Source organism: Exiguobacterium sp. KRL4, assembly GCF_001870785.1.
Classification (GTDB): domain Bacteria; phylum Bacillota; class Bacilli; order Exiguobacteriales; family Exiguobacteriaceae; genus Exiguobacterium_A.
The window spans coordinates 57,672-115,342 of sequence record NZ_MOLV01000016.1; the positions used below are offsets into that span (position 1 = coordinate 57,672).

The window sequence follows — 57,671 nt, forward strand, 5'->3', positions numbered from 1 at the left end:
GAGTTCTATCACATTCGCCCCGTCCACGGTTAGTTCTTCTAACGTCCGCGCCCGCGGAAAATCAAACGTCGTCTCGTAAATATCAGGTGTCACTTCTCGTAGTTGCTCAAGCATCGCCTCGCGGTCTTTGTCCCGTAAAATCGAACAGAGGACGATGACGGGTTTTGCCTCTTCTTTCAGCCGTTCGACGAGTGCCGTAACCCCTTCCGGATTATGAGCGCCGTCCAAAATGATCCGCGGCTTGCGGGAGATGATTTCAAACCGCCCCGGATGCGTCGCATTCCGCAGTCCACGCCGAATCGCGGTCTTCGACCAACCGAGTTGTTTGGCAAAGACGACGGCGTTCGCCGCATTATGTACTTGATGCACCCCTTCAAGACCAAGTCGTGTCTCGGGAATCCCTTCGTAGGTTGCCCACGTGCCTGTTGCACTGAGCCGGTAATCGCGAATCACTTCCTGGCTCCACGTTAAGGTCGCTTGTCGATCGCCACAATAGGCCATCAACGGAACCGTTAATTCTTCCTGCAATTTCCCCGCAATGACCGTCGTCTGTTGTTTGATGATGCCAAATTTTTGTAAGGCGATTTCTTGGAGCGTATCTCCGAGAATCGCTTGATGGTCGTGACCAATCGAAGTGATGATGGCTGCGAGCGGGTGTTTCAGTACGTTCGTCGAGTCATACAATCCCCCAAGGCCGACTTCATAGATGATCAAGTCAGGACGAATTTGCTGAAAATGATAGAACGCAAGTGACGTCAATGCTTCGAATTCCGTCACCGTCCCAATCGTCGGCTCTAAGTTCATGATTGCTTCTTGCACGGCGATGGCTGCTTTAACGAGATCCGGTTCGCTGATTGGGACGCCGTTCAACATGATGCGTTCTTCGAATTGAATGATATAGGGTGAAGTAAACGTCCCGACCTGAAGGCCTTCCGCCATTCCCATCTCGCGTAAGAAGGCGACCGTCGATCCTTTCCCGTTTGTGCCCGCGACATGAACTGTCGGAATCGTATCCGGATCAATCTGTAATTCTGTTAACAAGGCTTGCATCCGGCTGAGCCCCGGCTTGATGCCAAATGCCAGTAACGCCGATAACCATTCCAACACATCTTCCCGTGTTCTCACGTTTGATTCACTCCTTTAAAAAAAGTGACTCAAGAAAACTTGAGCCACTGTTAAGATTATTTTGCGAGTTCGCTGATTCGGACTTCGACTGCCGCCCGTTTTTCTTTATAGTCTTGTGCTTTTGCTTGTTCTTCTTCAATGACGTGTGCCGGTGCTTTCCCGACGAATCCCGGGTTATTGAGTTTTTTCTCGACCCGTTCGACTTCTTTTGTATATTTGACGAGTTCTTTGTTCAGACGAGCGATTTCTTCTTCGATGTTGATCAAGTCAGCTAGCGGAATGAACAATTCTGCTCCCGTCACGATCGCACTCATCGCTTTTTCCGGAGCTATCATATTCCGTTCGACGAGTAACTCAGATGCATTCGTGAACTTTTTCAAGTACGACAGATTTGTTTCTAAGTCATGCTGGACTTGATCGTCACTCGTTGCAATCATCAACTGAATTTGTTTCGACATCGGTGCGTTGACCTCCGCCCGGATGTTCCGAACTGAACGGATGACGTTCTGAACGGCTTCAAACGCTGGAACAGCTTTCGGGAAATCCAGTGAATCGTTCCGTGTCGGCCAAGCGGCACGTGTGACGGTTTCGCCTTCATGCGGCAAGTGCTGCCAGATCTCTTCCGTGATGAACGGCATGAACGGATGCATCAGACGCATGATTTGATCGAGCGTATACGCAAGAATCGAACGTGTCGTCAATTTCGCTGCTTCGTCCTCCCCATTTAACGGCAACTTCGCCATCTCGATGTACCAGTTACAGAAATCTTCCCAGATGAAGTGATAGAGGACTCGACCGGCTTCACCGAACTCATATTTATCCGACAGACGCGTGACGTCATCAATCGTCGTGTTCAGACGTGTCAGAATCCATTGATCGGCCAGTGATTTCTCACCTGTCAAATCGATTTGTTCGTACGTCAGTCCGTCCATGTTCATCAAGGCAAAACGGCTCGCGTTCCACAATTTGTTTGAGAAGTTCCATGTCGCTTCGATTTTCTCCCAGTAGAAACGTAAATCATTCCCCGGCGTTGAACCGGTCGTCAAGAACCAACGAAGCGAATCGGCGCCATACTTCTCGATGACATCCATCGGATCAATCCCGTTCCCGAGTGATTTCGACATCTTTCGTCCTTCGGAGTCGCGGATCAAACCGTGGATCAACACATCGTTGAATGGACGTTCGCCCGTGAATTCATACGATTGGAAGATCATCCGTGAGACCCAGAAGGCGATGATGTCGTAACCCGTGACGAGTGTCGACGTCGGGAAGTACTTCTGATAATCAGCAGCCCCTTCGTTCGGCCAACCCATCGTCGAGAATGGCCAAAGCGCAGAAGAGAACCATGTATCGAGGACATCATTATCCTGTTCCCAGTTTTCGATGTCAGATGGTGCTTCCTTGCCGACATACACTTCACCTGTCTCTTTATGGTACCAAGCCGGAATCCGGTGACCCCACCAGAGTTGACGGCTGACACACCAGTCGCGGATGTTTTCCATCCAGCGAACATATGTGTTTTCAAAACGTTGTGGAATGAAGTTGATTTTCTCTTCACCTTGTTGCTCTTGCAGTGCTTTTTCAGCGAGCGGCTCCATTTTGACGAACCATTGGAGCGACAAGTAAGGTTCGACGATGGCATCCGACCGCTCAGAGTGACCGACGGAATGCAGATGCGGTTCGACTTTGATCAGGACACCTGACTCTTTCAGATCTTCGACGATTTGCTTGCGGCATTCGAAACGATCCATGCCTTCGTATTTCCCTGCGTTTTCATTCATCGTTCCGTCTTCGTTCATGACGAGGACACGTGGTAAATCATGACGATTCCCGACTTCAAAGTCATTTGGATCGTGAGCCGGTGTAATTTTAACGACACCTGTCCCAAACTCCATATCAACGTACTCATCGGCAACAATCGGAATTTCGCGTCCGACGATTGGCAACGTGATCGTTTTCCCGACGAGGTGCGCATAGCGCTCATCCTTCGGATTGACGGCAATCGCCGTATCCCCAAGCATCGTTTCCGGACGTGTCGTCGCCAGTTCGACGTGACCTGACCCATCCGTCAACGGATAACTGAAGTGATAAAACGCCCCTTCGATGTCTTTATAGATGACTTCGATGTCCGAGATCGCTGTTTTTGTCGCCGGATCCCAGTTAACAATGTATTCACCACGGTAGATCAAGCCTTTTTCATACAATTTAACGAACACTTCTTGAACCGCTTCCGACAAACCTTCATCGAGTGTAAACCGTTCCCGTGAATAATCGAGTCCGAGTCCGAGTTTCGACCATTGCTCGCGGATTGTTGAAGCATATTCTTCTTTCCATGCCCATGATTGTTCAAGGAACTTCTCACGTCCCATTTCAAGACGTGACTTTCCTTCCGCCCGGAGCTTCTGTTCGACTTTAGCTTGCGTCGCGATTCCGGCGTGGTCCATTCCCGGCAGGTACAAGACGTCGAAACCTTGCATCCGTTTCATCCGCGTCAGCATATCTTGGAGTGTCGTATCCCAGGCGTGACCGAGGTGCAATTTCCCGGTGACGTTTGGTGGGGGGATGACAATCGTGTACGGTGCTTTTTCCGGATCTTGATCGGCTTTGAAATATTCACCTTTCATCCAAAAGTCGTACCATTTCTCTTCTGTCGCTTGCGGATCATATTTCGTTGGCATTGATAATTCCTGCATCTAAATCGCTCCTTTAATCCATAATAAAAACGGCTTCTCTCGTCCTCATCTAAGGACGAAAGAAGCCGTTGCTCTTCCGCGGTACCACCTTAGTTCACTCTAAAAACAGAGTGCCCTCTAGACCGCGTAACGTGCGGCACTCCGGATCTCGCTTGCTTGGCTTTCACTTACGAGACCAGCTCGTGGGGTGACCTTCGTCAGGACGTCCTGTCACATCTCTCAGCCAATGGATGTGTTCTCTCCTACAGTCCGTTGATTGACTACTCTTCCCGTCAACGCTGTTTCCAAATTATTCTTTCCTTATTTTATCCGAGACGTCCGTGACTCGTCAAGAACTGCTTAACGGTTAAATTCAAGCTTCAGTTCCTTGAACGTCATCTCGACTGCTGCGATCGTCTGATCAATGTCTTCATCCGTATGGACTGTCGACAAGAAAAGTCCTTCAAATTGTGACGGTGGCAAGAAGATGCCGCGCGCCGCCATCTTTTGATAATACGAACGGAACATCTCGAGGTTGGATGATTTCGCTTGCTCGAAGTTCGTCACCGGTTGATCCGTGAAGAAAACTCCGAACATCGCACCTGCCCGATTCGTTGTCAACGGAATGTTATACTTCGCCGCCGCCTGCTCATATCCTGCTGCGAGACGCCCTGCTTTCCGGTCAAACTCTGCATAATGTTCTGGTTTGAGTTGTGTCAATGTCGCAAGACCTGCTGTCATCGCGAGTGGGTTACCCGATAACGTACCAGCTTGATAGATTGGTCCTTGCGGCGCAATCTGTTCCATGATGTCACGACGTCCGCCGTAAGCACCGACTGGCATTCCGCCGCCGATGACTTTACCGAGGCACGTGATGTCCGGTGTGACACCAAAGTACCCTTGCGCACAGTTGAATCCAACCCGGAATCCGGTCATGACTTCATCGAAGATCAACAGTGTGCCGTATTGTTCCGTGATGTCTCGCAGTCCTTCGAGGAAACCAGGCTGCGGCGGGACAAAGCCCATGTTGCCCGCTGCCGGTTCGACGATGACTCCAGCGATATCATCACCATGTTTTTCAAATGCAATCCGGACCGCATCCATATCATTGTATGGAACTGTCAACGTCATGCTGGCAATCTGAGCAGGGACACCCGGTGAATCTGGAAGTCCAAGCGTCGCGACGCCTGAGCCTGCCTTAATCAACAATGAATCCCCATGTCCGTGGTAACAGCCTTCGAACTTCAAGATTTTTGTTTTCCCTGTGTAGCCGCGTGCCAGACGAAGTGCGGCCATTGTTGCTTCCGTCCCCGAGTTGACCATCCGGACGACTTCAACCGATGGAACACGGCTGATGACGACTTCTGCCATCGCCGACTCGATTTCCGTCGGTGTCCCGTAACTCCATCCGCGTGTCGCTTGTTCTTGAATCGCTGCCGTCACGATTGGATCGGCATGACCAAGAATCATCGGTCCCCACGACAAAACGTAATCGATGTATTCCTTCCCATCGATATCATATAGTCGCGACCCTTTCGCACGCTCAGCAAAAATCGGTGACATCCCGACTGATTTATAGGCACGTACTGGGCTGTTGACGCCACCTGGCATCAACGGCAGGGCCCGTTCAAAAGCGGCTTTTGATTTTGAGTTTTGATTAATCAAGCTCATGTTGTTCCCTCCAAGTAACGACAGATGTCTTTTGCAAAATACGTAATGATGAGATCAGCACCGGCGCGTTTAAACCCAAGCATCGTCTCCATGACGATTCGTTCTTCATCAATCCAGCCGTTTAACGCAGCGGCTTTGACCATCGCATATTCACCGGAAACGTTATAGGCGACAATCGGTAGCTCAATCCGCTCACGGACATCACGGATGATATCCATGAAGGCCAGTGCCGGTTTGACGATCATGAAGTCTGCACCTTGCTCGACATCGGCTGTCGCTTCGCGGAATGCTTCCCGGCGGTTCGCAGGATCCATTTGATAACCTTTCCGGTCCCCTTCCCCGGGCGCAGAGTTTGCTGCATCGCGGAACGGTCCATAATAAGCAGAAGCATACTTGACGCCGTAACTCATGACTGGGATATGACTGAAGCCATTCTCGTCCAGTCCTTGACGAATCGCCATGACAAATCCGTCCATCATCGACGACGGTGCAATGATATCTGCACCGGCACGTGCTTGTGACACGGCTGTTTGGACATGAAGCGGCAATGACGCATCGTTATCGACTGTACCGTCAGCGACGATGCCGCAGTGTCCTGTTGACGTGTATTCGCATAAACAAGTATCTGCGATGACCGTCAGTTGCGGTGCAACTTTTTTAACGAGTCGCGTTGCTTCTTGAACAATCCCGTGATCATGAAAAGCGCCTGTCCCCTGCTCGTCTTTTAGATGATCGTGCGGAACGCCGAATAAGATGACCGATTCAATGCCAAGTGAAACGATTTCCTTGATTTCTGTTTCCAGGTGGTCGAGTGACAAGTTAAACACACCAGGCATCGAACTGACTTCTCGTTTGATGTTTTCACCTTCAGCGATAAACAGCGGGTAAATCAAATCGGATTTATGCAGATGATTTTCCCGGACAAGTGAGCGCAATGACGCCGTATTGCGTAACCGGCGATGGCGTGCGAATTCTAATGTATTCATAACAGTTCCTCCTCTAAAATACAGTCAATCAGCCCGTCGAGCGTAAACGTCTGCGCGACGAGTCGTGGCGTCAATCCGAATCGGTGAGCAGCTTGCTCCGTGATCGGTCCGATCGTCACATAAGTCGCTTTTGTCTGCTTACGAAGTGGTGCCAGTGCTTCGACAGCTGAAGGACTCTGTAACCCAATATACGTAGCTTGTTGGAGAAGCTCAGGTGACATCGTCCGTAACTTCGTTTCATACGTGACGACCTCCAGCACATCAGCTTCGACTTGTTTTCTTAAGTGTTCGAGCGGCTCTTGGCGTGCCCGATTCCCTCGGGCAAAACAAATTCGTTGTCCCGGTCTGAGGAGTGGACATAACTCTTCCACTAGGACGTCTCCTGTAAAGGCCGACGGGACAAAGTCAGGTGTACGTCCACTCTTCATTAAAGCGGCTGCCGTCTTAGTCCCCACGACCGCGATGTGCGTCTGCTGCAGTTGATCCAGGTGTGACGTGATTTGTTCGACCCCGGTCGGACTTGTCACGATTAACCAATCCAGGTGTGGTGGTAACTGAAAGGCAATCGGAATCGTCTCGATGACCGGATGATGGATGACGTCGATGTTTTCTGCCTGTAATCGATCCACTTGTTCAGCAGTTGGTCCTCGACTTCCTGTCAAGACAAGTTGCTTAGAAGTCATCCGGCAAGGAAGCAAGAATCTCACGACCACCCGCATCAAGCAGACGCGTGGCGACGATTTGACCGAGTTGCATCGGATCAAGTGACGTTTCCCGCTCAAGCAAAATTTGTTGCCCGTCGACTGAACCAAGGAATCCGACAAGAGTCGTCGATAAGTCCTCGTTGATTGTCGCAAATCCACCGACCGGCACGTGACAACTGCCTTCGATCGCAGACAGGAACGAGCGTTCCGCAAATGCTACTTTTTCCGTCATCTGATCATGAATCAGATTCAGTAAATCGCGCACCTCCTGATCCTGCTCCCGACATTCAATTGCGAGAATCCCTTGTCCGACAGCCGGAATCATATCGTCGGTCGAAATGTATTCTGAGACGACATCTTCTGACCAACCCATACGTTGTAGACCAGCCGCTGCCAGTAAAATCCCGTCAAACGGTCCCGTCTTTAGTTTCTCAAGACGCGTATCGATGTTTCCCCGGATCGATTCGATTTTCAAATCCGGACGTAATTTCAATAATTGGGAGCCCCGGCGTAAACTGCTTGTGCCGACGATTGCTCCTTCAGGAAGTGAAGCGAGTCCGCCGCCTGTCGTTGTAATCAACGCATCTCGTGCGTCGACACGTGAAGGTGTTGCGCCGATGATCAAGCCTGCCGGTAACTCCGACGGGAGATCCTTCATGCTGTGGACAGCAAAATCGATTTCTTCGTCGATCATCTGTTGTTCGATTTCTTTAACGAACAATCCTTTACCACCGACTTTAGACAATGTCACGTCAAGGATGCGGTCACCCTTCGTGATGATGTTCTTGATTTCGAATTCGTATGGTGCACCCGCTTGTTTCAGTTGCTCGATGACCCATTTCGTTTGTGTCATCGCGAGTTTCGAACTACGTGAACCTACTATGATTTTTCGCATGCTGAAATCCCCCTGTACAATAATAAAGGGGCGGCACAAGTCCGCCCCATGCTTTTCTATTGTAACACAATTCGCTTTATGTTCACCGGTTCACAGCTTTCCGTTCGACTGGCGTTTCCTCTTGTAAAACGACTTCTTCCGCCGCTCCATCAAATAACTCCTCGTCTAAGGCAAACGTATCCATGAATTGCGCAATCCGTTGTTCGGCATCCGGTTTGGCCGCTGCATCTTTGATGTACGACAACGGTTCCCGAAGCAATTGATTGATGATCGACTTCATGTGTTTTCCGATGACTGTTTTTTCGCGGTTCGTCATGTTTGGCAACTTCCGCTCTAGACTTTGCATCGTTTCTTGTTGGATTTTGAGCGATTGATCGCGTAGTTCCGTGATGATCGGGACGACACCAAGCGTCGTCAGCCAGCCTTCAAACTCCGCGATTGCCGCTTCAATCCGTCGTTCGATTTTTGCGGCTTCTTTCATGCGCTCTGCCATGTTTTGTTGGACGATCGATGTTAAATCATCGACGTCATACAAATGAACACCAGGCAAGTCGCCTGCTGTCGGCTCGATGTCACGGGGTACCGCGATATCAATCAACAAAAATGGACGATCACTCCGGAACAATTGTGCTGCAGCAATGTCTTCACGTTTGATGATTGCCCGCTTCGCTCCGGTTGAAGAAATAACGATGTCAGCCCGAAGCAGACCGCATTGCATTTCATTAATTGAATGTGCCGATCCTTCGAAACGATTCGCCACTTCTTCAGCTTTGGCAAGTGTCCGATTAAAGACTGTGATGTCACGGGCACCCGCTTCATATAAGTTCAATGTCGTCAATTCTCCCGTCTCCCCGGCACCGATGACGACGATCGATTTATCTTCAAGTGAACCAAGTAACTGTTCTGCTAACGTCACGGCAGCTGCACTGACGGAAACGGCATTTTCTCCGATTCCTGTTTCAGCGTGCGCCCGTTTCGCAAGCGTGACTGCTTCTTTAAACAGTTTGTTGAAGACCGTTCCTGTCGTCTCGAGTTTTTGCGCCGTAAAGAAACTTGTTTTTACCTGTCCTAGAATCTGAGTTTCTCCGACGATCATCGAATCCAGACCACTCGTTACTCGGAACAAATGTTTCATGGCGTCGAAACCTTCATGAATGAACAGATACGGTTCCAACTCTTCCATCGTCAACCCAAACCAGTTCGCCAAAAAACGTTTTGTATAATAACGACCTGTATGCGGTTGATCCGTGACGACATATAATTCCGTCCGATTGCACGTCGAGACGATGACGCTTTCGAAAATGCTTTTTTCGTCACGTAGCGCAACGACCGCCCCTTTCATCTCATGTTCCCCAAATGAGACTTGTTCGCGGATTGATACAGGCGCCGTCTTATTATTTAAACCGACAACTACGATATGCATGCGCTCTACCCCTTACGTCCAAAGATTTCATTCTCATCTATCTTTCGTTCTCTACTCTACATTATAACCATTATAAAAAAGATTCCAATCAATTTATAAACTAAAATGAGTCGAAGTTGTGAAAACTTATCTTCTTACCATATCCCTCTCCGTGACAAAGCACAAACCCTCTGCTTTTCGTATCAACAGAGGGCTTCCTTTTTCTATTTTTTCGAATCGATGATGATAGAGGATTCTTCGGTCTGTAAATCAAATTTCTGTTGCCGCAACTGATAAATCCGGGCAATGTTTTGGACAACGACTTTGGTGACGGCATACGTCGGCACGGCTAGAATGACACCGATGATTCCGGCGATTTTTCCGGCAACGAGCAGGACGATGATGATCGTCAACGGATGGACTTTCAAGGTTTTCCCTTGAACGTACGGAGAAATCAGATTCGATTCAATCTGTTGCGCGACGACAATCGTGACGAGCGCATACAGCGCTTTGATCGGATCATCGATGAATCCGACGATGACGGCCGGAACAGCACCAATGTAGGGTCCAAGATACGGAATGATGTTCGTGACGGTACAAAACAGGGCAAGTAACAACGCATACTGTATGTCAGCGATGAAAAATCCGATCAGCGACATCAGCCCGACACATAACGAGACGATGACTTGACCATTAACATAATGTTTGACCGTGATGTGCATATCATGAAGAATTTTCCGTGTTTCGGTCTCATAACTTTTTGGTAATAACTTGACGACAGAATCGGGAAATTTATACCCATCCAGCAACATGTAGACAAGGATGAACGGTACAAGAACGATGATCAGAACGGTTGAGGAGATGACTCCGAAAATCGTTCCGACAGACGTCGAGACCGATTTGAACAATGTTCCGATATACGAAGTGGCTTCATTCGTCCATTTATCAAATAAGTCGGTATTCTCATGGACCCAGTTCGAGATGAAACGATTGTTCATCAATTGATCCCGTAGATTCAATGTCTGATCCCGGAGTTCGACGACCAGATTCGGAATGCTTGTCACAAAATCCGTAACTTGCTCGACAAGAATCGGTCCAAGTGAGGCGACAACAATCGTGATGACGCCAAGAAACCCAAGTAAGACGATCAAAACGGCGAGCCCTCGTTTTTGAACACGTTTTTGAAGCATGTCGACGATACCAAGCGTAAAGTAATAAAAAATTCCGGCGATGATCAACGGCGGGAAAATCAAGGCAAGCATGACTTTAATGGGCTGGAATAAAAATGAGATTTTTGTTCCGACCCAAATCACTAGAAAAATAGTCAGAATCCAAAGTAATGCTTTAAACCATTTGTTACGAAGTAAATCCACGAACAGTCCTCCTACAAATTTCATCTTTTGATGTGTTTCATCCCATTTTTTCGTCTGTTTGTTCTGAGACGACTTCATCCAATCGTTGTCGTTCCATTTTACCCCATTGTCCCCGTCCCGTCATGAACTGAATTAATCCACCAAGTTTAAAGAAGACAAGGATCGGGCGGTACCAAAACGATTCCGTTAAGGACCAGAGATAGAGACGGATCAGTTCTTTGACGTTCTTAAACCGGTGCATCGTCCATTCTTCAAGTAAAACAGCTCCTGCTGATAGCAAGGAACCATATAACAAGGCAACGGATAACAAGACAACCCCAAACTCAAAGTTGAGTGTGCCGACAAGCAGATTGAGCGGGATGATGAAATAACCAATCAGTTCGACGATCGGACCAAGCAGTTCGATCAAAAAGAAGTACAACATCGACACACTACCAACAAATCCATATCGCGGATTGCCAATCATTCGTTTATGCGTCCATAAGGTCTCGGCAAGTCCACGGTGCCAACGTGTTCGTTGAGAACGAAGCACTTCCATCGTGTCCGGTGCCTGCGTCCAACAGACTGGTGACGGGACATATTCAATTCGTTTGTTGATCTCATTTTCTTTCATGTACCGGTGCAGACGGACGACAAGCTCCATGTCTTCTCCGACGAGTCCTTCTTTATACCCACCAGCTTGAACGACAATCGATTTTTGGAATAAACCAAATGCACCGGACACGATCAACAATAGATTGAAGCGACTTAATCCAAGCCGTCCAAACAAAAAGGCCCGGAAATATTCAATCATCTGCATCAAGACGATTCGTTGTTTCGGCGTCCGGATTTCGACGATTTCGCCACCTTCAATCGTACAACCGTTGACGAGAAAAATCGAACCACATGTCGCGATGACGTCTTCATCGGACTCAACGATGGGCTTCATGACTTTCAGTAATGCATCCCGCTCAAGAATCGAGTCGGCATCAAGCGAACAGAAATACGGATAACTCGAATAATCGATTCCGGCATTCAACGCATCTGCCTTTCCTCCATTTTCCTTATCGATGACAATCAGACGGGCATCAATTCGGGAGCGGTAGACGTTTTTGATTGGCTGTGACCCAATCAGGATTCGTGGAAAGCGTAATTCTTTTTCTAATTCATACGTCTTAAACAACTCATCCATCGTCCCGTCACTTGACCCATCGTTGATGACGATGACTTCATGTTCCGGATAATCGAGTGCGAGTAACGCCTGGACACTCGTGACGATCGTGTATTCTTCATTATAGGCCGGAACAAGGACGCTGACAGGCCGTGTATAGAGCGACCGCATTAAGGGCAGGTACGAACTTTCCTTGCGCCGAAACCGCTGTTTGCGAACCATCTGTGCCGAGATGAGATACAGCGACGAATAGAACAGAATGACGAGGATCATATAAAATAGAACGGTCCACGATAACACATCAATGATTTTTTGAATCGTTTCAGATGACAACATGTTGTTTCATCTCCTTTGCTAACCGTTCCGTCGCTTTTTGTTTGGCATACCGATCCGGATGATCTTTTGCAACGAGCGCCAATTGTTCGAGACCACCACACGCAAGCAGTGCGTCAAAGGCAGCGGTTCGTACCCACCAGGAACGACTGCCGACAAACGGTAAGATGTAGATGAGGGCTTCTTTAGGTGCCACGTTTTCTAAAAAACGCAGGGCTAACATCTGTTCCACCCAACTTGTCTCTTCTTCTAAATAAGGGGTATACAGCTGCCAATCTTCTTCAAGTCCGATTCGTGTCAATGCACGGAGTGCCCGCTTGCGAATTTCCGGATTAGCATCTGTCGTTTTTCTCCGCGCCAGCTCGACGTATTGCGTTTCATCACGATCATAAATCAGTTGGAGAATCGCCATCTGAAAAGATTCAGTCAAGCTGTCAAAGTCTTTCACCCACAGCGATAAATCCTTGCTTCTGCCTACTGCCAGGACGGCACCAAAAAAACTGATTTCATTGGTTTGTTTGGCTTCTTCGATTGCCACGTTCGGGGCAATCGAGACTAACGTCCGGACGATGACATCTTTTTCTTCTTTCGCCAATTTTTTGTTTAACTTTTGGTGAAGTTCTTGCGCAACCGGTCTGAGTCGAAATTGTGCAATCGCTTCGTAGGCGTTTAGGCGACGATCAATGCGACGATGCTGAATCTGCTTCTGATAATAAGGTAATAACTTCGCTTCGACATATTGAGACATCCGTTCCTGATGCGAAAGCGTTGCTGTTAAGTTCGTTAAGGCAAATAGCTCTAATTCAACTAAATCTTCATTTCCGGGTAGGATGCGTGGCATCTCCGTTTGTTCGCCGGTCGCAAAATCATAAAGTTGATCTTGAAACTGACGTTGCCACGCCAGACGTGCATCTTCCTCTTTTACTCGTTTTCGTTTTTGAACAACGAGATATACCAACGCTCCGACTTGAAGCGCAATCAGAAGGACGATGAAAAAAATAATCCACCTCATCCGCGTACCCCCTCGAGCTTGTTGACCCAAGCCCGGAACTCCTCGACCTTGAGCGGAAGTGTCATGATACCATCCACCCCACGTTCAATCGCCAGAACATGATCGCGTTCCCGATTGTACATCGAAATCATGATGGCATGGAACGGAACAATACTTTCGGACTTGGCACGTAACAGCAACTCCAGACCGTCGGCACGAGGAAGTGCTGAGGAGAAGACAAGTAAGTACGGACGAGACGCCACGTGCTGTTCAAAAAATGTTTCCGCTCGTTCATAGATGGTAATCGTTTCAAAACGATTTGCTAATTCTCGTTCAAGTAGACGTTTCAGATGGGGATTGTCCGTCACGATTGCCACATCAACGACACGCCGGACCCGTTTATAACGTACAATCCGGTCGAGTAAAATGTCTTTTGTTAAATCTATCGGCACGACTTCCCGTGCATTTTCAAGCAAATAGAAAGAACGGTCCGAGAGGTTCGGATTGAGATAGACAACCGGAATCTTTTCTTCATCAACCGGTTGACTGGCGAGAACGACATCCGCATAGGAAATATCCGTTCTCGTACAGTATCCGCCCTCAATCAGATCATTAACCGTTTCCGGCATCAGTCCGATCGTATGAATAAACACGACACCCGACGTCGACACGTTGACGTCCTCTTCGGACGAGACATGCGTTGAGCTCGTTTCTTTATCCATCGGTTCCATTGACGCATTAATCAGTTTCCACATCTCATCGCGACGCATTTACTTCACTCCCTTTTTGAATGCTTCCTGCATGCTTTGATAAACAGGCTTCAGTTCTTCCCGTTGTTGCGGGTTCGTCCACTCCGACCAGTTATAGAATCCTCGATCAAATTCCGGCAGACGCGTCTTTCCAATCAGACCGGTGACTTCGATTCCTTCCGTCACCATCTTCGCTTCGAGTCCCTCTTTCCAAAAATCGCCGATGATCTCATGTTTGCTTGGATCCCGCATGTTCAGGACCATCCAAGGAATCCGTAATTCGATGCTCGGCTCCTGCACATCAGAGATGTCTGTCAAAATACTGTCCGGTTCACCCTCATTTAAAATACCCGTATCCCATTTGATTGCCGGCTTGATGATTTTTTTCGTGACAGGATCCCGTCTTGCATAGTCGAGCATTTGATAAATCGGATTGAACTTTCCGCTGTTTTGCTCATCGGAAGGTGGTGTCACCATTTCAAATGGTTTCTTCAGCCCGTAATGGTAGCGGAAAATATCGTATCGTTCATCTACATCGATCCGTGCCTGTTCATCAATCGTCAGTCGGTACTCTGCTCCTTCTTCTAGCGTCAAGTTTCCCACGCGTTGATTGCCGTCATTTGGTTTGGTCGACAAGGCAATCGTTGTTGGCTCCACTGTCTTACGATCAATCCGAAGATACAGATAAGCTTCGTCTGACGTCATATAAATCGCTTGTCCGTCATGTTCCGCAACCGGTGCATATCCTTTCCAATCCTCCATTTTTCCATCAATCGTGATATCAGCCCGTAAGAAGCCGAGCATCCCGAAATGTTGTTCACTCGTTTGGACGTTTGACCAACGCGGACGTGTATCCGCATCATCATAATCCATCGTATTCCATGTCCGCTTAAACCATTCGTCCTGCCAAATGAAGACCAGCCCACCCGCCATCTTCGCATCAACGATGTCTTGGTATAATTTCGCGACGAGCTTTCCTTGGTTTTTCTCACTCACGTGCCCTTGGTCAAATCCGTTTGGTCCAAGGTGTGTTTTCCCGCGTGAACTCGGAATTCCGAACTCGGACACGAGGAGCGGCATCTCATGATACTCTTTCATTTCTTGTAAATATCGGCTGTAGGATTCTGATCCCGTATCCCCCTTACGTCCAAATTCTTCCTTGATGAAGGACGGATAGTAGGGATAGATGTGATACGAGGCAAAGACACCGCCCGCAAAGTCTTTTGTCGCTTGGATATGGTTAAAGTCAATCGAAACGAGGTCTTGTTCTTCCTCGACTTCATCCGGGTGGGCAAGGGGATCCGTCGTCGGCCAGTTCGTCGCACCGATCGGTCGTGTCGTTTTGTACGTATCCAGTTCATGTTGTGTCGCGATATCCATTCGCCCCGCTAACCAGGATTCAAAAGGAGACGCTTCTTTTGTCGTCGTCACATACTTGCCTTCATAACGAAGGTCTTTATTTTTTTTATTGGTTCCTATGACGGCGTCTGGCAACCATTCAATTCCAAAGACGAAGGCCGAGACGTATTGCGAGACATCTGATGTATAAGTCCCCGAAGCATGACCGACGACTTCCTTGACGACCGCATTGCCATGAATCACATCCACCATCCGCTTCGCTTCCGTATCCGTCATCTTTAAGAACTTCGGTTCAAAGGCGTTTTTTAATTCCTCAAATGGTTTTTCTTCGACCCACATGCCTTGCATCAGATAAATCGGTGTTTTCGCCGATTCATTATAGGCTTTTAAAGCGTCGTAAAAGGCAGGTGGATGGAGCGTGTAGATACGAATCGTATTGACACCCATGTCCCCCATCTGTTTCAACCACCGGTCATATTCGTTTCGACTGATGGCATGTTCTCCCGGAAAAGCACCCGGACGTCCTAATCCGACATTCACGCCTTTGACGAAATAAGGTTTCCATTCCCCATCCTGATACATTTCGAGCGTATCTTGACCAGACCGTGCCCGTGTCCGAACCGTCTGATCGTTGACGTTCGTTTGTGATAACGGTTTGGTTTGAACCGCTGCCTGCTTAACCGGTTTCGTGTCTTGTAAAATCCGGCTGAGTGTCGGTACATACACTTTCCAGAAGAAGGCCGATTCACTTTCTGCACTGTCCAAGATGAACTGTTTGCGGAACCAATCGAGTCCGGCATAGCGATAATAACGTGGAATGTCCGCTACATCCGTATAGTCTCCTGCAAAGTAATGGCCGCTCCCTTGTTTGACGTAAGCTGGAAATTCAAGCGGCAATTGGTGTTCGCGTAACATCGCTTGTGTTTTTTTCGACGGGTTCCAGGAGAAGTGGGCCTGTTGTTCTCCGCCATCAAGCTCCAGCACTTCAAACCAATAGTTGTAGCGGACTTTATCTTTTGCATCGCCTTGATTTTTATCCCATGTAAAAAGGAGGGGCGTATCGTCATTGACGAAAAAAACGTCTTCCGTTGAATCATTGATGAAGACGTAACCCGGACCCGACAATTTAAATGCTTTGTCCTTTGCCTGAAGTTCCAACTTCTTGATGACCGTCTTATCTAATCCTTGTAACTTCGTCAAATCCGGGAAAAATCGACCGATCCAGCCCGTCCACGCTGTTCCAAACAACTGACGAAACGCATTTGAGCGGTCAGCCGGTGTCGGGCTGGCTGCTGTATTAAATTCGGCAACTACAGTTTTCCCTTTCGAAATCGCATCTGTCGCTACGGCTACGTCTTCCGCTGTCAATCCACCACGGTGTTCTTGTTTCCCGTCAACGGTGTAGGATTTTCCATATGTATCGGTAAACAACAAGACATCTGCTTGTTCTGCTTGCTTCAGCATCGCTTCACCTTGCGTGCCGTCGTACCGGTTGATGTAATCGGTGTACGTATAGTCCGCTTCATTCTCCGAACGGACTTTAAGGTGATTCAACAACCAAGTCGTTCCAGCATGCTCCCGCTCCTGTTTTCCGACTGTATAATCGAATAAAACAATATTTAACGTCCGTTCTTTTTGAAGAAACCACACGACGAATGGTGTCACAATCAGAAGGACAACCAATGCTGCAATCCATTTGTATCGTTTCATTTTTACACAACCCTTCATAAGGCGATTAGTTTTTTCTATTGTAACTTGAATTCAAGCTGTCGCATATAATGGAACCCGTTTTTTCTGAAAGGAATATATTGGATAAAAAAAGAAACCTGCTCCACAAGGAGACAGGCTTCTTTTACGTGCAATCACAAATGACGATAAATCGCTTCCCATGCTGCATCGACACCTTCGCCGGTTTCCGATGAAAAAGGAATGAACGTATCTTGACCATCAAACTGCAACTTGCGTTTAATGGCTGCAATTTGTTTGTCACGTTGACCACGTTTGATTTTGTCGAGTTTCGTCGCCACGACGATGACCGATAAATCATAGTATTTCAAAAAGTCATACATGATGACATCATCCGCCGAAGGTTCATGGCGGATATCAACGAGTAAGACAACACCCTTTAAGATTTCACGAGTCGTGAAATACTTTTCCATCATCTTGCCCCATGCTTCTCGTTCTGTTTTCGAAACTTTCGCGTACCCATAACCCGGTACATCAACAAACATGACTTCATCATTGATGTTAAAGAAATTCAACGTTTGTGTTTTTCCTGGTTTAGATGATGTACGCGCGAGTGCCTTTCGCTGGACGAGCTTGTTGATGAACGACGACTTGCCGACGTTCGATCGTCCTGCGAGTGCTACCTCAGGAAGGAGTGGTTCCGGATAATGCTCCGGATTGACACCACTCGTAATAAAATCTGCTTTATAAATTTTCATGTTACTCTCCTTTTAATGCATGTTCGAGCACTTGGTCCATCGTCGCGACCGGAATGAATCGAATCCCATCCCGGACCGTTTCTGGAATTTCATCAATATCACGTGTATTGTCTTGGGGCATCAAGATCGTTGTCAGACCAGCCCGGTGAGCAGCTAACGACTTCTCTTTTAAACCACCAATCGGCAAGACACGACCCCGTAGCGTAATCTCTCCGGTCATCCCGACGTCTCGCCGTACCGGACGTTTCGTCAACGCAGAAATCAGTGCAGTCGCAATCGTAATGCCCGCCGAAGGACCATCTTTCGGGACGGCGCCTTCCGGAACATGAATATGGATGTCTTGTGTCTCATAGAAATTCGGGTCAATCTTAAACTCTTCTGCATGGGCACGAACAAAACTATATGCCGTCTGTGCCGATTCCTGCATGACGTCCCCTAGTTTACCCGTTAACTGTAATTTCCCTTTACCTGGAGCAAGGCTCACTTCAATCGTCAGCGTGTCGCCCCCAAATGCAGTATACGCTAAACCGGTCACCGCGCCAATCGTATCTTCTAGTTCACTTTGACCGTAACGGTAAATCGGTTTGCCTAAAAAGTCGGATAAATTACGTTTCGTGACAGTGACGCGTTTCTTTTCACCCATTGCGATTTGTTTCGCAGCTTTACGACAGAGGGATCCGATGACACGTTCCAAACTCCGGACACCCGCTTCGCGTGTGTACCGGCGAACGACTTCTTCCAATGCATCCGGCTTGACCGTCAATTGGCTTTTTTTCAATCCATGTTCCTTTAATTGTTTGGACAACAAATGCCGAATCGCAATTTCTGTTTTTTCTTGTTCCGTGTAACCACCGATTTGAATCAGTTCCATTCGGTCAAGCAATGGTCCCGGGATGTTCGAGACATCGTTTGCTGTCGCGATGAACAAGACGTTTGATAAATCAAACGGCTCTTCGATATAGTGGTCGGAAAAACTGTTGTTTTGTTCCGGATCAAGGACTTCAAGCATCGCGGAAGAAGGGTCTCCACGGAAGTCATTGGACATCTTATCAATCTCATCGAGCAGGAACACGGGATTGTTCGTCCCCGCTTGTTTTAGGCCACGAATGATGCGTCCAGGCATCGCTCCGATATACGTCCGCCGATGACCGCGGATTTCCGCTTCATCCCGGACTCCACCAAGTGAAACACGAACGAATTTCCGTTCGAGCGCTGTTGCGATCGAGCGGGCAAGTGACGTTTTACCGACTCCCGGAGGACCTGCCAAACACAAAATCGGTCCGCGTAACGAATCCGTTAACTGTCGTACCGCCAAGTATTCTAAAATCCGCTCTTTGACTTTTTCTAATCCATAATGATCTTCGTCCAGCTGCTCAGATGCCGCCTCGACATTTAAGAAGTCATCGGTTGCTTCATTCCAAGGAAGCGAGAAGAACCATTCGAGATAGTTCCGAATGACGCCATGCTCTGGACTCGTCGCCGGCACGACAGCCAGTCGGTTGATTTCTTTTTCGATGTTGATGACGGCCGTTTCTGACAGTTCAAGCATCGCCAGTTGTTCTTTGTATTTCACAGCATCACTTTCTGCCGAGACTGCTTCTCCACCGAGTTCTTGCTGAATCGTCTTCAGCTGTTCCCGAAGATAATACTCGCGTTGCGACTGTTCAATCGTCTTTTTCGTCCGCTCCCGCATTTCGCGTTCAAGTTCGACGACTTCATATTCATGTTTCATGACGTCGAGCAACATGACCCCACGTTCGACCGGATCATTTTCTTCTAAAAATTCTTGTTTTTTCGCAATATCAATCGGTAATTTAGAGGCAATATAATCCGTCAACGAATCGAGGCGCTCATACGTTTCAAAACGGCGGCGTTCGTCCGTTCCGATACCTTTGATCCGCGACACCAATTGACCAAATTGTTCTTTGATCAGACGAACGAGCGCTTCTTGTTTCGCCCCTTTGATATCCGCTTTTTCAATCGGTTCGATGTTCGCCTGGTACCCTTCATCCGTTTCCGTCACGTGATCAATCCGGACCCGTTCCTTACCAATGACACGGACCCGCACTGTATCATTTCCGAGTTCACTCATTTTTGCAATCTGAACAAGTGTACCAATCGTGTGCAGACCATCCACCGATGGTTCTGCTTCCGGATCCCGCTGCGTAACGACGACCAAATCAATTTCATGTTCTTTCGACGCAAGCAATGCTTTTAGTGAGACAGGACGCCCGACATCAATCGTCAATCCGATTAAGGGGTACGCGACAACGCCACGTAGTGGTAATAATGGATATTGTTTTGTCTTCATCAAAAATCTCCTCCTAAACAAAAAGACTCGGAAAGGCGTACAAGTAGCCTCCGAGCCGATTTGTCACGGTGTTACGCCGTTTCTTTTTCTTTCCCTTGTTCAATTGTACCATCTTTCAGCTCAAGCGTCGGACCGCGCTTTCCAGTCAACGTTTCCGCTGTGATGATGACTTTCGCGATATCTTCACGGGACGGTATTTCGAACATGATTTCGAGCATCGTTTCTTCGATGATTGAACGTAAACCACGTGCACCGGTTTTCCGTTTGATCGCAAGTTTCGCGATTTCAACCAACGCTTCATCTGTGAAGTCGAGTTCGACATCATCCAGTTGAAGCATTTTTTTGTATTGTTTGACGAGTGCATTTTTTGGTTTTGTTAAGATTTGGACGAGTGCATCCTCATCAAGTGGTTCGAGTGTCGCCATGACTGGTAAACGCCCGATAAACTCCGGAATCAATCCGAATTTCTGTAAATCTTCCGGCAAAGCAGCCGCTAAGATTTCTTTTTGTGTTAAGTTACGGTTCTCAGAATCGTTCCCGAATCCGATGACCTTTTTACCTAAACGACGTTTAATCGATTGATCGATTCCATCAAACGCACCACCAACGATGAAAAGAATGTTCGTCGTGTCGATTTGAATAAATTCTTGATGCGGATGTTTACGACCACCTTGAGGCGGCACGCTCGCAACCGTACCTTCTAAGATTTTCAGAAGGGCTTGTTGTACCCCTTCCCCTGACACATCACGGGTGATCGACGGGTTCTCAGATTTACGCGCAATTTTATCGATTTCATCGATGTAGATGATACCTTTTTCTGCTTTTTCAACATCGTAATCCGCAGCTTGGATGAGTTTCAAGAGAATGTTTTCAACATCTTCCCCGACATACCCAGCTTCCGTTAAGCTTGTCGCATCTGCAATGGCAAACGGAACATTCAGAATACGCGCCATCGTTTGTGCAAGAAGTGTTTTACCACTACCAGTCGGTCCGATCATGACGATGTTCGATTTCGATAACTCGACGTCATCCGCACGGCCACCTGCATTGATCCGTTTATAATGATTGTACATCGCAACAGATAACGATTTTTTCGCTTTTTCTTGTCCGATGACATAGTCATTTAAAGTCGCACGGATTTCATGCGGTTTCGGTACGTTTTTTAGTTCGACTTCTTCTTCTGTACCAAGCTCTTCTTCGACGATTTCGTTACAGAGTTCGATACATTCATCGCAAATGTAAACGCCAGGTCCAGCAACAAGTTTGCGCACTTGTTCTTGTGTCTTTCCGCAGAAAGAACATTTTAGCTGACCTTTTTCTTCGTTAAATTTAAACATAAAGGTCCACCCCTTTAACGTGGAAGTTGTATAGATCTGTTTCGCATCTATTCTCACGTTTTACTATTTATGATTGTAGCATGAACAAGGAAACTCTTTCAAATCTTGGAGGAGCGTTTTACAGTTTGATTTGAAATTTAAAATTTTCTTTGTCCTTGTTTGACCTATCGTACAAAAAAATCGACTTCAAGACCAGAAATTGGCTTGAAGTCGATTTGTTCGGTTGGTTTGCTTATTTTGCTTTTGCATTGTCAACGAGAACATCGATTGCTTTACGGAATTGAAGATCACCTTTAAGTGTATCGAGTCCGCCTTGTGGAGCAAGCATCGTTTCAAGTTGATCAGCAGGAATGTTGTAGAGTTCAGACATTGACTGAAGTTCAGCTTGCGCTTCTTCTTCTGTCACTTCAATCTTTTCATCTGCAACGATTTGTTTCAGAACGAGACGTGCTTTGACACGTTCTTCTGCTTGTTCTTTCATTTCAGTACGCATCGCTTCTTCAGTCGTTCCAGTTAACTGGAAGTACATGTTGAGGTCAATACCTTGTGACTGAATGCGTTGTGTGAATTCTTGGACCATACGCTCAACTTCGTTTTCAACCATGACTTCTGGAAGATCAACTGTCGCATTTTTCGTCGCTTCTTCAACCAACTCATCACGCATTGAAGCATCTGCTTCTTGTTTGCGTGTGTTTTCAAGACGTGTACGAATTTTTGTTTTCAACTCATCAAGAGAAGAAACTTCTTCGTCCATTTCTTTAGCGAACTCATCTGTCAATTCAGGAAGTTCCTGAGCTTTGACTTCATGAATCGTTACTTTAAACGTAACTGGTTTTCCAGCGAGTGATGCTTCATGGTACTCTTCTGGGAAGGTTACGTCGATGTCTTTTTGTTCGCCTGTTTTTAGGCCAACCATCTGCTCTTCAAATCCTGGAATGAAGTTTCCAGAACCGATGACGAGTGAGTAGTTTTCTGCAGTACCGCCGTCGAATTGGTTTTCCCCATCGAAACCTGCGAAGTCGAATACGACTGTATCGCCATTTTCGATAGCGCCTTCTTCTTTAACGACGAGCTCTGCGCCACGCTCTTGCATTGTTTTGAGTTCAGCATCGACATCTTCGTCTGTAACGTCTGTTTCGACTGCTGTGTACTCAAGACCTTTGTACTCACCAAGTGTAGCGTCCGGCTCGATCACGAATGTGATTTTGAACTCTACAGGCTTTCCTTTTTCGAGTGTTTCGACGTCGATGTTATCAAGCGCGATTGGCTCGATTCCTGATTCGACGACTGCACCTTCGATTGTGTCTTGATATAAGATATCAAGTGCATCTTGGTAAAGTGCTTCTTCACCGTACATTTTGTTAAACATTGTGCGTGGCATTTTTCCTTTACGGAAACCTGGTGTGTTCAAAGTCTTGACGACTTTTTTGAACGCTTGGTCTACCGCTTTATCAAATGCTTCAGCAGGCGCTTCATACGTGAGAACGCCGAGGCTACCTGATTGTTTTTCCCATTTTGCAGTCATGCTGAGTCCCTCCAAAAATGTCAATTAGCGTACATGTGTGTACAACAAGTCACATTATAGCACAATCTTTCTGAGGATTACCACTGTTGAACGAGGCAATTACCTTGAATTACTGAAGTAAGGCCTGCTCATACATCGTTCCCTCCGGCAGTAATAAATGGACAGCCCGGTAAATCTTTTGCGCCTGCTGCCCAAGACCGCCTGGTGGCGTCTCCGAGACGAAGTCCAGTTCGGCTAGTTCTTCGATAGCGTCAAGCCAGTCGTCGAGAGGTTCACCACGATCGATCCTTTCGTCAGGAAAAAGGATTTGATACCAGTTCATGAATAAAATCGCCTTAAAGGGGTCCATTCGCTCTAGAGCAAATGCCGCATCAGCAAAACGTTGTAATTGATCCGCCTGCGTCTTCACGTAACCTTCAAGTTGTTCGGCGTGATCAAACGCCATCCATATACCGAATGCTCCATTTTCAATATGCAGTGGATACAAGCGTTCGTCTCCCGGAATTTGGCCGAGCAACAAGTGACTGACTAATACACTCTGATGCTGTACGTCACGACCTGTTAAATAGTCACTCACTATATACTTCGCCAATGACGGATGGTTCACCAAAGAGGTTTGACCGACCACTCGCATTTGTTCGACGATCGTGCCGTACCGATACAGTTTGATCCACTCTTCTTCCGTCAGGTCTCCTGACGATTTCCCTTCAAGCTGGAGATAGGCAGAATCATCTGTTTGTTGTTTCGCACGCCATGTTTTTTTCTGGAACTGAGCCACTTCTTCTAATTTCAAGGATAATCCATAAGGGAGATAGGGAGACGCTGTCCGCAGCGCAAGATCAAACGAATAACGCTCTCCCCTTTCATACATGAATATCGCCATGACTTGCTCGACACCGTCCATCTGAAGACACGGTTCGACGACTGCCGAATACGATTCAGTGCCATCCTCCATCGCTAAATAGGCTTCCTGAATCGTATAGAGGAGATACAACACATCATCTTCTGACGCCAATTCCGATAACCGACCTACTTCGATCGCCAACTCTTGACGATTTAATGCGGCGAGTCGTTTTTGTTCGATTACCAACGGCTGTTCCATCCAACGTGATTGATGCATCATCATTCCACCTTTGTTGATTACTTCGTAAACGGATCAAGTAACGACGTCCAGTTCGAAATCGCTTCTTGTAGCTGACCCGCTTGTTCAATCCCCATCTTGTTTAGTGTATCGAGCGACACGTCGGCTTCTAACAGGCGTGTGATATCTTCTGATTGGTTGACGTATTGCTCTAATTTCTCACTGAGATTCTTTAGTTCTGCTGGCGGACTTTCTAAGCCGGCAAGTCGCTCATCGATTTGATTCAACTCTTCGTTTAATTGTTGGACAGTCCCGTCATTTTTCAGCTGTTCGATTTGCTGGTCGAGGGCTTGTTCCGGATTGGCGGAGTCACGCGCTTCAGTTGCCGCTTGATCCAACTTTGCAGATAACTCGGATGTCACCTTTGACGTATCTTGGGCAATATCTTGTAATTGACTAGCGTAATCCACGCTATTTTTAACATCCGTCACTTGTTGTTTCGCATTGTCCACTGTATCTGTAACCTCACTACATCCAGCTAACGCAACTGTCAGCAGCAGGATTCCACTCATTCGTTTCATCATCTCTTTCATCCCTTTCAAGTTCATGATACCTTAATTATACATGATAAAAGTCCTAAAAAAAAGAGACCTCCCTCGTAAGGGAAGTCTCTATTTTAATTATAGTGTCCCAAGAGGGATTCGAACCCCCGACCGACGCCTTAGAAGGGCGTTGCTCTATCCAGCTGAGCTATTGGGACGTGTCAACACGAATAAACTATACTAAAACAATTCTTTCGTGTCAATCACATTGGTAAAAACTATTTTTTAAAGTGTCCCGTCAAAGTGTAAAGCATTGATCCGTTCACCTGTCGTATCGTAAAAATCGACGATAAAATCGGATCCATCCAGTGTCAGTAAGGCGTATGTCTTTTCTGGACGATGACGTGGCATCCGAATCGAACCTGGATTGATGAACAGTTTCCCATCTCGTTGTTCTGCCTTAGCGACATGCGAATGTCCGTATAATACGATTGCCGCATCTTTTTGGTCCGCATGATGGACCAATTGATCCAAACTGTATTTGACGTCTTGACGATGCCCATGTAAACAGAGGACTCGGTAAGCACCTAAGTCTTCGATTACTTCATCTGAAAAATCGTTTCCGTAATCACAATTTCCTTTGACGACGCGATAGGGATATAACGATTCCGAATCTCCCGTCAGCTGAGAATCACCACAATGAAATGCCAGATCCACATCTTGATGACGGTCAAAAATCGTCAATAACTCTTGATCAAGTCCGTGACTGTCACTTACGATTAATGCTTTCATCTCTGATCACGCTCCTAAAAAAGTAGTCAGTACCTGTTCGAGTTTTTGTAATGCTTGCCCGCGATGACTAATGGCCGCTTTTTCAGTTTTCGTCAACTCGGCTGCCGTTTGGTTCAATGATGGAACGATGAATAACGGATCATACCCAAAACCGTTTGTCCCCTTTTGTTCAAAACCAATCAACCCTTCCATCGTCCCGCGAACGGTCAAGGTTTCGCCCGACGGTTTTGCAAGTGACAAAGCACAGACAAAACGAGCTGTTCGTTGTTCTGCTGGTACGTGTGCTAATTTTTTTAACAATAAGGCATTGTTCGCCTCATCTGATTTGTTTTCGCCTGCAAAACGTGCAGAATAGACGCCGGGTGCACCGTCTAACGCATCGACTTCAAGACCAGAGTCGTCCGAAAGCACAGCATGACCGAAGTAGGACGCGGCCTCAATTGATTTCAGTTCAGCATTCTCTTCAAACGTCGAGCCGGTTTCTTCCGTTTCAGGAGCCGAATCGTAATCGAGTAAGGACTCGACCTCATAGCCGAGCCGTCCAAGCATCGTCTTGAATTCGTTTACTTTACCAGGATTTCTGGTCGCGACGATAATCTTCATCCGTGCTCCACCTCTTCTCCGACGTACCACCAGGACGCTCCTAAAGCTTGTTCAGCCGCATGGAGCAGTTCTTCAATACCCTTTTCCCCAAGTTCGAGCATATCGAGCATTTCTTTTCGAGAAAACGTTGCTTCTTCGCCCGTTGCTTGTAATTCAACGATCTTACCCGACGAGGTCATGACGAGATTCAAATCGACATCTGCCGCAGCGTCTTCTTCATAACAAAGATCAAGCAACAAATCCGTCCCGACTTTCCCGACCGAAACTGCCGCGATGCCTTCCTTGATTGGTGTATCCGTTAACTTCCCGCTTTGAATCAGTCCATCCACCGCTAAGACGAGTGCTAAAAAACCACCCGTGATTGCAGCCGTACGTGTCCCGCCATCTGCCTGCAACACGTCACAGTCAATCCAAATCGTCCGTTCGCCCAATTTTTCAAGATTGACGACAGAACGTAACGCCCGACTGATCAAACGCTGAATCTCCATCGTCCGTCCGGTTTGTTTTCCTCGGACCGACTCTCGACCGGTCCGTTGCGCCGTCGCGCGTGGTAACATCGCATATTCTGCATTGATCCATCCTTGACGTTTCCCGCGTAAAAAAGGCGGAACTTTTTCTTCGACCGTTGCTGTACATAAGACACGCGTATCCCCGACTGAAATCAGAACGGATCCTTCTGCGTGTTTATTGACACCCGTCTCAAAATGAATCGTTCGCATGTCTGCTTGTGCTCTTTGATCTAAACGCATTTTTCTTCCTCCGTTCCTAACACTAACCGTTCGGCTTGAATCGGTTGATTCAACCAGTCACTCGCAATCCGTTCAAAAGATCGTGTATCTCCCGTCGCATGGTAGACATGTTCTGGGACGATGTCATGTGCTGCTGTGATTCCGTTGTAATCCAGTAAAGCACCGACTTCAAGCGCCGTCTCGTCCCCAGAAGAAATCAATTGGACATTCGGTCCGATGACTCGTCCAATCACTTCTGCCAGTAGCGGATAATGGGTACACCCTAAAATCAACGTATCCATGTCATAGGCGAGCAACGGTTTTAATGTATTGGCGACGACACGCTCGACATAAGCTCCGGTTGTCTGTGAGGACTCGACGAGTGGAACGAATGGCGGACAAGCCAGTGATTCAACGACGACCTGCCCTTCGACGTGACGCAAGGCTTTTTCATACGAGTTACTTTCAATCGTCATTTTTGTACCGATGACACCAATTCGTTTCGACCGTGTGACTTTAACTGCTGCTCGCGCTCCCGGGTCGATGACGCCGATGATTGGAATCGACAACTTTTGTCGTGCTTCTTTTAAGACGACCGCCGTTGCCGTATTGCAGGCGATGACGATCAGTTTGACATCTTGCGCTACGAGGAAATCAATCATTTCCCATGTAAACTGGCGAATCTCTTCTTCTGGTCGAGGACCGTACGGACACCGTAATGTGTCTCCGACATATATGATTTGTTCATGGGGTAGCTGACGCATCAATTCCCGCGCTACTGTTAATCCACCGACCCCAGAATCTAATACTCCAATTGATCTGTTCACGATTTCCCCTCACCTTCCTCTCTCATATGGTAACAAAAAAGGACGACGGTGCAAGACCGGCGTCCAAGAATGTACGATAAAGGATTACTGAGCAAGACCTTCGCTTGTCAGCATATCTGAAAGAGTCGTGATTGCTTCAGACGCATCGTCACCGTTTGCAACGATTTTGATGTCTGAATCTTTTGCGATTCCGAGTGAAAGAACACCCATGATCGACTTGAGGTTAACAGTCTTTCCGTTGTATTCCAAGTTGATGTCTGATTGGAATTTAGAAGCTGTGTTGACGAGTTGTGTTGCCGGACGAGCATGAATGCCTGAATCCGCGATGACTTTGAATGTTTTTTCCATGATTAAGAAATCTCCCTCCACTAATAACGTACTAGTGAGTCGTTTTCGAATATGTGAACTCATTATCAAATGATAACGGATTCGAATCGATTCTGCAAGGAATTTTTATACGCTTCATTCCAAGCAAACGCATTCCCGGAACGATCAATCTGGACCATCGAGGTCCGACCGGTGAACATCAATTCATCCTGTTCGCTGAACGCGGCATAATGGACATCACACGAGGCTGTTCCGACCTGAACCGGGTAGGCATAGACGGCGAGACGCGCCCGTGGATAGACTTGACGGATGTAATTACACTGGGCATCCGCAACGACGACAATCCCGTCGTCTGAAAGCGAATAACCGGTTTCTTCAAGCATCAACGTTCGGACATCCTCAAAGTAGACGAACGGGACACGGTTGTTCATATGTCCATAGGCATCCGTTTCTGCAAACCGGACCGCAACATCAAGTCGCGTGCCATGTTTCATTTGTTCTAACCATTGATCGAGATCATGAATATAACTAGGTACACGCACGGAAATTTCCTCCTCTAAAAATATAAAAAGAAGGAGCAAGGCCCCTTCTTTAATTTTACGTTTTCGTATTAACGACTGACTGCTTCTCCCGTACGTCCTTCGTCACTGCCGAAGAATTTCTTGAAGGAGTGCAACGTCGTTTGACGGTTCATCGCTGCGATCGATGTCGTCAATGGAATCCCTTTCGGACACACTTCAACACAGTTTTGTGCGTTTCCGCACTGCATGATTCCGCCGTCTTCCATCAAAGCTTCAAGACGCTCTTCTTTGTGGAACGCACCTGTTGGATGCGAATTGAAGAGACGGACTTGCGAGAGTGCAGCTGGTCCGATGAAGTTCGACCGATCATTGACGTTCGGACACGCTTCGAGACAGACGCCACAAGTCATACATTTCGAAAGTTCGTATGCCCATTGGCGTTTGTTTTCCGGCATCCGTGGTCCCGGACCTAAATCATACGTACCGTCGATTGGGACCCATGCTTTGACTTTTTTCAAGGCATCAAACATCCGTTGCCGGTCGACTTGAAGGTCACGGACGATTGGGAACGTCTGCATCGGTTGAAGACGAATCGGTTGCTCGAGCTTGTCGACAAGTGCCGTACAGGATTGACGAGGTGTTCCGTTGATGACCATCGAGCACGCGCCGCATACTTCTTCGAGACATCCCATGTCCCAGTTGATTGGCGTCGTTTTTTCACCGGCTGCGTTGACCGGATTACGACGAATCTCCATCAGTGCAGAGATGACATTCATGTTTGGACGATACGGCACTTCAAAGGCTTCATCATATGCTTTCCCATCCGGTCCATCTTGACGTTGGACGATGAACTGAACCGGTTTTTGATTCGTTTTCTGTTCGAGTGGTGTCGCCATTATGCCTTCACCTCTTTCTTCGACTTCTTGCTGTAGTCACGCTTACGTGGCGGAATCAGTGACGTTTCGACTTCTTCATAATAAATTTCCGGATGACCGTTCGTATAACGCGCCATCGTTGTTTTGAGGAAACGTTCGTCATCACGTTCCGGGAAGTCCGGTTTGTAATGAGCGCCACGGCTCTCGTCCCGTTTTAAGGCTCCGAGCGTAATCGCTTCCGCGAGATCCAGCATATGATCGAGTTGACGAATAAATGAAGCCCCTTGATTGCTCCAGCGCGCTGTATCCGTCGCTGAAATCCGCGTGAAACGTTCACGAAGCTCTTTGATTTTATCAAGTGTTTGCTCGAGTTTATCGTTGTAACGAACGACCGTCACGTTATCCGTCATGACTTCTCCGAGTTCGCGGTGGATTTGATACGCGTTTTCCGTACCTTCCATCGCCAAGATGTCATTGAAACGGTCGATTTCAGCGATTTTGTGCGCTTCGACGACTTCTTCCGGCATGTCGTGCACCGACTTATCGAGATCATTCATGTAGGCGATCGCTGCCGGACCTGCGACCATTCCACCGTATACGGCAGACAGCAACGAGTTCGCACCGAGACGGTTCCCACCGTGCATCGAGTAATCACATTCTCCAGATGCAAATAATCCTGGAATGTTCGTCATTTGATCGTAATCGACCCATAATCCACCCATTGAGTAATGGACGGCCGGGAAGATTTTCATCGGGACTTTCCGTGGATCATCACCGACGAACTTTTCATAGATTTCAAGAATCCCGCCAAGCTTGACGTCGAGTTCTTTTGCGTCTTTGTGCGACAGGTCGAGATAGACCATGTTTTCCCCGTTGACACCGAGCTTCTGATTGACACAGACGTCAAAGATTTCACGCGTCGCGATATCACGTGGTACGAGATTTCCATAGGCCGGATATTTTTCTTCAAGGAAATACCATGGCTTGCCGTCTTTATACGTCCAGACACGTCCACCTTCACCACGAGCTGATTCGCTCATGAGACGGAGTTTATCGTCCCCTGGAATCGCTGTCGGGTGAATCTGGATGAACTCCCCGTTCGCATAAATGGCACCTTGACGGTAGACGGCTGCCGCTGCCTGCCCCGTGTTGATGACCGAGTTCGTTGATTTCCCAAAAATAACACCCGGACCACCTGTTGCTAAGATTACTGAGTCAGCTGCAAACGCTTCGATTTCCATCGAGCGTAAATTCTGACAAACCGCACCACGACAAATACCTTCTTCATCGATGATTGCGCGAAGGAATTCCCATCCTTCATACTTCTCTACCAAACCTTGCGCTTCAAACTTACGGACCTGTTCATCGAGTGCATACAACAACTGTTGCCCTGTCGTTGCACCGGCGTATGCGGTCCGGTGATGTAATGTTCCTCCAAAACGACGGAAATCAAGTAACCCTTCCGGCGTCCGGTTAAACATGACGCCCATCCGGTCAAACATGTGGATGATTTTCGGAGCTGCTTCCGTCATCTTTTGGACCGGTGGTTGGTTCGCGAGGAAATCGCCGCCGTAAACCGTATCATCAAGATGCTGGTAAGGCGAATCGCCTTCCCCTTTCGTGTTGACGGCACCGTTGATTCCGCCCTGGGCACAAACGGAGTGTGACCGTTTGACCGGTACAAGTGAAAATAGTTTGACCGGCACACCTTGTTCTGCTGCTTTTATCGTAGCCATCAAGCCGGCGAGTCCTCCACCGATGATGACAAGATTCTTATTCGCCATGTTGTTAGTTCCCCTTTCCTTACAACACGCCTGCAAACGTCAAGATCGAGCGTACGCCTACAAACGATAATCCGATGAATACGAGGGCTGCCACATAAGACATCGCTTTTTGAGAAGCGGGTGATTGCGTGATTCCCCATGTGATACAGAACGTCCAGAGCCCGTTCGCGAGGTGGAACGTCGTCGCTAAAATCCCGACGATGTAGAAGGCGAGCATGAACCCGTTATCGACGATGTTTTGCATCATGCTAGCATCGACTGCCGTCCCCATTGCTGCTGCAATCCGTGTCTCCCAGACATGCCATGTGATGAACACGACGAGGAAGATTCCTGAAAAGCGTTGTAGCACATACATCCAGTTCCGGAAGTATGTATAACGACCTGTGTTCGCGGAACCCGTAAACGCGATGTAAACACCGTAGACACCGTGCAGGATGATTGGAATGAAGATGACAAACACTTCCAAGAACAACCGATACGGAACGCCCCCTACGATTTCCGCAGCCTTATTAAAGTCTTCCTCCCCACGAACGATGAAATAGTTCGTCGTAAAATGAGAAAGTAAAAATAACCCGATTGGAATGACGCCGAGCAGTGAGTGTATTTTACGCCCCACGAAATCACGATGATTCGCCATCCAAATCCCCCCTTTTGTTTGCCAATCAAACGTTGGCGCATTTTGGTAGAAAAGCGCTTTCATAAGGAAATTCGTCTTTTCATCACTTATTCTACTCCTGTCCTTTTTATAAGACAACCCGAGCTGTTGCATTTAACTGCAAATAACTGCAAATTTTTTCAGGAAAACAATGACCCATAAGAATTACCCCGCTATAATAGTTTCAGAGATAGGAGTGATTGATGATGGATTTGGTACCACACCCCTCTTCCACATTCGGAATCGAGTTGATTCGCGACTATGTGTTGACGGACTTATTAGGAACAGATTATCGCCATGTCATCTACTGGGCAGGAAAACGTCTGGCACGTGAATTCCCAGTTTTTAGCGCTGAAGAAGTTGCCCCGTTTTTCCATGAGGCGGGTTGGGGACAGTTGGAATTAAAAAAACAAAAAGGAACGTCATTAACCTTTATCTTAATACCACCTGAATCAATACGAACGGAACGTCCGGTAGGTTATTTTCAGCTAGAAGCAGGGTTTTTAGCTGAACAGTTTTCAAAAATAAACGGATGTGTAGCTGAAGGATACGCGGAATCAATTAAGAATCAAGTGCACATCACGATTGAGATTGATCCAAAAGATCCACTTGACGGATCACTTTAAAATTAAAACAGGAATTTGAATCCGGACGGCGAATTCTTGAAACGTGAAACCTTTTTCGTTTGATTGCCGTATCAGTAATTGATTACATTCATCAAAGGAGGAATTTTTATGTTCAAGAAACTAGCAGCCGACTTAACAGGATTCAGTGATATTGGGCAAGTGATTCACCCTGACGATTTTGACAAGGCAGCCGCCGATGATTACGTCTTACACGAAGACGGTGAAAAAATTTATTTTTTAATCAAATCGAAAACAGATGAATACTGTTTTACGAATTTAGCGCTTGTTCATCTCGATGGCGAAAGTGCAGTCAGTTCAAAACGTGTTCTCTATCGTTACCCCTATGCTCATTATCCGATTCGTCATGTCATGTTCGAAACGGCTGGGACCGTCGACCTTGATGTTGAAATCAAATTCGAGATTGGCGGAAAACATTATTCGATCGATGTCGATAAAAAACAGCTCGAGCATGTGAAGGATTTGTATAAAGCGTTACTCGCTATCGCCGAAAAACAGTACGAAGGTCAAAAGATGCTCGAGTTCGCAAACAGCTCACTCAATCATTCCGTCACGATTCTTGGTGGTCTCCGTCAAGGCGACATGAACGTGCCACAAACGTTTAAGGATCTGTCGCAAGAGTCGTTCAACTGGCTCCAAGGACATTATTATCAATGGAATCAAAGAGATTTCGGTTCCTACTATGAAAAATACATCAATAATTAACGTTGTCAACGAATCGGTAACCCGGTGAAGTTCTCACAAAAATACGTGTTGTTCATTCGCTGTCTTCAGGCAAATGAACAACACGTTTCTTTTATTATTTATGATTTCCGACTGACCCCACGTTTATTCTTCATCATTCTTCATTCGTCTGACTGAGGTACTCGGCAACGGTTTCTGCCAACTTCACAGGTAATCCCGCTTCCGTCAACTGTTCGATGTTGGCTTTTTTCAAACTACGCATCGAACCGAAATGACGAATCAATTGTTGGCGTCGTTTTGGTCCGACGCCGGGAATATCGTCCAGCAGTGACCGGGTCATTCCCTTCGAGCGTAACGAACGGTGGAACGTGATCGCAAACCGGTGGACCTCGTCTTGCATCCGTTGCAGCAAATAAAACGCACTCGAACGCGGATGCAGTTCGATCAACCGCCCTCCCTCCCCAAACAGCAGTTGACTCGTCCGGTGTTTATCATCTTTTTTCAACGAACCGACGGGCAGGGATAAACCAAGTTCATCTTGAATCACTTCAAGTGCGGCATTGAGTTGACCTAATCCACCATCGATTAAGACGAGATCCGGTAGACGGGCACCTTCGAGTAACAAACGACGATAACGCCGCCTGACGATTTCTCGCATCGATTCATAATCGTCTGGTCCCTTGACCGTCTTGATCTTAAATTTCCGGTATTCTTTCTTGAGCGGTTTCCCGTCTTCAAAGACGACGAGCGCCGATACAGCGTCCGCCCCTTGGATATTAGCGTTATCGATGATTTCGATTCGTGATAAGGGATGTACATCAATCGCGTCTGCTAATTCTTGAACTGCCTGAACGGTTTTCTTTTCATCACGGGCAATCAATTCGAAACGTTCTCCAATCGCATTCTCAGCATTTTTCGTCGCTAAGTCGAGCAGCTTCCGTTTTGAACCACGCACCGGAACATGGACACGTAAATCAAGTGCTTCTTTCAACAGCATCTGATTGACGAGTGGCGGTACATAGATTTCACTCGGTTTGATGTTTTTTTCATAAAACTGAACGATGAAACTTTCAAGTTCTTCTGCGGCTGTCCCGTAAATCGGAAACAGCGATACGTCACGTTCAATCATTTTTCCGCCACGCAGGAAGAAGACTTGGACACATATCCAACCTTTGTCGACATAAATACCAAAGACATCTCGAGACGTCAAATCAGCTGTAATCATGTTCTGTTTATTCATGATCGACTCAATCGCTCGGATTTGGTCACGTAATTCGCCGGCCCGTTCAAATTCCATCGCTTCCGCTGCCCCACTCATCTTTTCTTGAAGCGACTGGACCAGTTCTTTTGTTTCACCAGACAGGAAACGGCGAATTTCGGACACGATCGCTTTTTGTTCCTCTTCTAGATTCGGAACTTCGCACGGACCTAGGCATTGACCGATATGATAATAGAGACAGATCTTTTTCGGCATCGGCTGACACTTACGGAGGGGGTACAACCGATCAAGTAGACGTTTTGTTTCATTTGCCGCATACGCATTCGGATATGGACCAAAGTAATGCCCACCGTCTTTTCGTAATTTCCGGGTTGTGATCAGTCGTGGGTACGTCTCATTCGTAATCTTTAAATACGGATAGGACTTATCATCCTTTAACATGATGTTATATTTCGGGTCATGTTTCTTAATCAAAGTCATCTCAAGCAATAATGCTTCCAGTTCGCTTCCGGTGATGATGTATTCAAAATCACGGATATCTGCAACGAGACGTTCTGTTTTTAAGTCATGCGCTCCCGTGAAATACGACCGGACACGATTCTTTAAATTTTTCGCTTTTCCGACATAAATGACTTCGCCAAATTGGTTTTTATGCAAATAACAGCCTGGTTCATCAGGTAAAAGGGATAGTTTCGCCTTAATATGTTCTCGATGACTCACAAAAATGTCTCCTTTCACCGTTTTTAGTTTTACGTTATAGGGTAAATATCTTACATTGATTATGACATATGGGGGATAAAAAATGCGTACATATGATTGCATTGTAATAGGAACAGGAGCAGCCGGAAACCAGGCCGCTTATAAATTTGCTGAAAAAGGGCTCCGAGTCGCGATTATTGAAAATTTCACACCTGGGGGCACATGCTCACAACGTGGTTGCGATGCTAAAAAAATTCTATTGACGGGCAGCGAAACAAAAGATGCCGTCGAACGGTTACTCGGATACGGTCTAAAGGGTTTGATTTCCATCGACTGGCGCCAATTGATGGAACGAAAAAATGAGTATACACGTGCGATTCCGGAACAAACGCGAAATCGGTATGACGATCTCGGAATTGACTATTACCATGGTGAACCCCGCTTCTTATCGAATACGAAACTCCTCGTCGATGATATCGAGTTAGAGGCGGAGCAATTTTTGATCGCGACCGGTCTTCGTCCCCGTGAATTATCCATCCCGGGTGGCGAACGCTTTTTAAACAGTAACGAATTTTTGGAATTACGTGATGTTCCACGTCGACTCGTCTGTATCGGTGGTGGTTATATCTCCTTTGAATTTGCACATCTCGCGCGAATCGCAGGTGCTGAAGTCACCATTCTGTTACGGTCTAGCGCACTCAAACAATTTGAGCAGGAGCTGGTCACGGTCTTGTTAGAAGCAACGGAAGCCCTCGGCATTCAAATTCTCCGCGAAACAGAAGTCGTCTCTTATTCTGATACGACACTGACGCTTTCTGACGGAACACGCTTAGAAGCTGACGTCGTGTTGAATGCGACAGGTCGTGTTGCAAGCATTGAACACCTTGACCTCGATAAAGCTGGTGTCACTTTTGAAGAAAAAGGCATTCAGGTCAATGATTACTTACAATCGTCGGCTCCGCATATCTATGCTGCTGGTGATGTCGCCGTCAGCGGAAATCCAGCATTGACCCCTTTCGCTGGAACGGAGGGACGTCTCGCTGCCTGTAACATGCTTGAAGGCAACACACGTACACTCGAGTTACTTCCTGTTCCGAGTATTGTCTTTACTACTCCGAATTTGGCTAAAGTAGGTCAGACTGAAGCTAGCTTGCAGCAACATAATATCCGTTATCGGGGAAAGCTGATCGATACATCCAGCTGGCAGACGAATGTGCGGATCAAAGATCCCTTTGCACGGGCAAAAGTGTTAATTGGGGAAGACGATCAGATTCTGGGTGCTCACTTCATCGGTGTGCATGCCGCTGAACTGGCTAATTATTTTTCGTTTGCCATGCAGCACCGAATTCCAAGCTCTGCTCTTCAGAAAACGAGTTTTGCTTATCCGACACCGGCATCTGACATTGCATCATTACTTGAAGACTGACAAATGAAAGCGAGGAGTTGACATGGTTGATTACGGCTATACGATTCTTTACATTACGGACCCCGTAAAAACACGTCTGTTCTACCACGGTCTGCTTGGTCTTCCGATCAAAGCCGAACATGGGAGTTATACGGAGTTCGAGACCGGTTCGACAATTCTTGCTTTCAATACAAAAGAAGACGTTCGTTCCATGATTCCCTATGAGATACCGGACAAAACCGGGCAACAATCGATTGAACTTGGTTTCGTGACCGATGATGTCGTTTCCTTGTACGAGACGATCCGAGCTGCTGGTCATGAAACGATTTTGCCGCCGACGGAAAAACCGTGGGGACAAACCGTTGCCTATGTACTTGATCCCGATGGTCATTTGATCGAACTTTGTTCTCCGCTTTCGTAAGACAACGAGACAAAAAGATGGCATTCCGCCAATTGACGGAATGCCATCTTTTTTCTATCGATTTCAGAATTAGCTAGATGTTTCAACGAATTCTTTTAACGCGTCTTTTGGCATAAAGCCCATTGTTTTGTTGACCGGTTGACCGTCTTTGAACAAGACGAGTGTCGGAATACTTTGGACTTGGAAAGCTCCAGCCACTTCCGGGTTAGCGTCAACATCAACTTTAACGATTTTTACGTTCTGCATATCCGCATCGAGTTCTTCAAGAACAGGAGCAAGCATGCGACAAGGTCCGCACCATGTTGCCCAGAAATCAACGAGAACGAGACCTTCTTGTGTATCTTCTTTAAACGATTGGCTAGTTGCGTGTACGATTGCCATTGAAAAAAACCTCCTATTTTTAGATCGGTTTGATTTATTTATCCAACCCATCTTTTTACTGACTTGAGTATAGCACAGCCCTACCTGACAACAAACGAAACTGCTCAAGACAAAGTCATTGGACAAAAAAGAAGCAAAGAAGTTACTCTTCGCTTCCTTTGGCTTCTCTTAATGCACAAGCATCTTTTTGAATTCTGCTGTCAATAACGGCACGACGTCGAACAAGTCGCCAACGATTCCATAATCTGCAACGGAGAAGATATTTGCTTCGGGATCCTTGTTGATCGCGACGATGACTTTTGCATTCGACATACCGGCTAAATGTTGAATCGCTCCAGAAATACCACAGGCAATATAGAGATCCGGTGTGACGACTTTACCAGTTTGACCGATTTGTAACGCGTAATCACAGTAGTCAGCGTCACAGGCACCACGTGATGCTCCGACTGCTCCGCCAAGTAAGTCTGCGAGTTCTTGTAATGGTACAAATCCATCTGAACTTTTGACGCCTCGCCCACCGGCAACGATGACTTTTGCTTCTGATAAATCGACGCCACCCGTTGCTTTTCGTACCACTTCTGAAACGATTGTCCGTAAATCCTTCAGTTCGACCGTCACCGCCTCGACCGTCCCTTGCGAAGCTCCTTCAGCAAGTGGCTCGATGTTGTTCGGACGGACCGTAAAGAGGGTTTTTCCTTCTGTGACTTTCACTTTCTCAAATGCTTTTCCTGAATAAATCGGGCGGATGAACTGTGCGTCCGTCCCGGTTCCTTCGATTGATGTCACATCACTGATTAACCCGGCTTGAAGTTTCGCAGCGATTTTTGGCGAAAGGTCTTTTCCGAGCGACGTATGTCCGAAAACGATGACGTCAGGTGAAACCCGTTCGATCAGTTGCAGGAAAACCTGTCCGTAACCGTCTGGCGTATAGTGCTGTAACCGCTCGTCTTCAACGACCAGTACCTGATGAGCGCCGCGCGTCGCGAGTTGCGTTGCATCTGCTGCCACGTTTTGTCCGATTAGAGCAACAACGACTTCATCTGCTACTAGGTTTGCTGCCGCGATCGCTTCAAATGAAACATTCCGTAAATTACCGTCACGTGATTCTGCAAGTACAAGTGCTTTTGACATATCGTGTTTCCCCCTTAAACAACTTTTGCTTCGTTACGTAATAGTGAAGCGAGTTCCTGGACTTGCGTCGACAAATCGCCTTCAAGAATTTTACCGGCTGCTTTGTTCGGCGGTAAAAAACGTTCAATCGTTTCGAGACGTGGTGCTAACTCGTCTTCGTCTAATTCAAGATCAGACAACTCGAGTTCTTCGAGTGGTTTCTTTTTGGCTTTCATGATGCCCGGAAGACTTGGATAACGTGGTTCATTTAATCCTTGTTGTGCCGTTACGAGTAACGGTAAAGACGTTTTGATGACTTCCGTGTCCCCTTCTGCGTCCCGTGTGACGACGGCATCCATTCCGTTTAATTCAAGCTTCGTGATGGTCGTGACATACGGAATATCGAGCAGTTCCGCGACACGTGGCGCTACTTGCCCGCTTCCGCCGTCAACCGCTACATTCCCCGCAATGATTAAGTCCACCGTCTGTTCTTTGAGATATCCAGCCAGAACTTCTGAGATCGAATAGTGGTCGGCTTCTTCGATGTCATCCTCAATCGAGATGCGAACCGCTTGATCTGCCCCCATCGCAAGTGCCGTCCGAAGTTCTTTGTCCGCATCTTCTGGTCCGACCGTTACGACGGTCACTGTTCCGGAATGTGCATCGCGCACACGGATTGCTTCTTCTACCGCATACTCATCATAGGGATTGATGATAAATTCCGCCCCGTCCTCTTCGATTTGACCATTTTCGAGCTGAATTGCTTCTTCCGTATCAAATGTGCGTTTTAATAAGACATAGATTTCCATCTTTCGTTCCCCCTCTATCGACTTCTATAGACCACCATCATTTTTTGTATCCGCTTACAAAAAGAATGTCATGAAAAGGGCTTAACTCAGCCCTTTGATTAACATGTGATGAATCCCGTGACGCGTTTCGAGCAAGTCATATTTAAAACCACTTGCCATCCAACTTGTCACGACTTCGTCAATCGTTCCAAATACCATCTGTCTCGCTAATCGGTAGTCGAGTGTATGAGAAAATTCGCCCGACTCCATCCCGTTTCGGATGACACGATCAATCAAATGCAAGTAAGGTTTAAGGACCGTTGCGATATTATGGCGCATCTCCTGATTTGATTGCCGTAACTCAATCTGCGTGACGACCGCTAAATCATAATCGACCGATAGTTGCTCGAGGTGTGCTTCAATCAGTGCGGCTAACTGTTGTGTCGCCGACTGATGATGCGCAATTTGCGCTTCCGAATATTCGATGAAACTGCCCATCTTTGCTTGAAACAATGATATCAACAGATGTTCCTTGTTTTTAAAGTAAAGATAAATCGTTCCGTCCGCTACCCCTGCTTCTTTCGCAATCGCTGTCACCTTGGCACCGTGGTACCCATTTTTTGCGATGACTTTCACCGCAGCATCAATGATGCGATCACTCTTAGACATCGTTCTTTTCATAAGGCTATCTCCTAACACATAAAATGAATGATGGTTCATTCATATTTATTCTATCATGTCTTTTTGAGCTGTCAACTGCTTTCTTCTAGCTGTTTTGCCCGTTCTTCTTCAATCAGGACACGACGGAGAATTTTCCCGACAAACGTTTTCGGGAGTTCTTGTCTGAACTCATACTGTTTCGGAACTTTGAAAGAAGCAAGACTTTTCCGGCAAAACTGATCGAGTTCTTCTTCCGTCACTGTACCATCATCTTTGAGCACGATAAACGCTTTTACCGTCTCTCCTCGATACGCATCCGGCACTCCAATCACAACAGCTTCTTTGACGGCTGGATGTTCGTATAGAATTTCTTCGACTTCTCGTGGATAGATGTTGAAACCAGAGGCGATGATTAAATCTTTTTTCCGGTCGACGATTCGGAAGTAATGATCTTCTCCGACATAACCAAGATCGCCCGTATGCAGCCATCCGTCACGTAAGACGGCTTGCGTATCTTCAGGACGCTTCCAGTACCCTTTCATGACTTGCGGACCTCGAACGAGAATTTCACCAATCTCTCCAGGTGCTGCCGCGGTCTCACCGTCACCTTGAACGATTTTCGCAATCGTATCCGGAACAGGAATGCCAACTGTTCCGGGAACACGTTTGTCCCAAATGCAATTCGTGTGTGTGACCGGACTTGTCTCTGATAATCCATACCCTTCGACAATTCGTCCACCCGTCACCTGTTCAAACTTTTCTTGCACTTCGACTGGTAACGGCGCTGATCCGGAGATACAGGCTTCAATCGACGACAAGTCATATTTTTTCAGTTTCGGATGATTCAGGAGTCCAACATACATCGTCGGTGCCCCTGGGAATAAATTTGGTTTTTCTTTATCAATCGCCTTTAAGACTTGTTCAATATCAAATTTCGGTAAGATGATTTGTTCATAGGCATTAAACATCCCGAAATTCAGATTACACGTCATGCCGTAGACATGGAAATAAGGAACAACGGCCAATAATTTCCGTCCATCACCACGCGAATATTTATAAAACCACTGACTGATTTGTTCGACGTTCGCACTCAAATTAAAATGTGTCAACATGACTCCTTTTGGAGCACCGGTCGTTCCACCGGTATATTGTAACACTGCGATGTCTTCTTTTGGATTGATTTCTACCGGCTCGATGGATTCGTGTCGACGATGTGATAAAAAAGGAATCGATCCCGTCGTATCGATGATGATATTATTGTCTTTCCGGGATTTGATCGGATACAGCTTATTTTTGGGGAAGGGAAGATAATCAGCAATACTGGTCGTGACAACTGTCTGCAAAGCAGTCACCGCTTTGACGCGTGATGCTTTTGGATACAGCAAATCCAGTGTCACAAGAATCTTGGCACCCGAGTCGACAAGAATTTGTTCCAGTTCCCGGTCCGTATAGAGCGGATTGACTTGAACGACCGTTCCGCCTGCGTACAACACAGCATAATAACTGATCATATACTGCGGACAGTTCGGTAACATCAAACCAACACGATCTCCTTTTTCGAGTCCAGCTTCCTGTAAGACGTGCGCAAAACGACGTGCTTCTTGTCGCACTTCCTGAAAAGTCATCCGTTTACCGAGAAAACTAAGGGCACGACGTTCTGGAAAATCGTCGGCTGCCTCCTCTAGTGCTTGATAAAGTGGCACCTCACGATAGTCGATTGATGCAGGTACCTGTTCTGGATAATCCTTTAACCATACTGAATCCATTCCATTCCCTCCTTGTGACTGAATTACTATTCATTTTTATTATACGTGTATTCCGCCTGTAGCGGCTAGTCTTGATTCAAAAAAGTTTTCAGTTTTTTCCAAGTTCAGGTCGCTCGATTCACGCACAAAAAAACCACTGCCGGTGATGACGACAATGGTTTTCCTGATCGGTCACTTAACGTGATGGATAAGTGAATCCTTCACCGATCACTTCTCGTACTTTATGAATGACGACAAAGGCACGTGGATCTGCCGCCTCGACGATTTGTTTGAGCGGTGCAAGTTGGCGTTTATCGACGATCATATACAGCATATCGTTTTTTTGTTTCGTGAAGTGACCATGGCTATGAATGACCGTCGCACTGCGGCCTAATGTTTCCGTCAAGATCGTCGCAATCTCTTCTTGACGATGGCTGATGATCGTAACGGCTTCACGGACATTCAGTCCTTCGCTCACAAGATCAATCAAATAAGAGCCGATGATGATCGCAATCAACGTATACAGCATCGTCTCTTCTCCAAACAAGAATCCGGATGCGCCGACGACCGTGACATCGATGATGAACATCGATACGGCAATGCCTAAGTTCAAGTACTTGTTCATCAACCGCGCGATGATGACTCCCCCGCCGGTCGTGCCACCTGCTCGAATGACAAGGCCGATGCCAAGACCAATCAAAATCCCGGCATAGATGGTCCCAATCAATCGATTATCTGACGTCGTCGCAAGTGATGACGTGGACGACAAGACAAATGATGTCGTCGCAACGGAGATGGCGGAATAGAGCATCGTTTTCCGGCTTAAGAACTGATAGCCGATAATGAATAGGAGCGCATTCGAAATCAAAGAGACGAGACCCGTATCCCATCCATAGAGGTAGTAGAAAATGACGGTGATCCCGATGAGTCCACCTTCTGATAAGTCATTCGGAATCGTAAAGTAATTGATGCCGAATGCTAAAATGGCCGAACCGATGATGATCCAAAAAATATCTTTCCAAGAAATGAGTTGCATCGCTTCAAAAGCACGACGCCGTATTTCGTTTGTATTGGTCTTTTTTACATTCACGTAGATGCCTCCTTTAACTTTCTTAATCCTCTCAATAAAAATTCCGCACTGAATCGTTCTCAGTACGGAATAATCACTTGGCACAGCCAGTTCTTTTAATTCATGAATATCCAGATTATACCGACGACTAAAAAGGCAATCGATACACCGAACATGATTTTTGCTAATCGTTCTAACACGTGCTCACCCCACTAACGCTGAACCAATCACATAAGACATCCCAATCGATAACGAACAGGAAATGATTCCGACAGCGATATTTCCTTTTTCGATTTCCCGGTCGACCGGCAGATTCGGTGTCAGAAATTCGAAAATCCAGTACGTCGAAATCAGCAGTAGAAATCCAAACGCACTCTCTAAGAAAATCGCTCCGACTCGTTGTTCACTTTGGACAGCAAAATGAACGATGTTCGCAAGACCAATGATTTTCCCACCTGTCGCCAAGGCAACAGCAATGTTTCCACTCTTGATATGTTCCCAGTTTCGGTACCGCGTTGTCAACTCAAAAAGTGCCAGTCCCATGATAATGAGTAGTCCGGCGACCGAATATAAAGCTGTCGTGTAGACATAGACGTTTTCAAAAATATTCACCTGACGCGCCTCATTTCAATTCGATGATTGTGACACCGTGTCCACCTTCACCTTGACCACCTAAACGATGTGTCTTCACATGACGGTTTCCACGCAGATACTCCTGAACTCCTTGACGCATCGCGCCTGTCCCTAGTCCATGAATGACACGAATCTGTTCATAGTTCGACAGTAATGCTTGGTCCATGAAGCGGTCTAGCTTCGCGAGCCCCTCCTCTACACGAACACCTCGTAAATCCAGTTCGGCCGATGCGGCTGATTGTTTAGTTACACTTGTGCCCCCGGATCGTTTTTTTATTTTCGAAGCCGATTTCACTTCGCCGATTTTTGCGAGATCACTTGGTTTGACGTTCACCTTCATGATGCCGACTTGGACCGTATACTCACCGTTTGAGTTTTGATTGATGATATAGCCTTTTTGATTAAACGTCGTGACTTTCACTTCTTCGCCTTTTGCAAAAACAGGTGCTTGATTCGATGCTGCCTTCACTTTTGCGATTCGTTGATCTTGCAAGGAAGGTTTCGCTTGTTCCAGCTGTTTACGTGCTTCAATCAGCTCGTGTTCCTTCACAGCACCCGCATCCCGCAACTCTTTTAAGCGTTTGATGACGGCTTCTGCTTCTTTTTGAGCCCGTTCGACAGCTCGAGCCGCTTTGTCTTCGGCCTTTGCTAAAATCTCGTTTTTCTCTTGATGAATTTCTGCTTGTTCCCGTTCGAATTCTTCTCGTTCCTGAACTAACCGTTTTTGTTCCTGAAGTAACTCCCGCTCCAGTGTCTCTGCTCGTTGTTTGGCTTCTTCCAGTCGACCAATCATCGTTTCGACCGATTGGGCCTCACTTCCGACTTGACCACGTGCCGCTTCGATGACCCGGTCATCTAAACCGAGTCGTTTCGAGATTTCAAAAGCGTTCGAGCGACCTGGAACACCAATCAGCAAACGATAGGTCGGACTAAGTGATTCCACATCAAACTCCATCGAGGCATTGACGACACCTTCTCGGTTATAGCCATATGCTTTCAGTTCAGAATAATGGGTCGTCGCAGCTACACGCGCGCCACGCCGTTTGACTTCATCCAAAATCGCAATCGCAAGCGCGGCTCCTTCTGTCGGATCCGTTCCTGCACCCAGCTCATCAAACAAGACCAGACTCATGAAATCAATTTTCCCCATCATCGAGACGATGTTCGTCATATGCGAACTAAACGTCGAAAGATTCTGTTCAATCGATTGTTCGTCCCCGATATCCGCATAAATAGCGTCAAAGACACTGAGTTCCGTCTCATCTGCTGCCGGAACATATAATCCAGATTGGACCATCAATTGAAGTAAACCAATCGTCTTCAGGCTGACGGTTTTCCCTCCCGTGTTCGGTCCGGTAATGACGAGCGACGTAAATTCCCCACCTAGGGAAACCGTGATCGGAACGACTTCATCATCTGGAATGAACGGATGGCGCGCTTCTTTTAACACGACATGCCGATTTTCGTTTAATCGTGGTTCGACGGCACGGATCGTATGTCCGTACAATGCTTTCGCCATGATGAAATCCAGTTCTGCCAAGACATCGACGTTAATCCGCAACGAATCGCCAACCGATCCGACGAGTGCCGATAGTTGTGCTAAAATCCGTTCGATTTCGGCCCGTTCTTTGAGACGTGCTTCTTGTATTTCATTGTTGGCGGCAACGACAGCTTGCGGTTCGATGAACAGGGTGGCGCCAGATGCCGATTGATCATGAACGATTCCGCCAAAAGCTTGCCGGTATTCCTGTTTTACAGGTACACAGTATCGGTCATTTCGCATCGTGACGATCGCATCGGATAACATCTTCGACTTGCTGCGTAATACCCCATCAATTTTCGAGCGGACTTGTCCTTCGAGTGAGCGTAACTGGCTCCGTAAAGCGCGTAGCTTATCGCTCGCTGAATCCTGGACCGTTCCTTGATCGTCAATCGCATGACGGATTCCCTGCTCGATTTCGACGAGTTTCGTAATCTGATCGATCCGACTATCGAGGGCTGGTAATCGGAGATCGGGATGGTCTTCATGCAGTCGTTCCTGAAAGGCTTTGACTTGTCGACCCGAATAGACGACATCCGCGACGGCAAGCAGTTCGCTCGTTGATAACACAGAACCGATTTCAGCCCGCTTCACTTCACTGCGAACATCCGTCAGCCCACCAAACGGATACCGATCACGTAATCGATAAACGGTCGTCGCTTCTGTCGTCAAGGCTAATAACGACTTCACTTGTTCGAAGTCTTCTGCCGGCTCCATCTTCCGTACGAATTGTGCCCCAAGAGAACTTGCCGTCTGTTTGACAATTAATTCTTTTAATTTATCGTATTCTAATACACGTAGTGCATTGGCATTCATTTTCACTTCACTCCTTGACGTTTTCGCTCAAAGAACGCACGGGCTTCTTCTGCTGTCCACGTATTGATGACATCTGACGGTTCCAAATATGCTTTACGTGCATGTAGAACCCCAAGTTTCATATCTTCTAACATTTCTGGTTTATGCGTATCGGTATTGATCATAATTTTGACGCCCGCCGCCTTCGCTTTCACTAAAGACGATGCCGTTAAATCAAATCGTGCCGGATTCGCATTCATTTCAAGCGCTGTTCCCGTCTCAGCTGCTAGTTCGACAAGTCGATCGACGTTGACGGCATATCCTTCACGCCGTCCGATGATACGACCTGTCGGATGAGCAATCAAGGAGACATACGGATTACGGCAGGCATTTTCAAGCCGTTGCATGATTTCTTCTTCTGTCTGATCAAACTTGGAATGAATCGAGGCAATGACATAGTCCATCTCTTGTAAAAACGTATCTTCGTAATCAAGTGAGCCGTCCGGTAAAATATCCATCTCGACGCCGCATAAAATCGTCATATCCGGATGTTTCTTACGCGCCGCTTCAATCTCAATCCGTTGTTTCCGGAGGCGTTCTTCCGTCAATCCATTCACAAACTTCATATATTTACTGTGATCGGTGATTGCCATCCAAGAATAACCCCGCGCCGCACAGGCATCGACGAGTTCCTCAACGGACAACGTGCCGTCAGACCATGTCGTATGCATGTGGACATCCGCATGGATATCCGTTTCTTGAATCAACGTGCTTAAATCCGCCTCGAATTCTAGTCGTCCAGCCCGAAGTTCCGGTGGGATGAACGGTAAGTCATAGCGGGCAAATAATTCTTCTTCCGTCTTCGGCTGGAAAAGACCTTCTTTTGTCTCGACACCATACTCTGAAATGCTTTCCCCACGTTCTTTCGCGAGTTGCCGCATCCGGACATTATGATCTTTTGATCCTGTGAAATGATGTAAGGTCGAGGCAAACGCTAAATCATCGACCAGTCGAAAATCAACAGCGATATAGGCGTCGTCCCGTTTGAGGACAATCGACACCTTCGTGTCTCCGGCAGCAATGATTTCATCAATGTGTTCCAGTTCCAGTAACTGTTCCTTCACTTCTTTCGGATGATCCGTTGAGATGATGAAATCAAGATCCTTACAGGTTTCTTCTGCCCGCCGGAAACTGCCACCGACTTCAAAACGGATGATGTATGCCATCTCTGCTAATGTCCGTTCAAGCTCGGCTACACTTTTTCGCATCACACCGTACGGTAAGCGTTCTGGTCGTGTCTCAAACGTTTCAAGCGCCTTACTGTATTTTTCAACGGTCTTTTTCCCGAAGCCTGGCATTGCTTCCACTGTACCATCCGCTAGTTTCTCAGCGAAGGAATCCGCATCGATCACACCCACTTCATGTAACTTCGCTAACTTCTTCCCTCCGAGACCCGGGATTTTGAGTAAGGCAATCAAACCTTCCGGAACTTGTTGTTCCAGTTCCGTCAAGGCTGTGCTCGTTCCGGTAGTCCGGAATTCTTCAAGGACCGTCGCCGTTCCTTTCCCGATTCCCTTCATCGCCGTGAAATCTTCAATCTCCATGAAGTCGACCTCTGCTGCTTCTAGTAAACTAGCCGCCTTTCGAAAAGCATTGATTTTAAACGGGTTTTCTCCTTTTACTTCGAGATATACGGAAATTCGTTCTAAATGTCGAATCGCATCTTGTGTCGTTCGCATGTTCAATTCTCCCCTCAAAAAAAGCTCCCAGGAAACGGGAGCACGTTATTTTGTCAAACCGACTTTGTCCATCAACCATTCCGCGAGTAACGGTGTATGCTGAATCATGAACGAGGCTAAGCTTGAATTGGCAATGGCGTCTTGAATCGATTGAACCGGTGCAAAGGCTGCCAAGAACAAAATCAAGAAGATGAAGATATACATCTCGATGAATCCAAATACACCACCTAACAATCCTTTTAACTGCTTGAGGATTGGAATGTTCGTCAATGAATCAAACATCGATAAAATGATCGACAACACGATTTTCGTAACGAAAAATAAGACGATGAACCAAAAGGCTTTATAAAAGACTTCATCTAATCCAGTCGAACTTGGAATGGAAAACATCGTCAAATCGATTCCGGCATCATCGAGTGTCGATGGATATGGAATCCACAGTTTAAATTTTTCGGCCAATTCATCGTAAAACGATAAGGCAATGATAAAGGAAATGATCAAACTCAATAGATGACCCGCTTGTAAGATTACACCTCGACGGACACCTGTCATCGTCCCTAACGCCAAAAACAATAAGATTACAAAAGAAATCATGTTTAAATTTCACCCAAATTCTTTTTGATTTTCACATAATCACTACCAATATTGAGAGCTGCTAAAACAGCAATTTGACGAACATCGAGTTGTGGTGCTTGGTCTCTGATTTCACGAATTTTCGTATCCACGAGGAGACCCACTTCACGTACGTGTTCAGGCGACTCCGTTCCGACAATCGTATAATCATTTCCTGCGATATGAATCGTCGTCCGGTTCAACCCTTCTGAATCAGCCATTTTTCTGTCCTCCTCACACTTTGCTTCTTTCATATAGTACCATCATTTTTGAAATAGGAAAAGAAGTCCACCATCCGTCTTAAGGATGGTATGCTTATTTCGAAAGGGTGATCATCGTATGGGAACGGTCGTATTAAAGTTAACAAAAGAAAAACAAGAAGCAGTTATTTCAGATTTTGAAGGTCAACATATTCCGCCCCCTCCGTATGCACGATTTGCTGCCCGGACATCAGGTTGTATCCTGACAGTCTATAATTCCGGCAAAGTCATGTTTCAAGGACAAGAAGCAGAATCCATTGCCGCCCGTTACGGTTCTCCTGTCGCTAAAAAGGCAAGCACGACAACCAGCGCATCCTTACCCGAAGGGTTTTCGGACTGGTCCGTCGTCGGGAGTGATGAAGTCGGCAAAGGCGATTTTTTTGGTCCGTTAGTAGTCGTCGCCGCGTATGTTGAGCACGAAAAGATCGATCTTGTGCGTGAACTCGGAGTGCGTGACTCGAAAAACGTCTCAGATCCGGAGATTCGAAAGATTGCCCGCGACCTTCATGCTGTCATTCCTTATGAGTATCGTATTCTGCATAATCCCGATTACAATCGGATGCAACGAACGATGACGCAAGGAAAAATGACAGCCTTGCTGCACAATGCCGCGCTTAACGGACTTCTAGAGAAATTAACATCTCCTCCGCAAGCGATTTTAATTGATCAATTCGCTGAAAAAAACATCTACTATAAGCACTTGTCTGGAGAAGCGAAACAAGTGACAGAGAATGTCTATTTCTCGACAAAAGCCGAAGGATTGCATGTCGCTGTCGCTGCCGCCTCCATTTTAGCGCGTGCCATATTTCTTAAAGAAATGGATCAATTGAGCCAACAAGCAGGGACCGAGATTCCAAAGGGAGCCGGCGCCAAAGTCGATCAAGTGGCTGCTTCACTGCTATTACGGTATGGACCAACACGTTTACAAGATTGGACGAAATTTCATTTTGCCAATACGAAAAAGGCCCTGACGTTAGCCGAGAAACGAAACCGACCATGATCCTAAGTAGGATTGGTCGGTTTTTTCACATCGCTGACTCTTGTCCGGACAAACGCTTTAAAGCTTCGATTAAAATTTTCGTTTCATCAAACGGGACATCTTCCATTCCGATCCGTTCGAACCGTTCATGCCCTTTTCCGACGATGACAACCCGTTTTCCGGCCAAGGCGATTTTAGCTGCAATCTGCAACGCTTCTTTCCGTGTTTCATGACACGTAATGATTTTTCGTGGTGGAATTTCTTTAATCAACTCTTTAATGATTTGTTGTGGTTCCTCTCGTCTCGTATCATGGACTGTCACGATGATACCCTCGCAGTACTGACTCGCAATTCGTCCCATGATACTTCGTTTCGAACGATCCCGTTCTCCTGCTGCACTCAACACGACATATAACGGTTCACCCGGAACAGACAAGGCCTTTAAGCATTTTTCAAGCCCATCCGGCGTATGGGCATAGTCGATATAAATTTCACACCCTTCGAACGGAATCCGCTCGAGTCTTCCTTTAGGTAAACGAAGTTCCGGAATGTGTCGAATCAGTTGGTACATGTTGACCTCACCCGTCTTCATCAACCCAATCGCAGCTGCTAAATTCGCTGCATTAAAACTACCTAATAAGGAGATTGGTACCTCGGTAGTCGTTCCGTCAATCCGGACGTTAACGGTCTCTTCTTGCCATTCGATTACGATCGATGCTTTCGAAGTGATGTCTGTCGAATACCAGACGATTGGTACATCCCCACCCGCTCGTTGCATGACGTGACTTGCCGGGTCCTCTTCATTCAGAACAAGTCCTTTTCCAGCATCTGTCGCGACTTTCTGAAACAATAATGCTTTCGCTTCTGCATAGTCTGCCATTGATTCATGATAATCTAAATGATCGTGTGAAAGGTTCGTAAAGGCTGCGGCGTAAAACGATACGCCTTCGACTCGCCCTTCGACTAACGCATGGGAAGATACTTCTAGCATGCAATCTGTTACTCCTTGATCGACCATCTCATAAAGTAATCGGTGTAAAATGACGGCTTCCGGTGTCGTATTCGGAGTCTCGATGCGCTGACCATCAATCAATGCACCAACCGTACTGATCATTCCTGTTCGTCGTCCCGCAGCACGAAATAGGTCGTAGGCGAGTTGCGTTGTCGTCGTTTTTCCGTTCGTCCCCGTAATGCCATAGACGCGCATTTTCTGACTCGGATGATCGTAAAAGAAATCTGCTACTTTGCCGGCAGCTGTTTTCGTATCTTCTATCAAGATAACGGGGATAGTCAATCCGTCTAACGGCTCTTCCGCTAAGATAGCCGCGGCTCCCTTATCTTCTGCTTCCCTTGCATAGCGATGACCATCGACGGTATACCCTCGAACACAAATGAACAGACTACCTGACGTCACTTTCCGTGAGTCTGTTTCGATACTTGTAATTATTGGATTACTTTCCATCTGTAAGCTGAAAAGCGCTAGTAATGCTGATAGTGGTTTGTGATGACGATTCATGATGTTCGCTTCCCTTCTATGTTTCAAGATTCGCTTAGCGTGTACCTCATACGATCATTGTCCGGATATTCTTTCATTCATCTTCAGTTAAACTTCAGATAAGTGTGCTACAACTAAATGTGAGGTGAAATGCATGACACATATATTAATCGCGGAAGATGAATTTGACATTCGCGAATTGTTAACGGAATTACTAGAATCAAGTGGTTATCAAGTTTCGAGTGCGACGAATGGAATGGAAGCTTTACAATTGTACCGATCTGGTTCATTCGATTTAATCATTTTAGATATCATGATGCCGTTCTTTGACGGGTTCGAAGTCGCGCGGAACATTCGAAAACAATCTCAAACACCAATCATTTTCTTGACTGCCTTGCAAGATGAGGAGAATCAAGTGAAAGGGTTTGACCTCGGAATCGACGATTATATCGCCAAACCGTTTTCGCTCCGGATATTACTAAGACGAATCGAAGCCATTATTCGACGGATACAATCGAATGAAGAAGAGTACCTCTCTTTTCGAGAGATTACCCTTTTTCCTTCGAGCTATAACGTTTTAATTTCAGGAAATCCGATTATATTGACGCTTAAGGAATTTCAAATCCTTCATTTATTGCTCGAACACCCGGGCCGTGTCCTCGAACGTGAACAATTGATTCAGCAACTTTGGGGATTCGATGCTTTAGGCGATACACGTTTTTTGGATACCCATATCAAAAACTTACGTAAAAAAATCAATCTCCCTTACATTCAAACGGTGAAAGGAGTCGGCTACAAACTTGAAACGACTAGTTAAGCGTCAAAGAATTACCGGAAAATTATTTTTTTTGACGATGAGCTTACTCATCGTCGCCGTCCTCTCGACGGTCGGTTTTCTATATGCGACGTTGCCATCCTATTATCAAAGTTATCGGGAAGACCAATTTCATTCGACGATTGAGTCGATTGAGCAAGATAGCAAACAACTCTCGAGCGAGAATCTCCTCCCTCTGCTCGACCAGTTGACTGTCAAAGGCATTCGTTTTTCCTTATGGACAGAAGATGACCAACTATTATATGCACCAGGTTTTGGTCGCGGACCGGTTCGCAGGACGGTCAATAATTCACCTGAAGGTATGATTCAAGCGTCAATCCCGCTTCATTTAACGGATCAAACAGTTACGCTCGATGTCGACCAAATGATTCAACCGATTAACGAGGTCAAAGCTGTCATCTTAAAGCTCGCCCCTTACATCGTCTTCCCCTTACTTTTGCTAGCAGGACTCGCAGCCTATCTCTATTCGCGGACCATCTCCCGTCCTCTGCTCTCCATCAATCAAGCGACGGAAGAACTAGCGAACTTAAACTTTTCAGTCCGGACATACCATACATCGACGGATGAGTTAGGTGATTTATCCCGAAACATCAATCAACTTGCAACTAAACTCGAGGTGACGATGGATTCCTTACACGCTTCAAATGAGCAACTTCGTTTAGAAGCAGAAAAAGATCGGCAACGCGATACCGAACGGCGGCAGTTATTTCTCGCCATCTCGCACGAACTAAAAACACCTGTCACTATCGTCAAAGGTCAGATTGAAGGGATGCTCTTGAACCTCGGCGTATATCGCGACCGCGATCACTATTTGGAGCGTGCCGGTCAGGTCATCGAAAACATGGAGCGGCTCATTGCTGAACTACTCGAAGTCGCGCGTGTTGAACAAATGGAATTACAACTTGAGGAAACAAATCTACTCACATTAATCAAACAGCAACTTCATCAATTCGATCAACTCATTCATGACAGTAACTTGCACGTCACGCTCCCAGATGAAGAACGAACTGTCAAAACAGATCGCCACCTGTTAGAACGCGCCCTCCACAACCTGTTGATGAACGCGATTTCGTATACATCCCCTGGTGGCATGATTCAAATCGAAATAATGGATACACAGGATGACGTGACGTTAACGATTACGAATGCTCCAACCATCCACGATTCGAGTGATACTGCCGCCTGGTTCCATCCCCTTGCCCGTGCTGAACAATCACGAAACCGTATTCACGGTGGGAGTGGTCTTGGTCTCTACTTAGTGCATCAAATCACGGAACGGTTAGATCTCGATGCTATGCTAACAGGGAATGTCGATCAAGTTCAATTTACAGCACGATTTAAGTCACTTTCTTGAATTTCCTGCTTGCCAGGCAACCTCTTTTTTCGCTATACTCCTTTAAGTTAACTAGTTAACTTAAAGGAGTTTTTTTGATGTCATCCCAACAAGAAGATATACTTGGTCAACTTTCAAAAGTCGCTCGGCTCGTCAAACGGGACATCGACCTCACACTGTCTCAGCATTCTTTACACACCGGTCAATGGGCCTTGTTAAAAGCAGTATCTTTACTCGAGCCAGTTTCACAAATCACGCTCTCGAAATACTTAGTCATCGAAAAACCAGCCGTCACGAAAACGGTCGCCCACTTAGAGGAGTTAGGCTTCGTCTCGCGGCAATCCGCCGGACGCCACCGCCTTGTTGAATTAACACCACAAGCACGCGATTCGTTCGATACAATTGACGGAGCGGTCCAGGAAGCTCATCAAACGTTTCTCGCCGAGCTATCAATCGAAGAACAATCGACTTTAGAAATCTTAATGACTCGTCTGCTCACAATCCATCGCCCCGTCGAACAGGAGGAGTTGTCTTGAATCGCTTATTCCATCGTCACTACTTGACGACACTCCTCGTCAATCTACTATTGTTCATCACCTTTTATCTCCTGAATGCTTCCTTGCCCTTACTCGCCGCAAAACAATTCGACGTCTCTCGAAGTTCGCTCGGTTGGGTCGTGACGGCATTCATCTTAGCGACGGTCTGTTCACGTCCATTAATCGGACATTGGCTCGATCGTTATGAACTTAAACGGATGTTACTACTATCTGCTAGCCTGTTTACATTTATCAGTTGTTTGTATCTCATCGTCTTACCATTTGAGTCATTCAGCCTGTTACTCATCATTCGTGTCTTACATGGTTTTAGTTTCGGAATGATTTCTTCTTCACTGAGCTTGAGTGTGACAACATTGATTCCAAAACCTCGCCAAGGTGAAGGGCTGGGTTACTTTGTTCTTTCGATGAATCTCGCCTCCGTTCTCGGCCCTGTCATCGGATTGACGTTGATTGCACACGATGCACTCGTCTGGTATTTCGTCACGATTGCCTCACTTGCGATTTGTTCATTCCTCTTGATGATACGGTTACCCTTAACAAGCAATCACCTTACGACTTCTTCACCGTTTCGTTTACGACAATCGCTTTTCTTGGCAAGTCCTGTCTTGCTACTTGCCACTGTCCTTGCTGGAATCGCAATTTCAAGTACGTCCGCCTTCATTTCCCTTTATGCGGATACGATGCATCATGTCACCTATGCCTCTTACTTCTATGGTCTCGCCGCCCTCGGTATGGTTGCCATTCGACCTTTTGCTGGTAAACGGTTTGATCGAAAAGGACATGCCTCGGTGCTAGTTCCGTCTTACGGACTATACGCCACTGGATTTTTAGTACTTGGTCTCTTCCCGACCCTTCCTGGTTTATTGCTTGCTGCCCTCATCATCGGTGTCGGTTCTGCTTCGATCTTCCCGGGGCTACAAACCGTCATGTTGACGTATGCTGCACCCGAACAAAAAGGAAAAGCGATTTCAACATTTTTTCTCGCCTACGATAGTGGCTTCGGAATCGGTGCCTTTCTATTGTCAGGCATTTCTGCAAAGGTAGGGTACTCAAATATGTTTTTGATGTGTAGCCTCGTTGTCGTGAGCAGTGGACTTTTATACGGCTATTTCCATCGTTCTTCGCCGATACCGACCGACCAAAGCATTGCGTCATAAAGTCAAGCACAACAAGAAAAAAGGGGTTGCCATCTCACATGATGTACAATCCCTTCTTTGAGTTCTCGAAACGACGTCATGCGCTTCACTCGACGCCTAAAGGAAAAGCGTCAGTGTATGACAAACAAGATCTGTGGAAAACCAAGTTATATCTTAGCCCACTCGTTAGTCTCAACGAGCAGGAGTAGCTTGTCCTTCAACAATACGTTTTCTCTCAACAAAACGTTGTTTCTTTAATTCAATGATATGATCGGCAGCACGGGCGACTTCAGCTGAGTGCGTCACCGTAATGATGCATCGGTTGGCATCATGCGCAAGTTGTTGAAACAGACGAATGATATCCATCGCTGTTTTTTCATCAAGTGCCCCGGTCGGCTCGTCTGCGAGAATGATTGGTGCTTCCGTCGCAAGGGCTCGTGCGATTGCAACTCGTTGCTGTTGACCACCACTCAACTGTAAGACATTTTTCTTCGCATGGGCTTCATCGATTCCAACCTGTCCAAGTATTTCGATGGCTCGTTTCTTTTTCCCCTTTATACGTTGTCCGCTCAAGTCGAGCGCGACGATCACATTATCTAATGCATTCATATACGTCAATAAATTAAACGATTGAAAGACCGTCGCCGCATGGCGTGAACGATACGTTGTCAGTCCGATCTTACGGATGTCGCGCCCTTCATATTGAATTTGTCCTTCCGTTGGTGAGTCCAATCCACTCAACAAACTAAGTGCCGTCGTTTTTCCGGAACCTGATTCTCCGAGAATCGCATAAAACCGCCCTGCCTCGAATTGCATCGAAACCTCGTTCAAGATTCGTTGTTGTTTCCCAGCCGATGTATAGGCATAAGAGACGTTCGTCATTTCTAAAGTCGTCATGCGTTTAATCCTCCCGTAATAGAATTTCTTTTGGATTCATTCGTAGTAAAGCAAGCGATGGCAGTAAGACTGATAAAAAGACAATCAGACTGCCGATTTCGATGACTTGAATCAAGGTCGTCCAATCAATTTTCGTCGTCATCTCCGTAATTGGTGGAATGCTATCAAGCACTTGTTGTCCGCGCCCGCCTGAACCACCAAAACCAGTCTGCGTCGTAACAGAACTAGCGGCTTCCGTCACCTCACGGTTTAAGAGTTGATCCGTCATGAATTGTGAGGTCATCCCCCCTGTCGCATACGTGACGATGAAAGCAATCACCGCAATTGCAAACGTTTCAACTAATAATTGTCCCATCAGTTTCGAACGCTTTTCACCCATTGCAAGTAAGATTCCCATCTCTTTCCGACGTTCCCGAACAGATAATAAAATCAAGAGTGCTAGAATCAGACCTCCTGCGATACTGACGAGATAGACGACTGATTTCGAGAACGATGCAACTTGTTCGATCGGTCCGACCATTTTTTGATAGGCTGCATCATTCGCATCAAGTGTGAATGTATCCCAGTCTAGTGATGAAACTGCCATTGCTTCTTTTTTGAATGCTCCGATTTCAGATGGATCCTTCAAAGAATAGACGACACTTGACACACTAACTGTTCCCTCTTCGGTCGAAAAGTTTGCGAGTGTATCGTTTGTAACGTACATTTGATTCATCGGGTCCAAGAATCCTGCCGCCCTGAAATTCGCATCAGAAGTCGCTTCCGTTGATGCGGATAGCCCGATGATCGTCAATATTTCTGACTTCTCGGTCGTGGTCGATGTCAGCTTAAACGTATCTCCAACTGCGAGGTCATTTTCTGTCGCTAGATTCTCGTCGATGACAACACTGTTGTTTTTAGCGTCAGCAGTCAATGCTTCTCCATCCACGATTTTTAATGTCCCGTTCGTATACGTATTAAGTAATTCCATATTCGTCACACCATTTAATGAAAAGTCGGGTGTCGTCATTCCTTCCGGCATCTCACCACCTCGTCCACCACCCGAGTTTGCCGATTCGCTCTCGATCGGATCGATACCACTTGACGTCGCCGTCGCTTGTGATAGATAGTTGACGGATTTCACTTCGTCTAATTGTTCGATTGCTTCGACATCCGTCATGTCGATTGCGACTTGTTCTGGTCTTCCACGCTCCCCAGATGCTTGTCGTTCTTGCATTTGTTTTTGACGGTCGACTTGAAGTGTTACGGTTGCTCCGAGTTCTTTCCTTGCCTCTTCCCCCGCCGATTTCGCAGCATTTTGAATCGCAAATCCCGATAGTACGAGTGATCCAATCACCGTCAGAATAATCAACATGATCATCGTTTTACCCTTTCGCGCTACAATACTTTTCCCTGCCCGCTTCAAAAAATTCATTTTCCGTGTTCCTCCTTTAACCTTCTAAATTCATCTTATGAAACGCACCTGTAGTCTAGCTGTAGTTCGACTGTATCTTGAGCGAAGAAACTGTCTAAACACAAAAAAACGAGAATGACAATGATGTCATCCTCGTTTTAACTAATTTGATTCTATTTACCTGTTACGCACGAAGTTCTGCGCCGAACGCTTTTGTTAAAGCCGTTACGACATGCTCGTGTGCTTCCGTGACTTCCTCATCCACAAGTGTTCGTTCTTTATTTTGATAACGTAGAGAAAAGGCAAACGACTTTTGATCTGCTCCGACGTTGTCGCCTGTATAGACATCAAACAACTCCACCTGTTGCAAAAGTGGTCCCGCCGCTTGCGTAATGACATTCTTCACTTCACTCGCTGTCACTGAACGTGGCAGAACAATCGCAACGTCACGCGTCATCGATGGGAAACGAGAGATTTCTTGATAGACAAGCGGGTCTTTAGAATGCAATAACATCGCATCAAGTTCGAAGACATACACTTCTTTTAGTCCATATTCTTCTTTTGATAATCCAGGATGAACCTGCCCAACAAAACCAATCGCCTCGCCGCCTAGGAAGATCCGCGCCGTCCGACCCGGATGCATGGATGGCATCACTACCGCTTCATACGTCAATGACACGTCAAGGGCCTCAGCTAACGTCTCGACGATCCCTTTCATGACGAAGAAATCCGTTTTGACGAATGTACCATAGACACGATGTTGCTCGGCCACGCCGACCATGATTCCCGCGACTACTTCTTGTTCAAGCGGTAACGTCTCAAGGGAGGCATCACGTTGGAGATAAACGCTGCCCAGTTCATAATACGCAAGATCGGCATG

Annotated in this window: 52 protein-coding genes and 1 tRNA gene (2 of these 53 cut by a window edge); 9 read left to right on the forward strand and 44 right to left on the reverse strand. The window is 46.7% G+C overall.

The features are described from left to right. From BLD48_RS10625 to BLD48_RS10760, 28 genes are all read right to left on the reverse strand, one after another. A protein-coding gene (locus tag BLD48_RS10625; RefSeq protein ID WP_071500192.1) for a bifunctional folylpolyglutamate synthase/dihydrofolate synthase crosses the window boundary here: on the reverse strand, nt 1–1,125 show its 5' portion. 126 nt of this gene lie to the left of the window's left edge; only the first 1,125 of its 1,251 coding nucleotides appear in the window; the start codon lies at nt 1,123–1,125; its stop codon lies off the left edge, out of view. Between the two features lie 56 nt (nt 1,126–1,181). Further along, complete coding sequence (locus tag BLD48_RS10630) at nt 1,182–3,818, reverse strand: valine--tRNA ligase (RefSeq protein ID WP_071500193.1); 2,637 nt, start codon at nt 3,816–3,818, stop codon at nt 1,182–1,184. A 339-nt stretch (nt 3,819–4,157) separates the two neighbouring features. Next, nucleotides 4,158–5,459, reverse strand: a complete 1,302-nt coding sequence (gene hemL, locus BLD48_RS10635; RefSeq protein ID WP_369825787.1) for a glutamate-1-semialdehyde 2,1-aminomutase — start codon at nt 5,457–5,459, stop codon at nt 4,158–4,160. A gap of 5 nt (nt 5,460–5,464) precedes the next feature. Next, complete coding sequence (gene hemB, locus BLD48_RS10640; protein WP_071500195.1) at nt 5,465–6,454, reverse strand: porphobilinogen synthase; 990 nt, start codon at nt 6,452–6,454, stop codon at nt 5,465–5,467. Further along, nucleotides 6,451–7,137 carry a uroporphyrinogen-III synthase gene (locus BLD48_RS10645; RefSeq protein WP_071500196.1) on the reverse strand — a complete coding sequence of 229 codons (687 nt, stop codon included), beginning with the start codon at nt 7,135–7,137 and terminating at the stop codon, nt 6,451–6,453. Before BLD48_RS10645 ends, hemB begins: the two co-directional genes overlap by 4 nt. Continuing rightward, nucleotides 7,127–8,053 (reverse strand): hydroxymethylbilane synthase, encoded by a 927-nt coding sequence (gene hemC, locus BLD48_RS10650; RefSeq protein ID WP_071500197.1) that lies wholly within the window; start codon nt 8,051–8,053, stop codon nt 7,127–7,129. The genes BLD48_RS10645 and hemC overlap by 11 nt, the downstream gene beginning before the upstream one ends. A gap of 82 nt (nt 8,054–8,135) precedes the next feature. Beyond that, nucleotides 8,136–9,476: a glutamyl-tRNA reductase gene (hemA, locus tag BLD48_RS10655; protein ID WP_071500198.1), complete on the reverse strand. Its 1,341-nt coding sequence runs from the start codon at nt 9,474–9,476 to the stop codon at nt 8,136–8,138. Nucleotides 9,477–9,679: 203 nt separating this feature from the next. Then, the gene (locus BLD48_RS10660; protein WP_083412311.1) at nt 9,680–10,828 is read right to left on the reverse strand and encodes an AI-2E family transporter; all 1,149 of its coding nucleotides are present in this window, start codon (nt 10,826–10,828) and stop codon (nt 9,680–9,682) included. Nucleotides 10,829–10,865: 37 nt separating this feature from the next. Next, nucleotides 10,866–12,314, reverse strand: a complete 1,449-nt coding sequence (locus tag BLD48_RS10665; protein WP_071500199.1) for a glycosyltransferase family 2 protein — start codon at nt 12,312–12,314, stop codon at nt 10,866–10,868. Continuing rightward, entirely contained in the window at nt 12,301–13,323 is a 1,023-nt protein-coding gene (locus BLD48_RS10670; protein WP_071500200.1) for a HEAT repeat domain-containing protein, read from the reverse strand. Before BLD48_RS10670 ends, BLD48_RS10665 begins: the two co-directional genes overlap by 14 nt. After that, entirely contained in the window at nt 13,320–14,072 is a 753-nt protein-coding gene (locus BLD48_RS10675) for a response regulator (protein ID WP_071500201.1), read from the reverse strand. The genes BLD48_RS10670 and BLD48_RS10675 overlap by 4 nt, the downstream gene beginning before the upstream one ends. Then, nucleotides 14,073–17,120 (reverse strand): hypothetical protein, encoded by a 3,048-nt coding sequence (locus BLD48_RS10680; protein WP_236629998.1) that lies wholly within the window; start codon nt 17,118–17,120, stop codon nt 14,073–14,075. Nucleotides 17,121–17,272: 152 nt separating this feature from the next. Beyond that, nucleotides 17,273–17,854, reverse strand: a complete 582-nt coding sequence (gene yihA, locus BLD48_RS10685) for a ribosome biogenesis GTP-binding protein YihA/YsxC (RefSeq protein WP_012371013.1) — start codon at nt 17,852–17,854, stop codon at nt 17,273–17,275. A gap of 1 nt (nt 17,855) precedes the next feature. Continuing rightward, entirely contained in the window at nt 17,856–20,165 is a 2,310-nt protein-coding gene (gene lon, locus BLD48_RS10690) for an endopeptidase La (protein WP_071500202.1), read from the reverse strand. A 71-nt stretch (nt 20,166–20,236) separates the two neighbouring features. Further along, nucleotides 20,237–21,502: an ATP-dependent protease ATP-binding subunit ClpX gene (gene clpX, locus BLD48_RS10695; protein WP_014970937.1), complete on the reverse strand. Its 1,266-nt coding sequence runs from the start codon at nt 21,500–21,502 to the stop codon at nt 20,237–20,239. Nucleotides 21,503–21,734: 232 nt separating this feature from the next. Further along, the gene (tig, locus tag BLD48_RS10700; RefSeq protein ID WP_071500203.1) at nt 21,735–23,027 is read right to left on the reverse strand and encodes a trigger factor; all 1,293 of its coding nucleotides are present in this window, start codon (nt 23,025–23,027) and stop codon (nt 21,735–21,737) included. Nucleotides 23,028–23,136: 109 nt separating this feature from the next. After that, the gene (locus tag BLD48_RS10705) at nt 23,137–24,147 is read right to left on the reverse strand and encodes a hypothetical protein (RefSeq protein WP_236629999.1); all 1,011 of its coding nucleotides are present in this window, start codon (nt 24,145–24,147) and stop codon (nt 23,137–23,139) included. 20 nt (nt 24,148–24,167) lie between these two features. After that, a complete protein-coding gene (locus tag BLD48_RS10710) occupies nt 24,168–24,692 on the reverse strand; it encodes a hypothetical protein (RefSeq protein WP_236630000.1) in 525 nt (174 codons plus the stop codon). Nucleotides 24,693–24,794: 102 nt separating this feature from the next. Then, nucleotides 24,795–24,868, reverse strand: a tRNA-Arg gene (locus tag BLD48_RS10715). A 67-nt stretch (nt 24,869–24,935) separates the two neighbouring features. Beyond that, nucleotides 24,936–25,442 carry a metallophosphoesterase family protein gene (locus tag BLD48_RS10720; protein ID WP_071500205.1) on the reverse strand — a complete coding sequence of 169 codons (507 nt, stop codon included), beginning with the start codon at nt 25,440–25,442 and terminating at the stop codon, nt 24,936–24,938. Nucleotides 25,443–25,448: 6 nt separating this feature from the next. Continuing rightward, the gene (locus BLD48_RS10725; RefSeq protein ID WP_071500206.1) at nt 25,449–26,045 is read right to left on the reverse strand and encodes an XTP/dITP diphosphatase; all 597 of its coding nucleotides are present in this window, start codon (nt 26,043–26,045) and stop codon (nt 25,449–25,451) included. Then, nucleotides 26,042–26,794: a ribonuclease PH gene (gene rph / locus BLD48_RS10730; protein ID WP_026829969.1), complete on the reverse strand. Its 753-nt coding sequence runs from the start codon at nt 26,792–26,794 to the stop codon at nt 26,042–26,044. Before rph ends, BLD48_RS10725 begins: the two co-directional genes overlap by 4 nt. Then, nucleotides 26,785–27,600: a glutamate racemase gene (gene racE / locus BLD48_RS10735; protein ID WP_071500207.1), complete on the reverse strand. Its 816-nt coding sequence runs from the start codon at nt 27,598–27,600 to the stop codon at nt 26,785–26,787. Before racE ends, rph begins: the two co-directional genes overlap by 10 nt. 84 nt (nt 27,601–27,684) lie before the next feature. Continuing rightward, entirely contained in the window at nt 27,685–27,948 is a 264-nt protein-coding gene (locus tag BLD48_RS10740) for a phosphocarrier protein HPr (protein WP_012371023.1), read from the reverse strand. Nucleotides 27,949–28,013: 65 nt separating this feature from the next. Beyond that, a complete protein-coding gene (locus BLD48_RS10745; protein ID WP_026829971.1) occupies nt 28,014–28,469 on the reverse strand; it encodes an acyl-CoA thioesterase in 456 nt (151 codons plus the stop codon). A gap of 68 nt (nt 28,470–28,537) precedes the next feature. After that, on the reverse strand, nt 28,538–29,344 hold the full coding sequence (gene sdhB / locus BLD48_RS10750) for a succinate dehydrogenase iron-sulfur subunit (protein WP_026829972.1): 807 nt from the start codon (nt 29,342–29,344) through the stop codon (nt 28,538–28,540). After that, nucleotides 29,344–31,107 (reverse strand): succinate dehydrogenase flavoprotein subunit, encoded by a 1,764-nt coding sequence (gene sdhA, locus BLD48_RS10755; protein ID WP_026829973.1) that lies wholly within the window; start codon nt 31,105–31,107, stop codon nt 29,344–29,346. Before sdhA ends, sdhB begins: the two co-directional genes overlap by 1 nt. A 19-nt stretch (nt 31,108–31,126) precedes the next feature. Then, nucleotides 31,127–31,744 (reverse strand): succinate dehydrogenase cytochrome b558 subunit, encoded by a 618-nt coding sequence (locus tag BLD48_RS10760; RefSeq protein WP_071500262.1) that lies wholly within the window; start codon nt 31,742–31,744, stop codon nt 31,127–31,129. Nucleotides 31,745–31,968: 224 nt separating this feature from the next. On the opposite strand from BLD48_RS10760, the gene BLD48_RS10765 reads away from it, so the two are divergent. Then, nucleotides 31,969–32,388 (forward strand): YslB family protein, encoded by a 420-nt coding sequence (locus BLD48_RS10765; protein ID WP_026829975.1) that lies wholly within the window; start codon nt 31,969–31,971, stop codon nt 32,386–32,388. A 108-nt stretch (nt 32,389–32,496) separates the two neighbouring features. Continuing rightward, entirely contained in the window at nt 32,497–33,111 is a 615-nt protein-coding gene (locus BLD48_RS10770; protein WP_014970950.1) for a PH domain-containing protein, read from the forward strand. 133 nt (nt 33,112–33,244) lie between these two features. On the opposite strand, the gene uvrC is transcribed toward BLD48_RS10770, so the two are convergent. After that, nucleotides 33,245–35,029: an excinuclease ABC subunit UvrC gene (gene uvrC, locus BLD48_RS10775; protein WP_026829976.1), complete on the reverse strand. Its 1,785-nt coding sequence runs from the start codon at nt 35,027–35,029 to the stop codon at nt 33,245–33,247. A gap of 82 nt (nt 35,030–35,111) precedes the next feature. On the opposite strand from uvrC, the gene BLD48_RS10780 reads away from it, so the two are divergent. Continuing rightward, a complete protein-coding gene (locus BLD48_RS10780; RefSeq protein WP_071500208.1) occupies nt 35,112–36,434 on the forward strand; it encodes a dihydrolipoyl dehydrogenase family protein in 1,323 nt (440 codons plus the stop codon). Nucleotides 36,435–36,456: 22 nt separating this feature from the next. Further along, nucleotides 36,457–36,834, forward strand: a complete 378-nt coding sequence (locus BLD48_RS10785; RefSeq protein ID WP_071500209.1) for a VOC family protein — start codon at nt 36,457–36,459, stop codon at nt 36,832–36,834. Between the two features lie 69 nt (nt 36,835–36,903). On the opposite strand, the gene trxA is transcribed toward BLD48_RS10785, so the two are convergent. From trxA to zapA, 11 genes are all read right to left on the reverse strand, one after another. Next, on the reverse strand, nt 36,904–37,266 hold the full coding sequence (trxA, locus tag BLD48_RS10790; RefSeq protein WP_083412313.1) for a thioredoxin: 363 nt from the start codon (nt 37,264–37,266) through the stop codon (nt 36,904–36,906). Nucleotides 37,267–37,383: 117 nt separating this feature from the next. Further along, entirely contained in the window at nt 37,384–38,346 is a 963-nt protein-coding gene (locus BLD48_RS10795; protein WP_071500210.1) for an electron transfer flavoprotein subunit alpha/FixB family protein, read from the reverse strand. A gap of 14 nt (nt 38,347–38,360) precedes the next feature. Beyond that, nucleotides 38,361–39,134 carry an electron transfer flavoprotein subunit beta/FixA family protein gene (locus BLD48_RS10800; protein ID WP_071500211.1) on the reverse strand — a complete coding sequence of 258 codons (774 nt, stop codon included), beginning with the start codon at nt 39,132–39,134 and terminating at the stop codon, nt 38,361–38,363. An 81-nt stretch (nt 39,135–39,215) separates the two neighbouring features. Next, nucleotides 39,216–39,794: a fatty acid metabolism transcriptional regulator FadR gene (locus BLD48_RS10805; RefSeq protein WP_071500212.1), complete on the reverse strand. Its 579-nt coding sequence runs from the start codon at nt 39,792–39,794 to the stop codon at nt 39,216–39,218. A 71-nt stretch (nt 39,795–39,865) separates the two neighbouring features. Further along, nucleotides 39,866–41,539 (reverse strand): AMP-binding protein, encoded by a 1,674-nt coding sequence (locus tag BLD48_RS10810; protein ID WP_071500213.1) that lies wholly within the window; start codon nt 41,537–41,539, stop codon nt 39,866–39,868. Between the two features lie 175 nt (nt 41,540–41,714). Beyond that, entirely contained in the window at nt 41,715–42,608 is an 894-nt protein-coding gene (locus BLD48_RS10815) for a YitT family protein (protein WP_071500214.1), read from the reverse strand. A 183-nt stretch (nt 42,609–42,791) separates the two neighbouring features. Beyond that, nucleotides 42,792–43,199 carry a DUF350 domain-containing protein gene (locus tag BLD48_RS10820; protein WP_012371039.1) on the reverse strand — a complete coding sequence of 136 codons (408 nt, stop codon included), beginning with the start codon at nt 43,197–43,199 and terminating at the stop codon, nt 42,792–42,794. 10 nt (nt 43,200–43,209) lie between these two features. Beyond that, on the reverse strand, nt 43,210–45,576 hold the full coding sequence (locus tag BLD48_RS10825) for an endonuclease MutS2 (RefSeq protein WP_071500215.1): 2,367 nt from the start codon (nt 45,574–45,576) through the stop codon (nt 43,210–43,212). A gap of 2 nt (nt 45,577–45,578) precedes the next feature. Further along, entirely contained in the window at nt 45,579–47,294 is a 1,716-nt protein-coding gene (gene polX / locus BLD48_RS10830; RefSeq protein ID WP_071500216.1) for a DNA polymerase/3'-5' exonuclease PolX, read from the reverse strand. Nucleotides 47,295–47,339: 45 nt separating this feature from the next. Continuing rightward, nucleotides 47,340–47,888: a CvpA family protein gene (locus tag BLD48_RS10835; protein ID WP_071500217.1), complete on the reverse strand. Its 549-nt coding sequence runs from the start codon at nt 47,886–47,888 to the stop codon at nt 47,340–47,342. Nucleotides 47,889–47,890: 2 nt separating this feature from the next. Further along, the gene (gene zapA, locus BLD48_RS10840) at nt 47,891–48,127 is read right to left on the reverse strand and encodes a cell division protein ZapA (RefSeq protein ID WP_026829982.1); all 237 of its coding nucleotides are present in this window, start codon (nt 48,125–48,127) and stop codon (nt 47,891–47,893) included. A 118-nt stretch (nt 48,128–48,245) separates the two neighbouring features. Here zapA and rnhC point away from each other — a divergent pair, with 118 nt between their 5' ends. Then, on the forward strand, nt 48,246–49,166 hold the full coding sequence (gene rnhC, locus BLD48_RS10845) for a ribonuclease HIII (protein WP_071500218.1): 921 nt from the start codon (nt 48,246–48,248) through the stop codon (nt 49,164–49,166). A gap of 25 nt (nt 49,167–49,191) precedes the next feature. Here rnhC and BLD48_RS10850 read toward each other — a convergent pair whose 3' ends face one another. Beyond that, nucleotides 49,192–50,661, reverse strand: a complete 1,470-nt coding sequence (locus tag BLD48_RS10850) for a UDP-N-acetylmuramoyl-L-alanyl-D-glutamate--2,6-diaminopimelate ligase (protein WP_071500219.1) — start codon at nt 50,659–50,661, stop codon at nt 49,192–49,194. Nucleotides 50,662–50,794: 133 nt separating this feature from the next. On the opposite strand from BLD48_RS10850, the gene BLD48_RS10855 reads away from it, so the two are divergent. The 4 genes from BLD48_RS10855 to BLD48_RS10870 all read left to right on the forward strand — a co-directional run bounded on the left by BLD48_RS10855 (nt 50,795) and on the right by BLD48_RS10870 (nt 54,522). After that, on the forward strand, nt 50,795–51,457 hold the full coding sequence (locus BLD48_RS10855; protein ID WP_071500220.1) for a response regulator transcription factor: 663 nt from the start codon (nt 50,795–50,797) through the stop codon (nt 51,455–51,457). Between the two features lie 37 nt (nt 51,458–51,494). Then, entirely contained in the window at nt 51,495–52,829 is a 1,335-nt protein-coding gene (locus tag BLD48_RS10860) for a HAMP domain-containing sensor histidine kinase (RefSeq protein WP_236630001.1), read from the forward strand. Nucleotides 52,830–52,906: 77 nt separating this feature from the next. Next, complete coding sequence (locus tag BLD48_RS10865; RefSeq protein WP_071500222.1) at nt 52,907–53,344, forward strand: MarR family winged helix-turn-helix transcriptional regulator; 438 nt, start codon at nt 52,907–52,909, stop codon at nt 53,342–53,344. Further along, complete coding sequence (locus BLD48_RS10870) at nt 53,341–54,522, forward strand: MFS transporter (protein WP_071500223.1); 1,182 nt, start codon at nt 53,341–53,343, stop codon at nt 54,520–54,522. The genes BLD48_RS10865 and BLD48_RS10870 overlap by 4 nt, the downstream gene beginning before the upstream one ends. A 171-nt stretch (nt 54,523–54,693) precedes the next feature. On the opposite strand, the gene BLD48_RS10875 is transcribed toward BLD48_RS10870, so the two are convergent. The 3 genes from BLD48_RS10875 to pheT form a co-directional block, all read right to left on the reverse strand. Then, nucleotides 54,694–55,398, reverse strand: coding sequence for an ABC transporter ATP-binding protein (locus tag BLD48_RS10875; RefSeq protein ID WP_071500224.1), 705 nt, complete (start codon nt 55,396–55,398; stop codon nt 54,694–54,696). A gap of 4 nt (nt 55,399–55,402) precedes the next feature. Further along, the gene (locus tag BLD48_RS10880) at nt 55,403–56,812 is read right to left on the reverse strand and encodes an ABC transporter permease (protein WP_071500225.1); all 1,410 of its coding nucleotides are present in this window, start codon (nt 56,810–56,812) and stop codon (nt 55,403–55,405) included. Nucleotides 56,813–56,975: 163 nt separating this feature from the next. After that, on the reverse strand, nt 56,976–57,671 hold the 3' portion of the coding sequence (gene pheT / locus BLD48_RS10885) for a phenylalanine--tRNA ligase subunit beta (protein WP_071500226.1). Its footprint extends 1,701 nt past the window's final position; only the last 696 of its 2,397 coding nucleotides appear in the window; the start codon falls outside the window, past its right edge; the stop codon is at nt 56,976–56,978.

Coding starts and splice junctions, on each gene's coding strand:
- BLD48_RS10630 (WP_071500193.1), bottom strand. CDS start 3,818: ATGCAGGAATTATCAATGCCAACGAAATATGATCCGCAAGCGACAGAA.
- hemB (WP_071500195.1), bottom strand. CDS start 6,454: ATGAATACATTAGAATTCGCACGCCATCGCCGGTTACGCAATACGGCG.
- BLD48_RS10645 (WP_071500196.1), bottom strand. CDS start 7,137: ATGACTTCTAAGCAACTTGTCTTGACAGGAAGTCGAGGACCAACTGCT.
- hemC (WP_071500197.1), bottom strand. CDS start 8,053: ATGCGAAAAATCATAGTAGGTTCACGTAGTTCGAAACTCGCGATGACA.
- hemA (WP_071500198.1), bottom strand. CDS start 9,476: ATGCATATCGTAGTTGTCGGTTTAAATAATAAGACGGCGCCTGTATCA.
- BLD48_RS10665 (WP_071500199.1), bottom strand. CDS start 12,314: ATGTTGTCATCTGAAACGATTCAAAAAATCATTGATGTGTTATCGTGG.
- BLD48_RS10670 (WP_071500200.1), bottom strand. CDS start 13,323: ATGAGGTGGATTATTTTTTTCATCGTCCTTCTGATTGCGCTTCAAGTC.
- BLD48_RS10675 (WP_071500201.1), bottom strand. CDS start 14,072: ATGCGTCGCGATGAGATGTGGAAACTGATTAATGCGTCAATGGAACCG.
- BLD48_RS10680 (WP_236629998.1), bottom strand. CDS start 17,120: ATGAAACGATACAAATGGATTGCAGCATTGGTTGTCCTTCTGATTGTG.
- yihA (WP_012371013.1), bottom strand. CDS start 17,854: ATGAAAATTTATAAAGCAGATTTTATTACGAGTGGTGTCAATCCGGAG.
- lon (WP_071500202.1), bottom strand. CDS start 20,165: ATGAAGACAAAACAATATCCATTATTACCACTACGTGGCGTTGTCGCG.
- clpX (WP_014970937.1), bottom strand. CDS start 21,502: ATGTTTAAATTTAACGAAGAAAAAGGTCAGCTAAAATGTTCTTTCTGC.
- tig (WP_071500203.1), bottom strand. CDS start 23,027: ATGACTGCAAAATGGGAAAAACAATCAGGTAGCCTCGGCGTTCTCACG.
- BLD48_RS10705 (WP_236629999.1), bottom strand. CDS start 24,147: ATGCATCAATCACGTTGGATGGAACAGCCGTTGGTAATCGAACAAAAA.
- BLD48_RS10710 (WP_236630000.1), bottom strand. CDS start 24,692: ATGATGAAACGAATGAGTGGAATCCTGCTGCTGACAGTTGCGTTAGCT.
- BLD48_RS10720 (WP_071500205.1), bottom strand. CDS start 25,442: ATGAAAGCATTAATCGTAAGTGACAGTCACGGACTTGATCAAGAGTTA.
- BLD48_RS10725 (WP_071500206.1), bottom strand. CDS start 26,045: ATGAAGATTATCGTCGCGACCAGAAATCCTGGTAAAGTAAACGAATTC.
- rph (WP_026829969.1), bottom strand. CDS start 26,794: ATGCGTTTAGATCAAAGAGCACAAGCAGACATGCGAACGATTCATTTT.
- BLD48_RS10740 (WP_012371023.1), bottom strand. CDS start 27,948: ATGGAAAAAACATTCAAAGTCATCGCGGATTCAGGCATTCATGCTCGT.
- sdhB (WP_026829972.1), bottom strand. CDS start 29,344: ATGGCGACACCACTCGAACAGAAAACGAATCAAAAACCGGTTCAGTTC.
- sdhA (WP_026829973.1), bottom strand. CDS start 31,107: ATGGCGAATAAGAATCTTGTCATCATCGGTGGAGGACTCGCCGGCTTG.
- BLD48_RS10760 (WP_071500262.1), bottom strand. CDS start 31,744: ATGGCGAATCATCGTGATTTCGTGGGGCGTAAAATACACTCACTGCTC.
- BLD48_RS10765 (WP_026829975.1), top strand. CDS start 31,969: ATGGATTTGGTACCACACCCCTCTTCCACATTCGGAATCGAGTTGATT.
- BLD48_RS10770 (WP_014970950.1), top strand. CDS start 32,497: ATGTTCAAGAAACTAGCAGCCGACTTAACAGGATTCAGTGATATTGGG.
- BLD48_RS10780 (WP_071500208.1), top strand. CDS start 35,112: ATGCGTACATATGATTGCATTGTAATAGGAACAGGAGCAGCCGGAAAC.
- BLD48_RS10785 (WP_071500209.1), top strand. CDS start 36,457: ATGGTTGATTACGGCTATACGATTCTTTACATTACGGACCCCGTAAAA.
- trxA (WP_083412313.1), bottom strand. CDS start 37,266: ATGGGTTGGATAAATAAATCAAACCGATCTAAAAATAGGAGGTTTTTT.
- BLD48_RS10795 (WP_071500210.1), bottom strand. CDS start 38,346: ATGTCAAAAGCACTTGTACTTGCAGAATCACGTGACGGTAATTTACGG.
- BLD48_RS10800 (WP_071500211.1), bottom strand. CDS start 39,134: ATGGAAATCTATGTCTTATTAAAACGCACATTTGATACGGAAGAAGCA.
- BLD48_RS10805 (WP_071500212.1), bottom strand. CDS start 39,794: ATGAAAAGAACGATGTCTAAGAGTGATCGCATCATTGATGCTGCGGTG.
- BLD48_RS10810 (WP_071500213.1), bottom strand. CDS start 41,539: ATGGATTCAGTATGGTTAAAGGATTATCCAGAACAGGTACCTGCATCA.
- BLD48_RS10825 (WP_071500215.1), bottom strand. CDS start 45,576: ATGAATGCCAATGCACTACGTGTATTAGAATACGATAAATTAAAAGAA.
- polX (WP_071500216.1), bottom strand. CDS start 47,294: ATGCGAACGACACAAGATGCGATTCGACATTTAGAACGAATTTCCGTA.
- BLD48_RS10835 (WP_071500217.1), bottom strand. CDS start 47,888: ATGATTTCTTTTGTAATCTTATTGTTTTTGGCGTTAGGGACGATGACA.
- zapA (WP_026829982.1), bottom strand. CDS start 48,127: ATGGCTGATTCAGAAGGGTTGAACCGGACGACGATTCATATCGCAGGA.
- rnhC (WP_071500218.1), top strand. CDS start 48,246: ATGGGAACGGTCGTATTAAAGTTAACAAAAGAAAAACAAGAAGCAGTT.
- BLD48_RS10850 (WP_071500219.1), bottom strand. CDS start 50,661: ATGAATCGTCATCACAAACCACTATCAGCATTACTAGCGCTTTTCAGC.
- BLD48_RS10855 (WP_071500220.1), top strand. CDS start 50,795: ATGACACATATATTAATCGCGGAAGATGAATTTGACATTCGCGAATTG.
- BLD48_RS10860 (WP_236630001.1), top strand. CDS start 51,495: ATGAGCTTACTCATCGTCGCCGTCCTCTCGACGGTCGGTTTTCTATAT.
- BLD48_RS10865 (WP_071500222.1), top strand. CDS start 52,907: ATGTCATCCCAACAAGAAGATATACTTGGTCAACTTTCAAAAGTCGCT.
- BLD48_RS10875 (WP_071500224.1), bottom strand. CDS start 55,398: ATGACGACTTTAGAAATGACGAACGTCTCTTATGCCTATACATCGGCT.
- BLD48_RS10880 (WP_071500225.1), bottom strand. CDS start 56,812: ATGAATTTTTTGAAGCGGGCAGGGAAAAGTATTGTAGCGCGAAAGGGT.